The organism is Duganella sp. BJB476 (genome assembly GCF_003416895.1).
Lineage (GTDB): Bacteria > Pseudomonadota > Gammaproteobacteria > Burkholderiales > Burkholderiaceae_D > Rugamonas.
Window position 1 is genome coordinate 457,505 of the sequence record NZ_QVIO01000001.1, and the last position, 56,633, is coordinate 514,137.

The following is a 56,633-nucleotide window of genomic DNA, read 5'->3' on the forward strand; positions in this document are numbered from 1 at the left end:
CGGCGCGCTGGATGGCGCGGGGCAGCCGTGGGCCACCATGCTGGTCAACGATGCGGGTTTCGTTTCGACGCCGGACGCGCGTACGCTGCACATCGCCGGCGGCATGCTGGCCGGCGATCCACTGCAAGGCCAACTGCGCGAGGGCGCCCACATCGGCGGGCTGGGACTGGTGCCGACCACGCGGCGGCGCAACCGCGTCAATGGCGTGATCGCGGCGGTCGATGAAGGCGGCATGCGGGTGGCGGTGACGCAGAGCTTCGGCAACTGCCCGCAGTACATCCAGGACCGGGTGCAGACGCCGGTGCCGGCCGTGCCGGTGCCGCAGGTGCTGCGGGCCGCCGTGTTGAGCGCGCAGGACCGCGAGCTGATCGCGCGCGCCGACACCTTCTTCATCGCCAGCGCCAACCTGGAGACCGAGGCTGGACGGGGCGTCGATGTCTCGCATCGCGGCGGACGGCCCGGCTTCGTACGGGTGGACGGCGAGCGCACGCTGACGTCGCCTGAATTCGTCGGTAACTTCTTCTTCAACACGATGGGCAATCTGCTCGGCTATCCGCGCGCGGGCTTGCTGTTCATCGACTTCGAACGCGGCGACATGCTGCATGTGGCGGTGGAGGCGGAGATCATCTGGGAAGGTGCGCAACTGAGGGCCTTTGCCGGCGCGGAGCAGCTACTGCGCTTCCACGTGCGCGAAGTGGTGCGCAATGTGGGTGCGCTGCCGTTCCGCTGGAGCGCGCCCAAGCCGGCCGTGCAAGTGGCGCGCACCGGCGTCTGGGAAGAGGCGGACCGCGTGCTGCAAGCGGCCGCGCTGACCAGCGCGTGGCGTCCGTACACCGTCACCGAGGTGGTGCGGGAGAGCGCCACGGTGCAATCGTTCCATCTGGAGCCGGCCGACGGCATGGGCGTGGCCTCGCATGTGCCGGGCCAGTTCATCTCGCTGCGCGCGCCGGTGGACGGCGTGCAGCGCATCCGCAGCTATACCTTGTCCGATGCGCCGAACGGCCGCAGCTACCGCATCAGCGTCAAACGCGACGGCGCCGTATCCGGCTGGCTGCACGAGCATCTGGCGCCGGGCGCGCGCATCGAGCTGCTGGGGCCTGGCGGCGACTTCACGTTCGAACAGGGCACGCGGCGGCCGGCGGTGCTGCTGTCCGCCGGCATCGGCATCACGCCGATGATCGCCATGCTGAACGGTTTGCTGGTGAACGGCAGCCGTACGCGGCACCGCCATCCCATCCACTTTTTCCACGGCGCCCGCAACCGCGATGAGCACGCGTTTGCCGAACGCCTGCAAACGCTGGCTGCGGGTCATCGCAACCTCAACGTCCACATACGCTATAGCGGCGGCGAGGCCGAGGCCAGCGACATCGCCAACTGGCAGGCCAGCGCCGGCCGCATCGACCTGGATTGGTTGAAGTCGCAGCTGCCGTTCGACGATTACGATTTCTACCTGTGCGGTCCGGCCGCGTTCATGCAGCAGATGTACGACGGTCTGCGCAGCCTGAACATCGCCGATGCGCGCATACGCTTCGAGGCCTTCGGTCCGGCCAGCGTGCGGCGCGACACACCAGCGGCCAGCAGCGTGACCAACAGCGCGGCCAAGCCTGCCGAGCGGCCGGCCAGACCGGTAGCGGTGCAGTTTTCGCAGTCGGGCATGTCGGCGTTATGGGACGGCAGCGCAGGCAGCTTGCTGGAGCTGGCCGAAGCTAAAGGCGTGCCGGTTGAATCGAGCTGCCGTTCGGGCCAGTGCGGCTCATGCGCGGCCGGCCTGCTCTCCGGTACTGTCGAATACACGCGCACCTGCGGCGCCGAGGTCGCGGCGGGGCAGGTGCTGATGTGCTCAGCGATCCCCGCCGCCGGCAGTACGGCCATCACGCTGGCGCTGTGACGACGGGCCGTGCTTCAATCAGAGGCAGGCGCCGATCACGTAATAGCCGGCCGCCGTCTGCGCCAGCACGGTGGTGAAGAACAGATTGTCCAGCCCCATGTTCTGATTGGAACCGTTGGCCAGCGCGTAGCCGCCGCTGTCGTGCGCGCGGCCCGCGTGCACATGGGCGTAGTTGCTGGCGTTGACGGCGGTACAGCTCCACGCCGATGCGGTGGTGATGTTGATCGCCGTCGATAGCGCGCTCTCGCCCGAAGCCCCGACCGCAGACACCGCGAAGCTGTAGCCGGTGCTGGCCGCCAGCCCACTGGCGGTGTAGCTGGTGGCGCTCAGCGGCGACGCGGTCAACTTGGCGCCGTTGCGATACACGTTGTAGCCGGTGGCGCCGTTGACGGCGTTCCAGCTCAGCGCCACGGCGCTGGCGGTCGGCGTGCCCGCGCTCAAGCCGGTCGGCGGCGGCAGCACCGGCGCGCTGCCGACCAGGAATTGCGCCAACGGGCAGCCGGTCGAGACCTGGCCCAGCGTGTCGGTGGCGCTGACGCTGCCGGTGTAGTAGCCGCTGGCGACGTTGTAGCTCTTGCTGAAGCTGGCGCCGCTGCCAGCCGCCGCATCGTTGATCGCGGTCGGACCGTTCAGCTGCACCGCGTAGCTGGCCACGCTGCCGCTGGCCGTGGCCGCGCCGCTGATGGTGACGCCGCTGCTGCTGACCACCGTGGTGCCGCAGGAAGTCATCACCGGCCCCGGCGTCGCCGAAGCGCGCAGATTATTCTTGAACCAGAAATCCATGACGAAGGCCGGGTAGTTGACCCGGGTGCTGTCGACATAATTGGTGTTCTGGCCGCCGCTGCCGGCCGGCCACGCGTGGCCCATGCCGCTCACCGTGATCTCGTGCGTGCGCAGCTTGCCGTTGCTGTCGGTGTAGGGCACGTTGCTGCCGCCGCCCGGCACCGCGACCGCAGCGCCCTTGGTGTAGCTGCCGCCATAGGCCAGGCGGATGCCGGCCGTGTCGATCGGGCCGTAGCCCTGCGCCACCGTGAAGTCTGAAGTGCCCCAGACGGCGCCGGCGATCTGCGTGGCGAAGGCGCCGGCGTTGGCGCCCGCCATCGCCTTGCACTGGTTGCCGGCCGTGGTGGCGGTATAACCGGAGGGTACGGCGCCGATCTGCAAGGTGGTGGTGCCCGGCGGCGGCCCGGCGTTGATGCCGACGCCGGCGAAGATGTCCGGCGCCAGGCAGCCCAGCACCATGGTCTCGCCGCCGCCGGACGACAAGCCCGTCACATATACCTGCCTGGGATCGATGGCGTACTGCGGATCGTTGACGAAGCGGCCCACCAGGTCGAGCAGGATGGCGTCGTGACCGGCGGCGCTGCGGTTGTGGGTGGTGTTTGCGTAGTCCCAGCAGTGGTTGTTGTAGACATTGCCGGTGGCGTTGGGCGCGAGGATTACGGCGCCGTATTGATCGGCCATCGCCTTCCAGTTGAAGCCACCGTCGCCGCCGCTGTCGATCACGTCGCCGCCGGCCGTTTGCAGGCAGCCGTGCAGCACCAGCACAAGCGCGCGCTGGCCGCCCAGCGTGGGCTGCGAAGCGGGCCAGTAGAAGTAACCGGTGAGATTGCCGCCGTTGACGCTGTCGGTGGCCCAGGTCTGCTGCGCGCTCCACGTGCCGGGACCGGCCGTCACCGCTTGCGCCAGGCAGGCCGCCGCCAGCAGGATCGTACAGACGAATGCGTGCGACACCAATCGCTTGATGTTGATTGCCATGATAGTCTCCGTTGTTGTTGGTGGGTGCGCCGGCAGCAGGAAAATAGTAGATCAAATCAGCACGCGCACGCGCACCCCAGTATTTTTACTGTTGTGCAATCAGCAGGGCAGGGACTCAGCCCAGCGACTTGATGTAGCGGGGATCGATCTGCGCGCAGTAGCCGGCGCAAGCCTGGCGGGCGGCGTTGGCGGCGGCGTGCACCAGCATCTCGGCATTGGAGTGGAAGCACATCGAGACGATGATGGCCGGCGGCTCCGGCTGCACCGGCAGTTCGATGAACTCGCCGTTCTTGAGCGCGTCCACCACGAACAGGCTGGGGATGGCGGCCACGCCGTAGCCGTCCTTCACCAGCTGGACGATGGCCGCCACCGACGGCGAGCAGGTGATGCGGGTCTGCTCCAGCGGCACCATCGCCAGGTTGGCCATCTTGCTGACGATTTCCTCGATCATGCGCTGCGGCGCCGTGCCGCGCCCGAAGGTCAGGATGGGCAGTGCCAGCAGGCGCTGGTTCAGGCCTTCCTTGCGCGTGTCGATCAGGCCTTTGCGGGCGATCCAGTGCAGGGGATACACGGCCAGCGCCTCGGAGACGATGTCACTGCTTTCCACGCCCTCGACCTGGATCACCAGATCGAGCTCGCGCGCGCGCAGGCGCCGCTCCAGCACATTGCTCATGTCGACCGTCAGGTCCACCTCCAGCTCCGGGTACATGGTGTTCAACTCGCGGATGTACTGCGCCAGCCAGCTGTGCACCACCGATTCGATCACGCCCACCCTCAGGCGGCCGCGGATCGCGCTGTCCTTCTGGGCCGCCGCCATCAGCCGGCGCGTGGCGTCGACCACCGCCTTGGCATGGGCCAGCAGGTATTCGGCGTTGGCGGTGAGGCGGAAGTCCTTGCTGGCGCGGTCGATCAATTCCGTTTGCAGCTCCTCTTCCAGCGTCTTGATGCGCAGCGAGATGGCGGCCGGCGTGGCGTGCAGCGCCCGGGCGGTGGCGCGGAAGCTGCGTAATTGGGCGAGGGTGACGAAGGTCTCCAGGAAGCGGGTGTTCATGGCAAACAAGAATACCTTAACCCGACGCACCAAGATAGCGCGGAGTGGTAAGAAAAACTATACAACAACAGCAAAAATAACTAGATGGCGTGTAGGGTTATTCAAGTTTATTCTTAACTCATGCAAGTTATTCATGATTTGATGAACGAGACCAGCGCCATGACCCCACTCGAATTACGTCACAAAGTACGCAGCGGCGAATTCCGCCTGCCGACCGCCGGCTATTGCGGCGCCTACGCCCAGGCCAACCTGGTGATCCTGCCGCAGGCGCATGCCGACGAGTTCCTGCGCTTCTGCCAGCGCAACCCGCGCGCCTGCCCGCTACTGGCGGTGGGCGAGCCTGGCCAGTGGAACCTGCCGCGCCTGGGCGCCGACATGGACCTGCGCAGCGACATCCCCGGCTACAACATCTATCGCGGCGGCCAGCTGGCGTCGCAGACCCACTCGCTGCACGACGTCTGGCGCGACGACCTGGTGGTGTTCGCGATCGGCTGCTCTTTCTCGTTCGAGCAGATGCTGATCGAGGCCGGCATCAAGCTGCGCCACATCGAGCAGCGCCGCAACGTCGCCATGTACCGCACCAATATCCGCAACCAGAGCGCCGGCCCGTTCGGCGGCGAGATGGTGGTGTCGATGCGTCCGATGAAGGCCGCCGACGCCATCCGCGCGATCCAGATCACCAGCCGCTACCCGGCGGTGCACGGCGCGCCGGTGCACCTGGGCGATCCGTCGCTGATCGGCATCGCCGACATCGCGCGGCCCGAATACGGCGATCCGGTCGAGATCATGCCGGACGAAATACCGGTCTTCTGGGCATGCGGCGTCACGCCGCAGGAAGCCATCCGCCACGCGCGCCTGCCGCTGGCGATCACCCACCAGCCGGGCTACATGCTGGTGACCGACATACTCAATGCATCGTTAGCCGCGTTCTGATTTAAAACCAAAGTAGCGCCCGCGACGGACCCGCACAGCGCGTCCGCAGGGGAGTGCTACGCCTGACAAAAGGGGACCACCATGAACACCAGAGCACTATCAACCACCCGGCAGGAGGGATTCTTCTCCTGGTTCCACGCATTGACCGGCAAGGAGCGCCGCACCTTCTGGAGCTGCAAGATCGGCTACGCGCTCGACGCGATGGACACGCAATTCCTCAGCTTCGTGATCCCGACGCTGATCGCCACCTGGGGCCTGTCCAAGGGCGACGCCGGCTTGATCGGCACCGTCACCTTGCTGACCTCCGCCGCCGGCGGCTGGATCGCCGGCATCCTGTCGGACCGCATCGGCCGCGTCAAGACGCTGCAATTGACCATCCTGTGGTTCGCCTTCTTCACGGTGCTGTGCGGGCTGGCGCAGAACTTCACCCAGCTGCTGGTGGCCCGTGGCCTGATGGGTTTCGGCATGGGCGGCGAGTGGACCGCCGGCGCCATCCTGATCGGCGAGGTGATACGCGCCAAGGACCGCGGCAAGGCGGTCGGCATGGTGCAGGCGGGATGGGCGATCGGCTGGGGCGTGTCGGCGCTGCTGTATGCGCTGATGTTCTCGCTGCTGCCGCCTGAGTGGGCATGGCGCTCGCTGTTCCTGCTGGGGATATTGCCGGCGCTGTTCGTGATCTTCATCCGCCGCTTTGTCGACGAGCCGGAAGTGTTCGTGGCGCAGCAGAAGGCGGTAGCGCCGGAGGACCGCGCCTCGTTCGCCCAGATCTTCGCACCCAAGATGCTGAGCACCACCTTGCGTGCCGTGCTGCTGACCACCGGCGCCCAAGGCGGCTACTACGCCATCACCACCTGGCTGCCGACCTTCCTCAAGACCGAACGTCACCTGACGGTGCTGGGCACCGGCGGCTACCTGGCGATGGTGATCGTCGGCTCGTATGTGGGCTACATCGTCAGCGCCTTCCTGACCGACTACCTGGGCCGCAAGAAGAACTTCATCCTGTTCGCCACCGGCTCGCTGTGCATCGCCCTGGCCTACACCCGCTTGCCGGTGACGGACAGTGTGATGCTGTTCCTCGGCTTCCCGCTGGGCTTCTGCGTATCCGGCGTGTTCAGCGGCATGGGCGCTTTCCTGACCGAGTTGTTCCCGACTTCGATACGCGGCTCGGGCCAGGGCTTCAGCTACAACATGGGCCGCGCCATCGGCTCGCTGTTCCCGCTGATGATAGGCCTGAGCAGCCAGTCGATGGCGCTGGGCGAGGCGATCGGCGTGTTCGCCGGCACCGCCTACGGCGTGATGATCCTGGCCGCGCTGACGCTGCCCGAAACCGCTGGCAAACAACTTGAATCCTGATTGAGACTGTAGAGGCAACATCATGAAAAACGACATCCCCGCTCAACAACTTCGCTGGCAGTTCTGGGTCGATCGCGGCGGCACCTTCACCGACATCGTCGCGCGCCGTCCGGACGGCAAGCTGGTCACGCACAAGCTGCTGTCCGAATACCCGGAGCGCTACGACGACGCCGTCACGCAAGGCATGCGCGACCTGCTCGGGCTGAAGACGGGCGATCCGCTGCCTGCCGATCAGATCGAAGTGATCAAAATGGGCACCACCGTCGCCACCAACGCGCTGCTGGAGCGCAAGGGCGCGCGCACCGCGCTGGCCATCACGCGCGGCTTCGCCGACCAGCTACGCATCGGCTACCAGGACCGGCCGGACATCTTCGCCATGCACATCGAGCTGCCGGACCTGATCTACGAGAAAGTGATCGAGATCGACGAACGCATCGGCGCGCGTGGCGAGGTGCTGCAAGCGCCGGACGAGGAGTGCCTGCGCGGCCAGCTGGTGGCTTTGCGCGCCATGGGCATCGACGCCATCGCCATCGTGTTGATGCACGCCTATCGTTACCCTCAGCACGAGCAGCGGCTGCGGGCGCTGGCCGAGGAGACGGGCTTCACGCAGATCTCGGTCAGCCACCAGGTCAGCCCCTTGATGAAAATCGTCGGCCGTGGCGACACGACCGTGGTGGACGCCTACCTGTCGCCGGTGCTGCGCGACTACGTGTCGCGGGTGTCGGCCGATACGGGCGATGTGCGCATCATGTTCATGCAGTCCAACGGCGGCCTGACCGACGCCGGCCGCTTCCAGGGCAAGGACGCGATCCTGTCCGGTCCCGCCGGCGGCATCGTCGGCGCGGTCAAGAGCTGCGAGGCGATCGGCCTGAAACAGGTGATCGGTTTCGACATGGGCGGCACCTCGACCGACGTCGCCCACTACGACGGCGCCTACGAGCGCGTGTTCGAGACCGTGGTGGCCGGCGTGCGGGTGCGCGCGCCGATGATGCACATCCATACCGTGGCGGCGGGCGGCGGCTCGATCTGCAGCTTCGAGAACGGTCGCTTCAAGGTCGGCCCGGAATCGGCCGGCGCCAATCCGGGCCCGGCCAGCTACCGCAAGGGCGGCCCGCTGACCGTCACCGACTGCAACGTGATGCTGGGCCGTATCCAGCCGGAGCACTTCCCGCGCGTGTTCGGCCCAAATGGCGACCAGCCGCTGGACCGCGACGTCGTGGTGCGCGCCTTCGGCGAACTGTCCGAGAAGATCGCCCGTGAAACCGGCACCCGGCTGTCGCCGTCCGCCGTGGCCGACGGCTTCCTGGCGGTGGCGGTCGATAACATGGCGCAGGCGATCAAGTCGATCTCGGTGGAGCGCGGCTATGACGTCAGCCGCTACGCCATGTGCTGCTTCGGCGGCGCCGGCGGCCAGCATGCCTGCCGCGTGGCCGATGTGCTGGGTATGACCAAGATCGTCATCCACCCGTTCGCCGGCGTGCTGTCGGCCTTCGGCATGGGCCTGGCCGACATCCGCGCCATGCGCGAAGGCGCGGTCGAGCAGCCGCTCAGCGACGCCACGCTGGCCGAACTGGGACCGCAGCTAGTGGCGCTGGCGCGCGACGCCGCCACCGAACTGCTGGAGCAGCAGGTGGCGCAGGAAGACATCCGCGTCGAACTGTGCGCGCGGCTGAAGTATCAGGACAGCGATTCCGCCTTCGTCATCCCGTTGGCCAGCATGGCAGAGATGAGCGAGGCCTTTGCGGCGCTGTATCGCGGCCGTTTCGGCTTCGTCATGGAAGGCCAGCCGCTGGTGATCGAATCGGTATCGGCCGAAGCGATTGGCGCGGGCGACGGCGCCGACTTCGTCATCGAAGTGCCGGCCGGTGGTGGTTCTGATTCGCCGGGCCGCGTCTACAGCTACGTCGACGGCCAGACCGTGCCAATCGCGCTGCACGTGCGCGCCGAGCTGCCGGTGGGCAGCCGCGTCGTCGGTCCGGCGCTGATCCGCGAGGAGATCGCCACCACCGTGGTGGACGCCGGCTGGAGCGCGCGCGTGCTGCCCGACCACTCGCTGATGCTGGAGCGCAGCGTGGCCGCCGGCAGCGCGCACAAGATGACCACCGCCGTGCACCCGATCCACCTGGAGATCTTCAACAACCTGTTCATGGCGATCGCCAAGCAGATGGGCACCACGCTGGAGAACACCGCCTACTCGGTCAACATGAAGGAGCGACTGGACTTCTCCTGCGCCATCTTCGACCGCGAGGGCAACCTGATCGCCAACGCGCCGCACATCCCGGTGCATCTGGGCTCGATGAGCGACAGCGTGCTGTGCGTGATTCGCCAGCATGCGACTTCGATGTCGCCCGGCGACGCCTATGTGCTCAACGTGCCTTACAACGGCGGCACCCACCTGCCGGACATCACCATCGTCTGCCCGGTGTACGGCGACGGCGACGCGCCGATGTTCTACGTCGCCGCGCGCGGCCACCACGGCGACGTCGGCGGCATCACGCCCGGCTCCATGCCACCGAACAGCACCAGCATCCTGGAAGAGGGCGTCCTGCTCGATAACATCAAGATCGTCGACAAAGGCGTGTTCCTGGAGCCGCTGGTGCGCGAGCTGTTTGGCGCCGGCCCCTGGCCGAGCCGTAACATCGACCAGAACATCGCCGACCTGATCGCCCAGCTGGGCGCCTGCGAGACCGGCGCCAACGAACTGCTGAAGGCCACCACCTGCTACGGCGAAGACGTGGTGCTGGCCTACATGCAGCACGTGCAGGACAACGCCGAAGCGGCGGTGCGCAAGGCCATCGGCGGCCTGCGCGACGCCAGCTTCGCCTACGAGATGGACGATGGCGCGATGCTGAAAGTGAAGCTGACCATCGACCACGCCAGCCGCAGCGCCACGGTGGATTTCACCGGCACCAGCGAGCAGCGGCCGACCAACTTCAACGCACCGCTGTCGGTCTGCAAGGCCGCCGTGCTGTACGTGTTCCGCACGCTGATCGACAGCGACATTCCGATGAACGAGGGTGTGCTCAAGCCGCTCAAGCTGATCATCCCGGAAGGCTCGATGCTCAACCCGCGCTATCCGGCGGCGGTGGTGGCCGGTAACGTCGAAGTGTCGCAGTACGTCACCGACGCGCTGTACGGCGCGCTGGGCGTGATGTCGGCCTCGCAGGGCACGATGAACAACTTCACCTTCGGGAACGCGGAGCACCAGTACTACGAAACCATCGCCGGCGGTTCCGGTGCGGGGCCGGGCTTCGACGGCACGGCCGCCGTGCAGACCCACATGACCAACTCGCGCATGACCGATCCGGAGGTGCTGGAGTGGCGCTTCCCGGTGCTGGTGGAAACCCACGCCATCCGTCGCGGCAGTGGCGGCGAAGGCGCGCAGCGGGGCGGCGACGGTGCACTGCGCCGCATCCGCTTCCTGGAGGCGATGACGGCCAACATCCTGGCCGGCCACCGTCGCATCGCGCCGTTCGGGCTGGAAGGCGCGATGCCCGGAGCGCTGGGCCGCAACTGGGTCGAACGCGGCGATGGCACGGTAGAGGAATTCGGCGCCACGCACACCGCCGAGATGCAGGCCGGCGACGTGTTCGCCATCGAGACGCCGGGTGGCGGCGGTTTCGGTACCAAGTAAGCAAACCAACTGGAGATAAAAATGAAAAAAACGATGTTTGCGCTCACGCTGGGCGCATTGACGGGGACAGTGGCAGCACAATCGAACGTGACGGTGTACGGCATCGTCGACATGGCGGTGGTACGTGAGAGCGGTGGCGTTGGCGCCGCCGCGTCCAGCACCAAGCTGACCAGCGGCGTTGAATCGGGCTCGCGCCTGGGCTTCAAGGGCACCGAGGATCTGGGCGACGGCCTGTCCGCCATCTTCCTGCTGGAGAACGGCTTCCAGGCCGATACCGGCGCGATGGGGCAGGGCGGCTTGCTGTTCGGCCGCCAGGCCTACGTCGGCTTGCAGAGCAAGACGGCCGGCACGCTGACCCTGGGCCGCCAGTACACGCCGCAGTACCTGGCGGTGGCTGCGGTCGATCCCTTCGGCTCCGGCACGGCGGGCGACACCAAGAACCTGATGGCCTCCACCGGCAATAGCGCCAGCCGCATGGACAATGCGGTCAAGTACGCGTCGCCGGTGGTCAACGGCTTCAATGCGGAACTGGTCTACGGCGTCGGCGAGGTGGCAGGCGACAGCACGGCGCAGCGCCAGCTCGGCGGCGCGATCGCCTACACCAGCGGCCCGCTGGTGGTACGCCTCGCGCATCACAACCGCAACAACGACACCGCCACGCTGAAGAACACCAGCAGCGCCAAGAACTCCGTGCTGACGGCGCTGTACGACTTCGGCGTGGCGAAGGCGCACTTTGCCTACGGCGTCGACAAAGGCCTGAACAGCGCCTTGCCGCGCAACCTGAACAACCCGTTCGGCTACGCGGTGGCGCCGACACCGTCCATCGACAGCAGCGTGGTGCTGCTGGGCGTGACGGTGCCGCAGGGGATGGGCACGTGGCTGGCCTCCTACATCCGCAAGAACGACAAGACCAGCTTCAACCAGGACGCGCAGCAGCTGGCGGCCGGCTATCGCTACTACCTGTCCAAACGGACGGATTTATACGGGGTGTATGCTTACATCCGCAATAAGAACGGCGCCGGCTACACAGTCGGCAGCGCGATCGAAGGCGGCACCGGCAATCGCGGCCTCAATCTCGGCATTCGTCACATTTTCTAAGGAGCGGTCATGAAAAAACTATTCACGGTTATGTTTGCTGGGCTGATGATGCTGACGGCGCTGGGGACGAGCGCGGCGGAGAAGGGGACGGCCGATGAAGCGGTGGCGATGGTCAAGAAAGCCGCCGAGTTCCTGAAGAAGAACGGCAAGGAAAAGGCCTTCGCCGAGTTCAATAATCCCAAGGGGCAGTTCATTCAGAAGGATCTGTACATCTTCGCCTTCGGCGCCAATGGCGATGGCGTCGAGCTGGCCAACGGCGCCAACATCAAGCTGGTCGGCAAGAACGTGCTGGAGATGAAGGATGCAGATGGCAAGTTCCTGATCAAGGACATCCTGGCGCTGGGCATGGGCAAGGAAGGCAAGGGGTGGGTCGATTACAAATGGCCCAATCCCAGCACCGGCACGGTCGACGGCAAGCGCACCTATGTCGAGCGCGTGGACGACGTCGTAATCGGTTGTGGTATTTACAAGTAGGAATAGCTGGCGGGAGTGGGTTGTTTCCACTCCTATATTTCAAAATGTAAAAAATAGGTTGCAATGGGGCAATTCCCAAACTATGATGAAGTTATAAGAGACCCAGATAACGTCTACATTATAGGTGGTGAAATGCTACTCACTGAGCACACTGCCGTCACGATCCGTAGAGGACCGCCACGGCCCCAAGACGCGATAGGCCAGATCCCCGCCGCCGCGAATTCGTATGACATGACGACCGAGGACGATATCGGCGATGCATTGACTTCCCTGGCCGCGAGCGGCGATGCGATCTCGATGTACGTGAGCGGTGTCCGAGAGCCGGTGCTTGGACGCATACTTTCAGTCGATCCCGAGAACCCGCATTTCGTGATGGAATTGAACGAAGGCTCAGTTCTCCCGCCTGGAAAAGTCACCTTTGTCACCGTCCTGAGTAATGCGAAGATTCAATTTCGCCTGACTAATCAGGATTGGAAATCGCTGCCCGACCAGCCGCATCTGATCCCGATGATATTCCCGGAAACCTGTGCGGTGCTGAACCGGCGCGCGTTCGAGCGCGTGGAAACGCCGCTGGGCGTCACCTTCACGGCCTCGTTCGAGGTGAACAGCAAGATGTATGAGCTGCCCATCTACGATTTCGCGCAGGGTGGCATGGGCCTGCGCTGCACCAAGAGCGCGACCAAGGGTTTGCTCAAGGGCCGCAAGCTGGTGGAGGTGCGGCTGGAACTGGAATCGGAATCGGAGTCGGAATCCGTCGTCGTCGCGGAAATGGAAATCCGGGTCACGCGCTCGGTCCGTTCATTCCTGCTGGGCGAACAGCTGCATGTCGGCTGCATGTTCACCCAGGTGTCGCCGGAAGCGGAAAACGATATCAAGACCCTGCTCAAGCACATCAACCACGCCACGACGTAGCGGCTTAGTACTTGAGCGAACGCCGCATCACCAGCGGCGGCGGTTCCAACGGATTGGCGTGGGAGTATTCAAGCTCTTCAGCCAGTTCGAATTCGAAGGCGGTGTAGAAGTCGATCAGCTTGGGCTGGTCGCTGCGCACGGCCAGCCGCACTTCCTCCACGCCGCTCGCCAGGCCGTGATGGATCACCGCCTCCAGCAGATGTTGCGACAGATTGCCGCCCCGATGCTGCGGCAGCACGCCCATGCGGCAGATCTCCCACACGTCAGGCTCCGCATCGAGCGGCAGCCAGCGCACCGAACCCACCGGCTGTTCATCGACCAGCAAAACAAAACCGCCGCCATCGCGCAGGTGTTCTGCAACGAGGACGGCGGTTTCGCGGTGGCCGCTGGAAGTGACGCTGACCTTGCCGGCCCACGCGGCGCGCGTGAGGTCGGCAATCAGCTTGGCATCGTCATTCCGTGCTTCCCGAACCACGATGTTCATCGGCCGGCCCTTAGCGGATGCGCATGCCTGGCTCAGCGCCCGGCCATGGGTTGAGGATGTAGATGCCTGGATTGGCTTTCTCGTCCTTGGCCGAACCGGCCAGCACCATGCCTTCGGATACTCCGAACTTCATCTTGCGCGGCGCCAGGTTGGCTACCATCACGGTCAGCTTGCCGACCAGTTCTTCTGGCTGATACATGGACTTGATGCCGGAGAAGACATTGCGCAGGCGGCCTTCGCCCACATCCAAGGTCAGGCGCAGCAGCTTGTCCGAACCGTCGACGTGCTCGCAGTTGACGATCTTGGCCACGCGCAGGTCGATCTTGACGAAGTCGTCGATGCTGATCTGCGGCGCCAGTTCTTCCACGCCTTCCGGCATCGGCAGCGCCGGTGCGGCTGGTACTGCGGCGGCCTGCTTGGCCGGCTTGGCGGCGACCGCTGGAGCGGCCGCAGCGGCAGCTTGCTGCGCCGGCGCATCGAACAGGTCTTCAATCATTTTCGCATCGACGCGCGTCATCAGGTGCGCGTAGGCGCCGATGGTACGGCCCAGCATCGCGCTCGACACTACGCCGCTGGCGACGTCGGTATCGGCCCACAGCAGCTGCTCGTCGTTGAGGAACTTGGAGACATTGGCGGCCACACCCGGCAGCACCGGCGACAGCAAGATGGTCAGCTGGCGGAACAGGATCAGCGCGGTGGTGCAGACGTCGTGCAACTCGGCCAGCTTGGCGTCGTCCTTGGCCAGGATCCACGGCTTGTTCTCGTCGACGTACTGGTTGGTGATGTCGGCGATCTCCATGATCTCGCGCAGCGCCTTGCCGAACTCGCGCGCCTCGAAATTGGCGGCGATGCTGGCCTGGCGCTCGACGCCGTCAGCGGTGATCAGCGCGCGCTTGATCCAGCCCTGCGCGCCTTCGGACAGCGACGAGGCCAGCTTGCCGTCGAACTTCTTGGCGATGAAGCCGGCGCAGCGCGAAGCGATGTTGACGTACTTGCCGATCAAGTCGCTGTTGACGCGGGCCACGAAGTCGTCGCCGGTGAAGTCCAGGTCTTCCACCTTGGAGTTCAGCTTGAAGGCGATGTAGTAGCGCAGCCATTCCGGGTTCATGCCCAGGTTCAGGTAGCGCAGCGGCGAGATGCCGGTGCCGCGCGACTTGGACATTTTTTCGTTGTTGACGGTCAGGTGGCCGTGCACGTTGACCTTGAGCTTGTCGATCACCGGATGACCGGCGAAGTTCAGCATGGCAGGCCAGAACAGCAGGTGGAAGGAGACGATGTCCTTGCCGATGAAGTGGATCTGTTCGGTGCCCGGGTCTTGCAGCAGGGCGTCGTAGTCGATGCCCTTTTTCTCGCAGTAGTTTTTCAGGCTGGCCAGGTAGCCGACCGGCGCGTCCAGCCACACGTAGAAGAACTTGCCCGGCGCGTCAGGAATCGGGATGCCGAAGTAAGGCGCGTCGCGCGAGATATCCCAGTCGGCCAGCTTTTCGCCGGCTTCGCCCAGCCATTCGCTGACCTTGTTGACCATTTCCGGCTGCAGGCGGCCAGGCGTGTTCAGCCAGTCCTTGAGGAACTGGTAGCAGCGCGGGTCGGACAGCTTGAAGAAGTACTGCTCAGAGTCCTTCAAGATCGGCGTGGCGTTGGTGAACACCGAGAACGGGTTGATCAGCTCGGTCGGCTGGTAGGCCGCGCCGCACACTTCGCAGTTGTCGCCGTACTGGTCCTTGGCGTGGCAGGTCGGGCACTCGCCCTTGATGTTGCGGTCCGCCAGGAACATGCCTTTGACCGGGTCGTAGAAGCGCGGCACGATCTTGGTCTGGATCAGGCCGTTGTCGCGCAGCTTGCGGTAGATGCCCTGCGACAGTTCGACGTTTTCCGGCGAATCGGTCGAATACCAGTTGTCAAAGGCGATATGGAAACCGTCCAGGTATTGGGCGCGGCCGGCGGCGATCTTGGCCACGAATTCCTGCGGCGTGATGCCTTCCTTTTCGGCGGCGATCATGATCGGCGTGCCGTGGGTGTCGTCGGCGCCGACAAAGTGCACCACGCGCTGGGCGTCGCCGTCGCGCTGCATTCGCTGGAACCGGACCCAGATGTCGGCCTGGATGTACTCCATCATGTGGCCAATATGGAAAGCGGCGTTAGCGTAGGGCAGGGCAGTGGTGACGAACAGCTTGCGGGTCATGGTTGATGCACTTTGTGGGTGGAAAAAGAACATTTTAACAGTGGAAGCCGCAACTGCACACGTCTGAGGGGTTTTCTGTCGCTATGCGCTAGAATGAGAGCACATTTTACGGAGAGAGTTACATGAGCATCACAGTAGAAGACGTCAAAGCCGCGCTGTCCCAAATCGTTGACCCAAATACAACGAAAGACTATGTGTCCGGCAAGGCCGTGAAGAATTTGAAGGTCGAGGGCGGCGATATCTCCCTCGATATCGAACTGGGCTACCCGGCCAAGAGCCAGTTCGACGCCATCCGCGCCAGCGTCATCGCCGCCCTGCGCGTGCTGCCGGGCGCCGGCAATGTCAGCGTCAACGTGCACAGCAAGGTGATCTCGCACACCGTGCAGCGCGGCCTCAAGCTGATGCCCAACGTGAAGAACATCATCGCCGTGGCTTCCGGCAAGGGCGGCGTCGGCAAATCGACCACCGCCGTCAACCTGGCGCTGGCACTGGCCGCCGAGGGCGCCTCGGTCGGCCTGCTGGACGCCGACATCTACGGCCCGTCGCAGCCGATGATGCTGGGCGTGTCCGGCCGTCCGGAAACCAAGGACGGCAAGACCATGGAGCCGCTGGAAAACTACGGCGTGCAAGTGTCGTCGATCGGCTTCCTGATCGATCCGGACGAGCCGATGGTGTGGCGTGGCCCGATGGTCACGCAGGCGCTACAGCAGCTGCTGGAACAGACCAACTGGCGCGACCTCGACTACCTGATCGTCGACATGCCGCCCGGCACCGGCGATATCCAGCTGACCCTGTCGCAGAAGGTGCCGGTCACCGGCGCCGTCATCGTCACCACGCCACAGGACATCGCGCTGCTGGACGCGCGCAAGGGCCTGAAGATGTTCGAGAAGGTCGGCATTCCTATCCTCGGCATCGTCGAGAACATGAGCACCCACATCTGCTCCAACTGCGGCCATGCGGAAGAAATCTTCGGCGCGGGCGGCGGCGCCAAGATGTGCAAGGATTTCAACGTCGAGTTCCTCGGCGCCTTGCCGCTGACCCTGTCCATCCGCGAGCAGGCCGATTCCGGCAAACCGACCGTGGTGGCCGAACCGGACGGCCAGGTGGCCGCCATCTACAAGGACATCGCCCGCAAGATTGCAGTACAGGTCGCTGAAAAGGCCAAGGATATGACCAGCAAGTTCCCTAGCATCGTCATCAAGAACGACTAACCGGAGATTACCCATGATGAAAAAAATTATCACCGCAGCAGCCTTCCTGGCCTTGAGCGCCAGCGCCTTTGCCCAGCAATCGGTGGCCTTCGTCGAGCCCTTCGATGGCTCCACCGTTACCAGCCCGTTCAGGGTCAAGTTCGCCGTCACCGGCATGGATGTCAAGCCGGCCGGCGACATGACGGCCAACACCGGCCACCACCACCTGCTGATCAACGCCGCGCCGGTCAAGGCGGGCGAAGTGGTCCCGGCCGACGACCAGCACATCCACTTCGGCAAGGGGCAGACCGAGACCGAAGTCAAGCTGGCGCCCGGCACCTACGTCTTGTCGCTGCAGTTCGCCAACGGCTTGCACCAGTCCTATGGTCCGGGCATGAGCACGTCCATCAAGGTCACCGTCAAGTAATCGATGGAAAAGCGAATGGCGCTGCCGCGCCTTCGCTGATCTAAGCCGCAAGGCCTTGTTTTTACACCGGTTTTTCGCCTCCATCCAGCTGCCGGATAGCGAATAGCCGGGGCCGGGCGGACTCCGTAATCTGTGGCTTTCATCCACCAGATAAACGGAGTCCACCATGCGTTTAAACCACCTGAGTTTCCCCTCCAACGACGTCGCCGCGAGCGTCGCCTTCTTCGAGCGCCAGCTGGGCTGCCGGGTCGAACTGGCCGGCCCGATCAGCATCCTCAAGCGCGACGGCTTCGACATCGTCATCGAAGACTGCGGCGACCGTACCGCCGTCTGGCCGCACAACTTCCACCTGGGCTTCGAGCTGCCGAGCGCCGACGAGGTGCGCGCCTTGCACGCCCGATTCAAGGAGGAGGGCGTCACTATGAAAACCGAAGTGTTCTATCACGAACGCGGCTCGCGCTTCTTCTGCGAAGCGCCGGGCGGGCTGCTGTTTGAGATCAACACCCGCGCCGATGCGGAAGAGCGCTATCGCCGCACCTTCGCCGACGCGGTAAAATAGCTTCTTTTACATATAAGCACTCCTACATCGATGACTACCGCACCAGCCAAGCCAGTCCGCACCCGTTTCGCACCGAGCCCGACCGGCTACCTTCACCTGGGCGGCGCCCGCACGGCGCTGTATTCCTGGGCCTACGCCCGTCACTTCGGCGGCACCTTCGTGCTGCGCATCGAAGACACCGACCTCGAGCGTTCGACCCCGGAAGCGGTGCAAGCCATCATCGAGGGCATGGAGTGGCTGGGCCTGAGCCACGACGAAGGCCCGTTCTACCAGATGCAGCGCATGGACCGCTACCGCGAAGTCGTGGCGCAGATGCTGGAAGCGGGCACCGCCTACCACTGCTACTCGTCGCCGGAAGAAGTCGAAGCGATGCGTGAGCGCATGCGCGAAGCCGGCGAAAAGCCGCGCTACGACGGTACCTGGCGTCCTGAGTCGGGTAAGACCCTGCCGGCCATCCCGGCCGACCGCAAGCCGGTGGTGCGCTTCAAGAACCCGCTGGACGGCGAAGTGACGTGGGACGATTTCGTCAAAGGCACCATCACCATCGGCAACAAGGAACTGGACGATCTGGTCATCGCCCGTCCGGATGGCACGCCGACCTATAACTTCTGCGTGGCGGTCGACGACTGGGACATGGAAATCAGCCACGTGCTGCGCGGCGACGACCACGTCAACAACACGCCACGCCAGATCAACATCCTGCGCGCCATCGGCGCGCCGCTGCCGCTGTATGGCCACCTGCCGATGATACTGGGCGCCGACGGCCAGAAGATGTCCAAGCGTAAGGACGCCGTCAACGTCATGGATTATCCGGCGCAAGGCTATCTGCCGGAAGCGATCCTGAACTACCTGGCGCGCCTGGGCTGGAGCCACGGCGACGACGAAGTGTTCTCGATGGAGCAGGTGTGCGGCTGGTTCGACGGCACCCACCTGTCCAACTCGGCGGCGCAGTTCAACATCGAAAAGCTGAACTGGCTCAACAACCACTATATCAAGCAGGCCGACAACGAACGCCTGGCCGCGCTGGCCCAGCCGCGCATGCTGGCCGCCGGCGCCGTGTTCGAAGGCGCGCCTGCATTGCCGGCCGTGCTGGCGCTGATGAAGGAGCGCGTCAACACTGTCAACGAACTGGCCGACGCCGCCATGCTGTTCTACCGTGCGCCGCAGCCGGACGCCGCGCTGATGGCCCAGCACCTGACCGACGCCGTCAAGCCGGCGCTGGCGCAGTTTGCCGAGCGTTGCGCCACGGTGGAGTGGACCAAGGAAGCGCTGGCTGCGATGATCAAGGAAGTATTGGCCGCCAACACGCTGAAGATGCCGCAGATGGCCATGCCGCTGCGTTTGATCGTCACCGGCCAGCTGCAAACCCCGGCCATCGATGCGGTGTTGCAGATCTTCGGCCGCGAGGCAATTGTGGCGCGCCTGGCGAAATTTCTCTGATTCTGACTTGAATCCTGAGCAAAGTTGCAAAAGGGTATTTGCATAGCGCAGCTTCTTTGCTATACTCTTGTTTCTGCAGCAAACGGGGGTATAGCTCAGCTGGGAGAGCGCTTGCATGGCATGCAAGAGGTCAGCGGTTCGATCCCGCTTACCTCCACCACGTTGCAGAATTGGTTGTTCGCAGTCCCCATCGTCTAGAGGCCTAGGACATCACCCTTTCACGGTGAGTACGGGGGTTCGAATCCCCCTGGGGACGCCAAAGTTGTAGATGTTGTAGTTGACGTTGTTTGTACTGATTTGTTTGATGTTTGGCTTTACGCTGGATAGATACAAGTAGTGAAAACAAAAGTCGCGCAAGCGGCTTTTATTATTTCTGCGCCCGGGGGGTATAGCTCAGCTGGGAGAGCGCTTGCATGGCATGCAAGAGGTCAGCGGTTCGATCCCGCTTACCTCCACCACTGCGCGGAAGTGATGACGAAGGTAGTAACTGTAGTTCCGAGGTCCCCATCGTCTAGAGGCCTAGGACATCACCCTTTCACGGTGAGTACAGGGGTTCGAATCCCCTTGGGGACGCCAGCTTTGCCAGGCTGATGAGAGTAGTAAAAGTAGTACCTGCAGCACCGTAGTACGACAGAAGACTTTCTGCGCCCGGGGGGGTATAGCTCAGCTGGGAGAGCGCTTGCATGGCATGCAAGAGGTCAGCGGTTCGATCCCGCTTACCTCCACCATTAGCGCAGGAAGCACCGACATGTCCCCATCGTCTAGAGGCCTAGGACATCACCCTTTCACGGTGAGTACGGGGGTTCGAATCCCCCTGGGGACGCCAGCATTGCAAAAGCCGCCTTGAGCGGCTTTTTTGTTTTTGCGCCTGTTGCGGCCGTGTTGCAAGCTCGACTATGTTTCGACTTTTTCCTGTGAAAACAAGGGTTTGCTATTGCCAAGCGCGATAGAGACTGCTATGATTCGCGCCTTGGAAAAGTCCCCATCGTCTAGAGGCCTAGGACATCACCCTTTCACGGTGAGTACGGGGGTTCGAATCCCCCTGGGGACGCCACAGGATTTTTCCAAAACGTAGCACCGGCCAGTACGGACAGATTTCTGTCCCCATCGTCTAGAGGCCTAGGACATCACCCTTTCACGGTGAGTACAGGGGTTCGAATCCCCTTGGGGACGCCATTCAAGCAGTAAGCATGCAAAAAGCCGCCTTGTGCGGCTTTTTGCATTTCCGGAGCTACCACATGATGGGGTTGTACGGCTGCGGCAGCGGGAAGCGACCCAGCTGCGGCCATTGCGTGCTGTAGGCGGCCAGCTGCGCCGCCCGCGCCACGTCCAGCCCCAGCGGATCGTAGACCGCGCCACCGCCCATCAAGCCGCTCATTGCGCCGCCCAACTGCGGCGCCGCCATCATCGGCGACATCACGCCGGCCTGCTGCGGCGCCACCTGCACCGGCTGCTGGCTGACCTGCGTCTGCAAGCCCACCGCCACCAGCACATCCGGCATGCCGAAACCGGTGCGGCTCTGGTCGGCCAGGCTGACCCGGTGCGCACTGGCGCGAATGATCTGGAACAGCCGCTCGACCCGCTCGGCCCCGCGCGCCTTGTACTGCGGCGACTGGAAGTCCGGATGGTGCGCCAAGGTCAGCGCCGCCAGCCCGGTCACATGCGGCGTCGCCATCGAGGTGCCGTCCCAGGCCGCGAAATTATTCGGCGGCACGCAAGAGGTGATCGCCACCCCTGGCGCGCACACCGCCACCTGCGGTCCGAAGCAGCTGAACTTGGCCGTGAAATAACCGTAGGCGTCGACATTCTGGTCCAGCGTCTGCGCGTGATAGCTGTCGGCCGGGAATTCGTCGAGCTTGCCCACCGCCGCCACCGCCAGCACGTTGGGTGACGAGGCCGGGTATTGCACCGCGCCGCCTGAATTGCCGGCCGCGACGATGCAAGCGATGCCGGCCCGCTTGGCGCGCACGATCTGCTGCTCCAGCGCTTCCGACACCTCGGCGCCGCCCAGGCTCAGGTTGACCACGTCGATCTGCTTGTCGATGCAGTATTCCAGCGCATCGATCAACTGGCTGATCTGACCGCCGGGGAACAGCTTGCAGGCATGTACCTCCGCGTCCGGCGCAAAGCCGCGTATGCCGGAGGCGATGTCGGCCGCCGCGATCACGCCGGCGCAGTGCGAGCCGTGGCCCAGCGTGTCCTGGTCCCAGCCGTCGGGATTGGTCTTCTTGTTCAGGACGTCGAAGCCGGCCTTGATGTCTTTCAGGTTGGCGTGGGTGGTGGCCGCGCCGGAATCGATGATGGCGATCTTGATGCCCTGGCCGCGATAATTGCCGGGCAGCTGATCCAGGCGCATCGCCTTCTGGCCCCAGCCGTAGGCGCGCTGGCGCGGGAAGCCGGCCAGCGACGGCCAGTCCGACAAGGCGCGTAACGACACGACATTGGCCTCGTCGGTGCTGATGTCGGGGTCGCGCTGGTAGAAGCTCCAGTAGTCGGACTTGGGCTTGACGTACAGGCCGCGCACCGATTCCGGCGTCTCGCCGAACAACGACAGCGTGACTTGTCCGTTGGCGTCGGTCACGCCGCTGGCCGGCAGCATGCTGCCGAACAGCGACACTTCCGCTTCCGCCTGCGGCGCGCCGTCCTTGCCGATTACGCTGACGACGGCGTTGAGTACCGGGCCACCGCCAGCCGACATCACGCCGGTCACCATCGCCGGCTGGCGCAGCGCCGGATCCATCAGGTTCAGGTGCTGGTCGTTTTCCACCAGCAGCCGGCCCTGGCCTTGCTGGTGCAGCACGGCGGCTTTCTGTTCCGTCATGCGTGCCACCAGCACGCCTTGCGAGCCGCCCATGCCATCGGCCAGCGCGCCGAGCACGGATTTCGGGCCGACCGTGTCGACCACCTCGATGTCATTGCTGCTGCGCAGAGCCTGTTCCAGCGCCGAGAATTGCAGTGGCTGGAAACTCAGCGCCTGCAAGCCGTCGGGCTGACGCGGCGCGATCACATACTGCTTCCTGCGCGCGCCGACTGCGCGGCCGCCGCCGCTGGCCGTGCGTTTGCCGGGCTCGCCGGCGGCATCGGCCGCCGCGTCGCCGGCAGCTGCCATCGGACTGGCGCCGGAGCCGCTGGAACCGCGCGACGAGCGGCCGGGGTTTTCTGTGGAGCTGGTAGTTTCGCCGCCGCCGGAAAGCGTGGTATCCGGGGACGACGAGACGCCATCGTTGGAGGGTTTGGGCATGGACTTTCCTTTCAAATCGGATCGGCCTGCTCGCGGTCGAATAGCGACAGCGGCTGGTCCGGTTCTATCGTCAATTGGTGGGAGGGCGTGCCGGTGCTGCGGAAATGCAGCTCCAGCACGCGGGCTTTGTCGGGACTGATTTCGACGACCACCGTATGCGGCTGGTCGTGCGGGCCGATGACGTCGACCACATTGATCTCGGGGTCGACGTCGGCCAGCGCCAGGAAATCGGCCAGCGGCGCGTCGTCGGTGGCATGGATCAGATACCTGGCCTTCTTGGCTTGCGCGCCTTGGGTTTCAAACATGAGGGTCTCCTTGAAAAGTGCAGCGCCCTCCGCGGCCGCCGCCGTCGGAGGGCAGGGGACGGCAGGGCCGTCCGGTCAGCGCCTCAGCGCCCGGTCAATGCAGGGTTTGGCCGCCATACAAACCGTTGCCGGCGTTGGCCAGTTGCGCCTGCTGCGTCAGCTGGGCCAGTTGTGCCTGTTGTTGCGCATAAGCCGCCGTCACCGGATCGACGCCGAACGGCAGCATGCCGCCCAGCTGCCCGGCGATGCCGCCGATGGTGTTGCCCAGTCCCGAATTGCCGAACGCGCCGCCGATGGCGCCGCCCAGCGGCTGCGCCACGCTCTTGATGAGGTTGCCGAACCAGCCCTGAGGCGCCAGCCCTTGCAGCTGTTGCAGCTGCGCGTCCTGGGCTTGCTGCGCATAGGCTTGCGTCACCGGATCGACGGCGAACGGCAGCATGTTGGCGATGTTGGGCACCGAGTAGCCGATGCCGGGGCTGCCGATGGCGGTCCGGCCGAAGATGGGTGGGCTGATGATGCCGGTGTTGCCGCGCTGGCGCAGCAGGTCGCTGAAGTAGCCCTGCGGCGCCAGGCCTTGCGCTTGCAGCTGCGCCGCCTGCTGTGCATAGGCTTGCGTCACCGGATCGGCCGAGAAGGGCAGCATGCCGCCCAGCTGGCCGGCGATGCCGCCGATGGTGTTGCCCAGTCCGGAATTGCCGAAGGCGCCGCCTATCATGCCGCCCAGCGGCTGCGCCACGCTCTTGATGATATTGCCGAACCAACCTTGCGGCGCCAAGCCTTGTGCTTGCAGCTGTTGTAGTTGTTGGAGCTGGGCTGCCTGCTGGGCGTAAGCTTGCTGCACCGGATCGGCCGCGAACGGCAGCATGCCGCCCAACTGGCCGGCGATGCCGCCGATGGTGTTGCCCAGGCCGGCGTTACCGAAAGCGCCGCCGATGGCGCCGCCCAGTGGTTGTGCCACGCTCTTGATGATGTTGCCAAACCAGCCCTGTGGTGCGAGCTGGGCCTGTTGCAGCTGTTGTAGTTGTTGCAGTTGCTGTTGTTGTGCTTGTTGTGCGTAGGCGGCGGTCACAGGGTCGACGCCCAGTGGCAGGAAGGAGCCGCCGATGCCGCCGGCCGCCTGGCCGATCTGGCTGCCGAGATGGGAATTGCCAAACAGCCCGCCGATGCCGCGGCCGATCAGGCCACCCAGCGGTGCGCCCAGCAAGCTGCCGAAGAAACCTTGCGGCGCCAGGCCGCCCAGTTGTTGTGGTGCTAGTTGTTGTCCATAGTATTGTTGATACTCGTTCATGACATCTCCTTGTTGTGGTTGCTATTAGCCAGCGCTGTCCACGTGCCGCATGGACCTGCGCTGGAAGGGATTGGACTGGGCCTGTGGGCGGAAGTTTTGGTATTCTTGGTGGCCCTCGCACGTTAATCAGGTATCATCCAGCCTCACGTTTTTCCGACTCATCATGAATAAATTTCGCCGCCTCGATCTGTTCTGCCGCGTCGTCGATAACTACGGCGACATCGGCATCTGCTGGCGCCTGGCGCGCCAGCTGCGGCGCGAGCACGACATCGCCGTCACGCTGTGGGTCGACGACCTGGCCAGCTTCCGTCGCATCTGTCCCGAGGTCGACACCGCCGCCGACAGCCAGCAGCTCGATGGCGTGCGGGTGCGCCACTGGCGCGACCAGGACGGCGCCTTCACGCCGGGCGACGTGGCCGACATCGTCATTGAATTCTTCGCGGTCGACATCCCGCCCGGCTACATCGAGGCGATGGCGCAGTGCGAGCCGCGCCCGGTGTGGTTCAACCTGGAAGGCCTGACTGCCGAGGAGTGGGTCGAAGGTTGCCATCGCCTGACGTCGCCGCATCCGCGCCTGCCGCTGACCAAGCATTTCTTCTTCCCCGGCTTCACCGACAAAACCGGCGGCCTGCTGCGCGAGGTGGAGTTGGAACAGCAGCGCGTTCAGTTCCAGTCCTCGCCGGCGGCGATGGCGCAGCTCCTGGCGCGCTTCGGCGTTACGCCGGGCGAGCTGGCGGCCACCAAGGTCTCGCTGTTCTGCTACCCGCACGCGCCGGTCTCGGCGTTGCTGGATGTCTGGCGCCAGGGCGACCAGGCCGTCACCTGCCTGGTGCCGGAAGGTGTGGCGGCCGAGTCGGTGCAAGCCTTCCTCGGCGCCGAAGCCAGGGCCGGCGCCAGCGCCACCGATGGCGCGCTGACGCTGCGCGTGCTGCCTTTCGTGCCGCAGCCGGACTACGACAAGCTGCTGTGGGCTTGCGACCTGAACTTCGTGCGCGGCGAGGATTCCTTCGTGCGCGCGCAGTGGGCCGGCAAGCCTTTTGTCTGGCACATCTACCCGCAGGACGAAGACCTGCACCACAAAAAACTGCGCGCCTTCCTGCAACGCTACGCCGTCGAACTCGACGCGCTGGCCGAATTTTCGCTGCGCTGGAACGGCGCGCCGACGGCGGGCGAGGGCAGCGGCTGGCCGACGCTGTGGCAAGCGTTCGCGCGCCAGATGCCGGCGATGCAGGCGCGCGCCGGCGAGTGGCAGGCGCAAATGCTGGCCCACGGCGACCTGGCCGCCAATCTGATGGCGTTCGCCGCCACGCTGAGATAGGCGGTGCGGGAAAAACAAGGTATAATGCCGGGTTAATCTCTAGCGCATTTTTACCCGATCAACCGTGAGCTTTGGGCGTTCAGCCTGGCGACAGATGATTTTTACGCAACCTACTTTTTACGTACACTCTCTATGAAACCTGCAAAAGAAATTCGTGTTGGCAACATCATCATGGTTGACAGCAAGCCTATGATCGTTCTGCGCTCCGACGTCAACGGTTCGAGCCGCACGGGCTTCACGTACAAATGGAAGATGAAGAATCTTCTGACCAACACCCCGATGGAAAACGTGTTCCGCGGCGACGACAAGTTCGACGTAGTCGTTCTGGACAAGAAGCCAGTGACCTACTCGTACTTCGCCGATCCGCTGTACGTGTTCATGGACACCGACTACGAGCAATACGAAATCGAAGAAGAAAACCTGGGCGAAGCGCTGAACTACCTGAAAGACGGTATGGAATGCGAAGCCGTGTTCTACGACGGCAAAGCGATCTCGGTTGAACTGCCAACCACCATCGCACGCCAGGTCGTGTACTCGGAGCCTGCGGTTAAAGGCAACACTTCGGGCAACGTCCTGAAAGAAGCCAAGATCGAAAACGCCATCGAAGCCCATCGCCACACCGTGCAAGTGCCGCTGTTCGTGAGCCAGGACGACGTCATCGAAATCGACACCCGTACCAACGAATACAAGCGTATCGTTCGTAACTAATCGGTTTTTATGCCAAAAAAGCACGCTCGCATCATGCCAGCGTGCTTTTTTTATTGGAAGTTAGTAATTATTTGCTGATTTGTAATAATTTCTGTGGTGTAGGTGGCAACACGCTGATATATTTATGCGATGCAATAAATAGTGCGCATTGGTGATCAGTTAAAACCACTCACGAGGATGGCATGGATCGCAGGGAATTTGTTCGTATCGGCGTGGCCGCAGGGGCCATGGCGGGCAGCAACCGGGTGCTGGCGGCGCAGGCCGGTGCGGCGTCCAAGCTCGGCCCCGGTGGCATCCTCGATGCCGGCGTCTGGGAACAACAGCAGATGATGGAGGCCGGCAAACTGACCTCGCACTCGCTGACCTCGCAATACCTGGCCCGCATCAAGACCATCGACAAAGCCGGCCCCCGCCTCAACGCCATCATCGAAATCAATCCCGAAGCGCTGAAGATCGCGCTGGACATGGACCGTGAGCGCAACCTCAAGCGCGTGCGCGGCCCGCTGCACGGCATCCCCGTCCTCCTCAAAGACAACATCGCCACCGGCGACCGCATGAGCACCACCGCCGGCTCGCTGGCGCTGAACGGCATCCGCGCCGCGCGCGACGCCCACGTCGCCGCCCAGTTGCGCGCGGCCGGCGCCGTCATCATCGGCAAGACCAACCTGAGCGAATGGGCCAATATGCGCTCGACGCATTCGGTCAGCGGCTGGAGCGGGCGCGGTGGACTGACCTTGAATCCATATTCGCTGGACCGCAATTGCAGCGGCTCCAGCTCCGGCTCGGGCGCGGCGATTGCCGCCGGCCTGGCCACGCTGGCGGTCGGCACCGAGACCGACGGCTCGATCGTTTCGCCGGCATCGATCTGCGGCCTGGTCGGCATCAAGCCGACGCTGGGACTGGTGAGCCGCAGCGGCATCATCCCGATCGCCCACTCGCAGGACACGGCCGGCCCGATGGCGCGCAGCGTCGCCGACGCCGCCCTGATGCTGGCCGCGATGACCGGCGTCGATGCGATGGATCCGGTCACGCAGGAGGGCGCTGGCAAGGCAGGCGATTACCGCGCCGCGCTGGAGAAGGGCGGCTTGAAGGGCAAGCGCATCGGCGTGGCCCGCAACTTCTTCGGCACCAACGACGAGCTGGACGCGGTGATCGAAAAAGCGCTGCTGGACCTGAAGGCGCAGGGCGCGATCCTGGTCGACACCGAAGTCCCCAACGTCAGCAAATACGGCGACAGCGAGACCGAAGTGCTGCTGTACGAATTCAAGGCCGACCTGGCGGCCTACCTGAAGGACTACGCACCGCACGCGCCGGTGTCCAACATGGCCGACGTCATCGCCTTCAACCAGAAAAACCACCAGCATGAGCTGCCGTACTTCGGCCAGGAATACCTGGAGCGATCGCAGGCCAAGGGCGATCTCGACACCCCGGCCTACCGCGACGCGCTGGCCAACAACCAGCGCTACTCGCGCGCCGAAGGCATCGACCAGGTAATGCGCGAGCACCAGCTCGACGCCCTGGTGGCGCCGACCGGCGGCCCGGCATGGCTGACCGACTTCATCAACGGCGACCACTTCGGCGGCAGCTTCTCGTCGCCGGCGGCGGTGGCAGGCTACCCGCACATCACGGTGCCGGCCGGGTATGTACACGGCCTGCCGGTAGGCTTGTCCTTCGTCGGCGCCGCCTACAGCGAAGCTTCGCTGATCCGCATGGCCTACTCCTACGAACAGGCTACGCTGCACCGCCGCGCCCCGCAATTCCCCGCCAGCGTCTCCCTCGCCGTCCGCTAAAGTGAGGGTCAAGTCTGACATTCGGACACGAGCACAGCTGTAGTAAAATTGACAAGCTTGAGCCCGTGTCCGAATGTCAGACTTGACCCCATTTTTAAGGATGAGCTGAATGACTAAACCTTTGTTCCGTCTTGAACTGCTGGCGCTGGCCGCCGCTGCCGTTTCCCCTGTATTGGCGGCTTCCGTCGTGAAGAGCGATGGCGGCCGTGCGTTTGCCAAGCCGCAGCAGCTGATCGATGTCGGCGGCCGCAAGATGAATCTGCATTGCAGCGGCGAGGGCGCCACCACCGTGCTGTTCGACTCGCCGTCCGGCGACGCCGGTTGGGCTTGGTTCAAGGTGCAGCCGGAAGTAGCCAAGCACACGCGCGCTTGCGTGTTTGACCGCGCCGGCTTCGGCTTCAGCGATCCTGCCACTCGCCCGAACACCTCCGAGAACGTGGCCGAGGATCTGCACAAGCTGCTGGCAAGCGCCGACGTCAAGCCGCCGTATATCCTGGTTGGCAATTCGCTGGGCGGCGCCAACGTGCAGGTCTACACCTATCGCTATCCGGACGAGGTCAAGGGCCTGGTGCTGGTCGAAGCGCAGCACGAAGACGAAACCAGCCGCCTCGATAAAGTCACCGATGGGAAGATCAAGCAGATCTACGGCATGGTCGAGCAGCAGAACCAGTACTGCCTGGCCGCTGCCAGCAAAGGCAAGGGCATCGCCGCCGGCAGCGAGCAGCAGAAGAACTGCATCGGCGATCCGTCGACTTTCTTCGGCCCTGCGCTTGGCCCGGTGGTGCTGGCGAAGGAGCGCAAGCCGGTCTACTGGCGCACCACGGTGGCGGAATGGAATGCGATGAAGGATAGCGATGAGCAGTTGCGCGCCTTGCGCCGCCCGCTCGGCGACCTGCCGCTGGTGGTGCTGACGCGCGGCGTGAGCCCGTATGCGGTGCCGAACCAGCCGCAAAGCGCGCTGAATAAAGCGATGGAAGACGAGAACGTCGCGATCCAGAAGCAGATGGCCGCGCTGTCCACGCGCGGCACGCAGCGTATCGTGGCCGGCGCCGGCCACGGGATTCAGGCCGACAAGCCTGAAGCCGTGACCGAGGCCGTATTGGAAGTACTCAAGCAGGTCAAATAGTCACGCCCAGTTCGCGCAGGATCTGTTCCTTCATCTCCTGGAATTCAGGGCGGGACAGCTTGCGCGGATGCGGATGCGGGACGTCGAACGATGCCTGTATCCGCGTCGGACGCGGCGACAGCACCAGGATGCGGTCCGCCATGAACAGCGCTTCCTCCACATCGTGCGTAATCAGGATCACCGTGTGGCGCTCCTCGGAAAGGATGCGCAGCAGTTCGGTGCGCATCTTCAGGTTCATCAACGCGTCCAGCGCGGAGAAGGGCTCGTCCATGTACAGGATCTCCGGCTTGACCACGAAGGCCCGCGCCAGCTCCACCCGTTTCAGCATGCCGCCCGACAGCTCGTGCGGATAGCTGTTCTCGAAACCCTTCAAGCCCACCATCTCCGCATAGTGATCGGCCAGCGCCGACTTGTCGCCATGGCCATTGCCGGTCAGACCGAACATCAGGTTCTGCTGCACCGTCAGCCACGGGAACACCGAGCCATGCTGCGAGATCGCGATGCCCTTGGGACTAGGCCCGCGCCGCACCATGCCGTCGATGCGCACCTCGCCCTCGCTGGGCTGCTCGAAGCCGGCGATGATCTTCATCAGCGTCGATTTGCCGCAGCCGGACGGGCCGACGATGGCGACGAATTCGCCGTCCTTCACATCCAGGCTGACACCGCCGACCACCGGCAGCTCCTTGAAGTTTTTCTTGATATCGTTGACGACGATTTTAGCGTCCATAGCGCCACCTTACCGATTTGAGGCCTTCGAGTTTGCGCATCACCGCGTCCAGTATCAGGCCGATGATGCCGATGATGATCATGCCGGCGATGACCAGGTCATAGCGGTTGCCGGCGTTGCGCGAGTCCATGATCAGGTAGCCCAGGCCGGAGCGCAGCGCGATCATCTCGGCCGCCACCACCACCAGCCACGCCACGCCCAGCGCGATGCGCATGCCGACGATAATCTCCGGCAGCACCGCCGGTATGATCACCTGCCGGAACAGGGTGGCCTTCGACACGCCGAAGTTCTCCGCCGCCCGCAGGTAGCGCCGCTCGATGGTGTGCACGCCGGACGCGGTCTGCACGATCATCGGGAACACTGCGGCGATAAAGATCAGGAAGATCGGCGACAGGTTGCCCACGCCGAACCACAGGATCGCCAGCGGTATCCACGCAATCGGCGAGATCGGCCGCAGGATCTGGAAGATGGGATTGAGCGTGATGTAGGCGCCGTCCACGCGGCCCATCCACAGGCCCATCGGGATGGCGACCAGCGCCGCCAGCCCGAAGCCGGTACCGACCCGGAACAGCGAGGCGCCGATATGCTCCCACAGCGTGCCGTCTTCGGCCAGCTCCAGCGTGCCGGTCACCACTTGCAGCGGCGTCGGGAAGATCACGCTCTCGGTCTGCACCACGACGATCCACCACAAGGCGATCAACGCGGCCAGCACCGCCAGCGGCGGCAGGATTTTCTTGAGTTTTTCCATAACGTCCAATTAAGTTGAGAACATACGCAGGGCGCGCCATTTCAGGCGCGGCCAGCCGGCGGGCGGCATGGCGTCGACCACCACCCGCATTTGCCCGCTGGCGTGCGCGGTGCAGGCGAAGTCGTTGACGGAGACGGTTTCAAACGGCAGCCGGAAGCTCTGGCCCGGCATGATCAGCACCGGCCCGAAAATCTGCGGCACGCTGTCCTTGTTGCGCAGCAGGAGCACGTCGTTCGCGCCCTGCGTCAGATGAATTTCGGCAGGCAGGATCTCCACCTTGTCGCCGGCCATGCGGCGCGCCCAGGTGCCGTTGGGGATTTCAAACAGCTCGTCGCGCGAGGGCAGGGTGAGCGGCGCCAGCGCGGCCCATGCGCACAGGGCTACGACGGCGGTAGCGGCAAGACCCAGCGCGATGGCGGCCGGTTTGCGTAGACGCTGCGTACTCAATTCTTCAACAGCAGCGTGGCGTCGTGCACGACGTCGGCGGCGGTGCGTCCGAACGGCAGTAACGCGCGCAAGCTTCCCTTGCGATCGACGAAGTACAGGTACGAGGAATGGCCGACGATGTAATCGGTCTTGCTACCATCGATCATTTTTTTGGTGGCGGTGATGCCATAGTCCTGGCGTACGCGCGCCATCTGCTGCGGCGTGCCGGTGGCGCCGATAAAGGTCGGATCGAAAGCGCGCAGGTAATTCCGCATGCGCTCGGGCGTATCGCGCTCGGGATCGACGGTGACGTAGATGACCTGCAGCTGGCTGGCCTGTGCGCCCATCTGCCGGCGCGCCTCCGCCAGCATCCCCAGCGACACCGGACATACATCCACGCACGAGGTGTAGCCGAATTCCAGCAGCACCAGCTTGCCGCGGTACTGGCTCAGTTTCAGTTCCTTGCCGTCCGAGCCGCGCACCGTGAAGTCGGGCGCCATGCGTGGCGGATCGAACACACCGGCCTTTAGACCGAGAGTATCGGCCGCTTGCGCGCCGAACGCGATCGACATCGCCAGTAACGCAACTTTCAGCTTGCTCATATATTGATGGCGACCGGCTTGATGGCCTTGACGAAGCTCTCGTCCACATACGACTCGTAGGCGATGGGGTGTTTGATGGTGCCTGCTTCGATCGACAGCTGCATCAATTCGTCGAACTCGGCGCGTATCATGCGCAGGTCGCCGTAGGTCACGCGGTCGGTCGGGTTCTGCATCACGAAGCGCAGGATGTTCGGATCCTGGTTGAAGTACTTGCGGCCGGCGGCGATGGTGATCGCCTTCTCGCGACTGACGGGCGTGGAGTCGAGCCAGCTGCCGGCGGCCTGCACATAGTTGACCAGCTCCTGCACCAGTGGGCGGTTTTCCTTGATCAGTTCTTCGCGCACCGTCAGCACGCAGCAGATGTAGTTGCGCCACTCGTCGCGTGTCATCGCCAGCGGACGGGCGTAGCCGGCGCGCTGCGCGGCGGCGCCGAAAGGCTCGCCGGTGCAGTAGCCGTCCACCGCCTTGGCGTACAGCGCGGCCGGCATGTCCGGCGGCGCCATCTCGACGATCTCGATGTCCTTGGGTGTCATCTTCTCGCGCGCCAGCATTTTGCGCAGGAACAGGAAGTCCACCGCGAAGCGGCTTGGTATGGCGATACGCTTGCCGCGCAGGTCGGAGAATTTTTTATAGGCCGAATCGGTGCGCACCATGATGACGGCGCCCGAACGGTGGCCCAGCGAGACGATCTTGACCGGGATGCGCTTGTCGGCCAGGTCCATCACCAGCGGCGCCAGCATGTAGGCGGCCTGGATGCGGCCCGTCATCAGCGACTCCTTGACCTCGGGCCAGCCATTGTATTTGCTGTACTCGAAGCCGCGCGGCAGCGCGCCCGGCTTGCCCGCGTCGGCGGCTTTCGCCATGCAGGCTACCGGCAGCGTCAGATTGCAGGTGACGGGAAGGCCGCCGACCTGGATGGGGGCATCGGCAGCGCGCGCGCTGGACGGCAAAATCAGCGGCAGCGCAGGCGCGGCGGCGGACAACAGGCCGCCCAGCAAGCGGCGGCGCAGCGGTGAATCGGGGGAGGGATCGTCTCTGGTATCCATGGCGCCTGGCCGCATAGTATTTTGCTGTAATTGTACTACAGCCCCTTGCGGACCAGCACCGGATCGGCGCGATACACATCCGGCGCGATACGCTTCAGGTTCTCGACCTTCGGCAGGTCGTTGAAGGCGATGTACGGATGGCTGGGGTGCAGCGTCAGGAAGTTCTGGTGATAGGTCTCGGCTGGGTAGAACGCCTTGTCCATTTCGATCCTGGTCGCCAGCGGTTTCCTGAACACGTGCGAGGCATCCAGCTGAGCGATGTATTTTTCCGCCACGCTGCGCTGCACCGGCGTTTGCGGGAAGATCGCCGAACGGTATTGCGTGCCGCTGTCCGGGCCCTGGCGATTGAGCTCCGTCGGATTGTGCGCCACCGAGAAGAAGATCTGCAGCAGCTTGCCGTAGCTGACCTGCGCCGGATCGTAGGTGATCTTCACGCTCTCCGCGTGGCCGGTGTCGCCGCCGCTGACGGCGTCGTAGTTGGCGCTGCGGCTGTCGCCGCCGGCATAGCCTGAGACGGCGTTGCTGACACCCTTCACGTGCTGGAACACGCCTTGCACGCCCCAGAAGCAGCCGCCGGCAAAGATCGCAGTGGCAGCGTGTTCGGCGCCAGCCGGTTCGTCGACCGCCGGTGGCGCGATCACCACCGCGACTTCCGCCGATTCCGCCGGCTGCTGCCACAACGCCACGCCGAAGATGGCCGCGCCGACCAGCGCGGCTGGGCCGCCCCAATTTTTCAGGATACTGTTCATGATGTGCTCTCCGTTTCAACCAAAGGTAAAGGCGTAGGCTTGCACGCCGGGATCGAGGAATTCAATGCTGAAGGTGCGGTCGGCGATGCTGCCGGACTGCCGCACCAGCTGATACAGACGCTGGCCGGTGATGGTGCCGCTGCCATCGACGCCGACGTCGGTGCCGTGGTTTGCGCCGGGTGCTGCGCCGTCTATCGTCACGCGGAAGCGCACCGGTTTGCCATCCTTGCCGGGACCGAGCACCAGGTGCAGGTCGCGCGCATGGAAGCGGTAGACGATACGGCCCGTGCCCTGGTTCAGTGTGACCTGGTCAGGCTGCGACAGCCAGTTGCCGGCCAGGCCCCATTGATTCAGCGCCGGCTGCGATGGAGCGGTGTAGCTGCGCGGCTGGTCCGCTGCCTGTCCCTCCGGCGAGGCGAAGTTTCGTGCGCGCTCGTAGCCCAGGTAGGTCTCCGGCGAAGCCACCTGGCCCATGTCGGCGGCCTGCTGCACGCCCTTGGCGTCTTCCGCGCTGACCACCGTGTTGGCGACGTCCTTGCGACCCGCTTCTTCCAGCAGCTGCTGGATCACCTGCTCGGACTGGGCGTATTCGCCTTCGCCGAAATGGTGATGACGGATCTGGCCCTTGGCGTCGATGAAGTAGTGCGCCGGCCAGTACTGGTTGCCGAACGCGCGCCAGATGGCGTAATCGTTATCGACGGCGACAGGGTAGGTGATGCCGAGGTCCTTGATCGCCTTGCGGACGTTGCCGATATCACGCTCGAAGGCGAATTCCGGAGCGTGCACGCCGATCACCACCAGGCCCTGGTCGCGATACTTTTCCGCCCAGGCTTTCACGTAGGGCATGGTGCGCAGGCAGTTGATGCAGGAGTAGGTCCAGAAGTCGACCAGCACCACTTTGCCTTTCAGCTGGGCTGCGGTCAGCGGCGCGGAGTTCAGCCAGTCGACTGCGCCAGTCAGCGGCGGCAGCTTGCCTTCCACCGGCAGCGTGTCGTCAGCCGGCCCCGCGCCGTGCATGGCTGGGCCCTTGCCGGTCATCGCCGTGCGCGACATCATCGCGCCACCAGCCATCATGGCGCTCGAGCCGTGCATGGCGTCGCCCTGCGGATCGTGCGGCGACAGCTTATCGATCAGCTTTTGCTCCAGCCCAGCCGTCGCCACGGTTGAAACCCGCGTCAACAGCCCGGTATCGAGCCCGCTGGCGATGGCTGCCACGCCGCCGAGCATGGCCACGCCCAAGCCGCGCCGTATCCATTCCCCCGCGCCCAATGAACGCTTCATCGCGCTGAAGACCTTACCGCCGATGAGCAGCGCCAACGCCAACGAAGTCGCCGCGCCCGCCGCATAGGCCAACAGCAGCAGCGTCGTCCCGGCACTGGCGCCGTTCAGCGCCGCGCCGGTCAGCACCAGGCCGAGCACCGGACCGGCGCAGGGCGCCCACAGCAGACCAGTCGCAATCCCGAGCAGGAACGACGCCCGCGCTCCTGACCAGACGCCGTCGCCCGTCGCAGCATCCGACGCCTGCGCCTTGCTGGACAGCTTGTCGCCCAGCGCCACCAGCGGCTTGGTCAAGCGATCCGCCAGATGCGGCAGCATCAAGGTCAGGCCAAAGAAGGCCATCAGCGCCATCGCCAGCCAGCGGCCATACTGGTTGGCCTGCACCACCCAGCCGCCGCCGACGGCAGCCAGCGTCGCCACCAGCGCAAAGGTCAGCGCCATCCCTGCCAGCATCGGCAGGCCACTGCGCACAAACGGCTGCCCCGTGCGCGCAAACACAAACGGCAGCACCGGCAAAATGCATGGGCTAACTATGGTCAGCGCGCCGCCCAGATAAGAAAGAAGTATCAACAGCATGATGTTCAACCTCCGTTAAGCCGCGCCGGGCGTGAAAGTCAGCGCCAGACCGTCGATGCAGTAACGCAGGCCGGTCGGTTCCGGGCCGTCGTCGAACACATCGCCCAGATGCCCGCCGCAGCGGCGGCACTGCACCTCCGCGCCACGGAAACCCAGCGACGTCGTGCGGCTGGTGTAGACGCCGCGTTCCAGCGGCTTCCAGAAACTGGGCCAGCCAGTGCCGCTATCGAACTTGGTCGCGGACGAGAACAAAGGATTCTGGCAGCCGGCGCAGAAGAATTTACCGGCGCGATGCTCCTTGTAGAGCGGGCTGCTGAACGGCCGCTCCGTGCCGCCGCGCCGCAAGATCTCATACTGCGCGGGCGAAAGCAGTGCGTGCCATTCGGCGTCCGTGTGGGTCACTTCCCAGGCCGGAGCCGGGGCGGCATGGACGGCGCGCCATTTTAAAGCTGCGGCGCCTGCCATCAGGGCGGCGCCGCTAGTCAGGAGAAATTTGCGTCTGGAAGTCATATGAACTCCATAAAGTGGAATGTCGATGCAGCCATTGTGGCCGGGAAGGGCTGGCGAAATCCTCACGTAAACTTCAATTAAATGTGATACTTTCCAACGCAGGAATCCCGCACAATGGCGGCATCCAGACTTTTACCCGGCCCGACTGACTATGGATTTACCAAAACGCGTCCTGATCGTTGAGGATGATATGCCCATTGCCGACCTGCTGCGCCTGCATTTGCAGGATGAAGGCTATCAGGTCACCCACTGCGCCGACGGCAACCAGGGCCTGGCCCAGCTGCGCACCGGCGGCTGGGATGCGCTGATCCTCGACCTGATGCTGCCCGGCGTGGACGGACTGGAGATCTGCCGTCAGGCGCGGGCGATGGCGACCTACACGCCCATCATCATCACCAGCGCCCGTTCCAGCGAAGTGCACCGCATCCTCGGCCTGGAGCTGGGCGCGGACGATTACCTGGTCAAGCCGTTCTCGGTGCTGGAGCTGGTGGCTCGCGTCAAGGCGCTGCTGCGCCGCGCCGACGCCATGGCCCGCAACCAGCGCAATGAATCCGGCGCGCTGGAACTGAACGGCGTGCGCCTCGATCCGCTGACCCGGCAAGCCCAGGTCGAAGGCCGCCCGCTGGACCTGACGCCGCGCGAATTTGACCTGCTGTACTTCTTCGTCAAGCATCCGGAAAAAGTGTTCTCGCGGCTGGACCTGCTCAACCAGGTGTGGGGCTACCAGCACGACGGCTACGAACACACGGTCAACACCCACATCAACCGCCTGCGCGCCAAGATCGAAGCCGATCCCGCCGACCCTGCCCGCATCCTGACCGTGTGGGGCAAGGGCTACCGCTTTGCCAACGGCGGGCCTGCGGAATGAACCTGAGCTTATCGCAGCGGCTGTCGCTGGTGTTCTCGGTGCTGCTGCTGGCTTGCTGCGGCGCGTCCGCATGGTTGCAGATCCGCGCCAACATCATGCATGAGAAGGAAGTGGTGCAGGGCCTGTCGCGCGGGCTGGCGCGCAGCATCGCGCTCGACGCGCAGCTGATGCATGCGAACAGCGATCCCGTTCCTGCGCCCGGTGCGCCGGCCAGTGAGGGCCTCGGCCCCGAAACGGTGCGCCGCTTGTTCGGTCAGCTGATGGTGGTCAATCCCAACGTCGAAGTCTACCTGCTGGACATGGACGGCCGCATCGTCGGCCACGCCGCGCCGGCCGGTCACTTGAAGCGCGACCATGTGAACCTTGAACCGATCCGCCGCCTGCTGGACAACCAGCCCTTGCCGATCCAGGGCGACGACCCGCGCAGCGACAGCGGCCGCAAGGTGTTCAGCGCGGCCGTGCTGCGCATGGACGAGCGCAAGGTCGGCTACATCTACGTCATCCTGCAAAGCGAGGAGCACGACCGGCTTGCCGCCCGCGCCACCGCCAGCTCGGTGCTGCGCACGACCTTGTGGTCGATGGCGATCGTGGCTTTGCTAGGGCTGCTGGCCGGCCTGGTTGCCTTCCGCCTGATCACGCGGCCGTTGCATCGCCTGACCGCGACCATGCGCCAGCTCGACACCAAGGCCGAGCAGCTGGTGCTGCCGCCGCCCAACGCCGGTGGGCGGCGCGACGAGATCGCGATCCTGGAGCGCACCTACGGCGAGATGGCCGAGCGCATCAACGAGCAATGGCAGACCATGCGCCAGCTGGATCATGAGCGCCGCGAAGTGGTGGCGAACATCTCCCACGACCTGCGCACGCCGCTTGGCTCGCTGCACGGCTACCTGGAGACTTTGTCGCTGAAGGACGAGACGCTGGATGCGGCGGGCCGCCAGCACTACCTCGGCATCGCGCTGGCGCAGAGCCGCAAGGTGGGGCGTCTGGCGCAGGCCTTGTTCGAGCTGGCGCGCCTGGAACATGGCGCGGTGGCTCCGGAGATCGAAGCCTTCTCGCTGAGTGACCTGATACAGGACGTGTTCCAGAAATTCGAACTGCGCGCCGAGGAAAAACAGCTGCACCTGAACGCCTTGCTGCCGCATCCGGCGCCGATGGTGCGCGCGGACCTGGGCATGATCGAGCGCGTGCTGACCAATCTGTTCGACAACGCGATCCGCCATACGCCGGCCGGCGGCACGGTGGAGATAACAGTGGAGCCGGGTGGACAAGGTCAGGTTCGCATCACCGTCAGCGATACGGGGCCTGGCATCCCGGCGGATATGGAGGAAGTGCTGTTCCGCCGCCCGTTCGCGCTGCGCGGCGAACACAGGGAAGGGGGCTTGGGCCTGTTGATCGTCAGCCGCATCCTGCAACTGCACGACAGCACCATCGAATTGGTCCGCATGCCGCAGCGCGGCGCCGTATTCCGTTTTGCGTTGGCGACGGCTTAAGCCAACTGCAAAGGCGCACGCCAGCCGTTCAGATAATGCTGCGGTGTCTTGCCGAGGATACGGCGGAACATCGCGCTGAACGCGCTCGGACTGGCATAGCCCAGCGCAGCCGCGATCTCGCCCACGCTGTCGCCGCGCGCCAGCCGGCCGAACGCTTCGGCCAGATGCACCTGCTGCACCCATTGGCGGTAGTGCAGTCCGGTCTCTTTTGGGAACAGGCGTATCAAGGTACGCGCACTGGCGCCGGCTTCGGCGGCCCAGTCCTCGATGGTGCGCGGGCTGCCCGGATCGTCCATGATGGCTTCGCACACTGCCAGCAGGCGCCGGTCGCGCGGCCAGGGGATGGCGATCGGCACCGTCTCCGCCGCCGCCAGTTCGGACAGGATCAGCATCGCCAGATGTTCGCCGCGTCCGGGCAGTGGATATTCGATCGGCTCATCCAGCAGCGACAGTATCAGCTCGCGCAGCAGCGGGCTGACTTCGATCACGCGGCAGCTGTCGCCGAAAGCCTGCGCCGCCCCGGCTTCGATGTAGATGGTCCGCATCGTCACGCGGCTTAGCGAGGTCCATTGATGCACCACGCCCGGTGGGATGAACAGCGCGCGGCGCGGCGGCAGTATCCACACGCCGAAGGCGGTCTTCACCTTCATCAGCCCTTCTGTGGCATACAGCAGCTGCGCGCGTTCGTGACTGTGCGGCGCCACCGATACACCGTGCACCTCGTCGCGCGCCATCGCCGTGACGACGCGTGGCACGCGCTGGTAATCGCGATGATCGCTGCTGCGTTTGAGAGCCTTCATTTGTCACTTATTCGACGAAAAATGGAATATATCGTGTTTTTAGCCATATTACACTGGCAGGCATGAATACCTCCACACTTGCTCCCGCCAGTCGCGCCCACGGCGACACCGTTATCTCCATCCTCGGCGCCGTCGCGCTGGTCCATTTGCTGAACGACCTGACGCAGGCGATGCTGCCGTCGATCTATCCGATGCTGAAGGCGCAGTTCGGCCTGACGTTCGCGCAGGTCGGCCTGATCACGCTGACCTTCCAGTGCACCGCCTCGCTGCTGCAACCGTGGATAGGTCTGTACACCGACCGCCGCCCGCTGCCTTTCCTGCTGCCGCTGGGGATGGTCTCCACGCTGATCGGCGTGTTGATGATGTCCGGCGCCGGCAGCTTCCCGGCCTTGCTGGTGGCTGCGGCGCTGATCGGCGTCGGTTCCTCGACCTTCCACCCGGAGGCTTCGCGCGTGGCGCGCATCGCCTCGGGTGGGCGGTTCGGTTTTGCGCAGTCGCTGTTCCAGGTCGGCGGCAATGTCGGTTCGGCGCTCGGGCCGTTGCTGGCTGCAGCGATCATCATCGGCCGTGGGCAGGGCAATATCGCCTGGTTTGCGTTGCTCGTGATGGTGGCGATTGTGGTGCTGGTACGCGTCGGCCGCTGGCATAGCGCGCACCTGGCCGGACTGCCGCGCAAAACCGCATCGCATGCCGTATCGCCTTTATCCAAGGGCCGCGTTTATGGCGCGCTGACGGTGCTGGCGCTGCTGGTCTTCTCCAAGTACATCTACATGTCGAGCTTGAGCAGCTACTACACCTTCTACCTGATCGATAAATTCGGCTTGTCGGTATCGTCGGCGCAGTTGTATCTGTTCCTGTTTTTGGCGGCGGTGGCGGCGGGCACTTTCATGGGTGGGCCGATCGGCGACCGCATCGGCCGCAAGCGCGTGATCTGGATCTCGATCCTCGGCGCGGCGCCGTTCACGCTGATGCTGCCTTACGTCGGCCTGGCCTGGACGGCCGTGCTGTCGGTGGTGATCGGCTTCGTGATCTCGTCGGCGTTTTCCGCCATCGTGGTGTTCGCGCAGGAGCTCATGCCGGGCAAGGTCGGCATGATTGCGGGGATATTCTTTGGATTGATGTTTGGCGTGAGCGGCATCGGCGCCGCCGCCATGGGGCATATCGCCGACGTAGCCGGCATCGCCTATGTGTACAAACTGTGTTCGTTCCTGCCGCTGCTGGGCATCCTGACGGTGCTGCTGCCGCATATCGAGCAGCCGCACCGTTAGCCAACGTCATTCCCGCTTTCGCGGGAATGACGCCTTAGGACTCGATGAAGCGCATCTTGAAGTTGCGGCCTTTGATGGCGCCGAAGTCGCCACCCAGCGGGTTGTTCCGGCTGAGGCGCTCGAAGGCATCGTAGGCCACGCGGCGGTCGATCGCCACGTAGGTCTGGAACTCGAACACGTTGATCTTGCCGACTTGTTCTTTCGAGAGGCCAGCGTCGCCGGTCAGTGCGCCCAGCAGGTCGCCCGGACGCAGCTTGTCCTTCTTGCCGCCCGAGATCACCAGCGTCATCATCGGCGCTGGATCATTGCCATATTCATTGTCGTCCAGGCTTTTCAGGTCGAACCATTCGACCGGCGCCTTCTGGTATTCCTCAATCAGCTTGACCCACTTCTTCTCGTTCGGCGCGCACAGCGACAAGGCCAGGCCTTGTTCGGCGCCGCGGCCGGTGCGGCCGATACGGTGGATGTGCACCTCGGTGTCCTTCGACACGTCGACGTTGATCACCGCTTCCAGGTTCGGGATGTCCAGGCCGCGCGCGGCGACGTCGGTGGCCACCAGCACTGAGCAGCTGCGGTTGGAGAACAGCACCAGGATTTCGTCGCGTTCCTTCTGTTCCAGTTCGCCGTACAGCGCCATGGCGGAGAAGCCTTTCGATTGCAGCTCTTCCACCAGCTCACGGCACTGCACCTTGGTGTTGCAGAAGGCGATGGCCGATACCGGCTTGTAGTGGCCCAGCAGGCGCGCCACGGCGGAGTTGCGCTCGTCGAAGCCGATCTCGAAGAACAGCTGTTCGATCTGGCTGTTGTCGTGCTGCGCTTCGACCGTCACTTCGACCGGATCGGCCAGGAAGGAGTCGGTGGCGCGGCGGATGTCGTCCGGGTAGGTGGCCGAGAACAGCAAGGTCTGGCGACGTTTCGGGCAGGCGCTGACGATGCCGGCGATTTCGTCGTAGAAGCCCATGTCGGTCATGCGGTCCGCTTCGTCCAGCACCAGCGTTTCCACCTTCGACAGGTCCAGCGTGGCGCGGCCCAGGTGATCGCGCACGCGGCCCGGCGTGCCGACCACGATGTGGGCGCCATGCTCCAGCGAGGCGATCTGCGGACGCATTGGCGAACCGCCGGTCAGCACCAGCACCTTGACGTTGCCGGTGGCGCGCGCCAGACGGCGCAGCTCATTAGCCACCTGGTCGGCCAGTTCGCGGGTAGGGCACAGCACCAGCGCCTGCACGGCGAACCAGGCCGGATTGAGCTTGGCCAGGATGCCGATGCCGAAGGCTGCGGTCTTGCCGCTGCCGGTCTTGGCCTGGGCGATCAGGTCGCGGCCTTCCAGCACCGACGGCAGGCTTTGCGCCTGGATCGTCGTCATCTCCTTGTAGCCGAGCGAATCGAGATTGTCCAGGAGGGCGGTGGTCAGCGGCAGGCTGGAAAACGCGGTGGAGGCGGTGGATGTCATGGTGTCAGACCTGTTCAAAAAGGACGTGGTCACAGTCTAACAGGCTCGCTGACGCTGTGATAATCGGGTTGTTATTAGTTTGGCGCCCACACCGGCAAGCCGGTGAGGTCCAGGTTTTCGTCGCGCACCCAGACCGGCAATCCGGAGGTGTCGGTCGGTTCGAGCAGTTCCAGTTGCACTTGCTTGAGTGCCGCGCGCTTGCCGCGTGGCGGCGGCGGACGCTTTGCTTCCGGTTCGAGCGGCGCGGCCGGGCTGAAGCCGGGCAGGTCGAACGTAGCGTTATCTTTTTTATCTCTCATCTGAAAAAAACAAAAGCCCGGCTGTAGCAGTCGGGCTCAGTGTAAGTTAAGGGCGAAGTGTAACACAAAGCCCAAACTCAACGGAAGCTCAGCGCTCCCGTCAGGTCGCCCGGCGGCAGCGCGTTGCGGGCGGCGAAGGCGTCGTTGCGCAGCTTCAGGCCTTCCAGCAGCGGCAGGCCGTGCAGGCGGGTGATGAAGCGCATGATCGAGGTGGTGTCGTAGAAGCTGTGATCGACCTGGCCTTTCTTCGCATACGGCGAGACCACGATGGCCGGAATGCGCGAGCCCGGGCCCCAGCGGTCGCCCTTGGGCGGCGCGACGTGATCCCACCAGCCGCCGTTTTCGTCGAAGGTGATCACGACGACCATGTCCTTCCATTGCGGGGACTTCTTCAGGTGCTCGATCACGTTGGCGATGTGGGCGTCGCCCGATTCGATGTCCGAGTAGCCGGCGTGCAGGTTCAGGTTACCTTGCGGCTTGTAGAAGGTCACCGCAGGCAGCTTGCCGGCGATGGCGTCGGCGATGAATTTGTTCGAGATCGGGCTGTCGCCCAGGCCTCCGTCGCGCAGGTGTTCCGCGCGCGCGGCGGTGCCGGGCGCGAACTGCTTGAAGTAGTTGAACGGCTGGTGGTGGTACTGGAAGTTGGGCTTCTCGCCGCCGCCGCGCGCATCGAGCGCCGCCTGCCACGCGCCGCCGTACCACGCCCAGCTGACCTTCTTGGCCGACAGCAGGTCGCCGATGGTGTCGTAGGTTTGCGGCGGCAGGGTGCCGGCATCCTTCGGATCGGCCAGCAGCGGATCGCCGTCGTAGGCCGGGCGGATGTAGCTCGGCTGGTAGGGCGGGGCCATGGTGTTGACCGCGTAGCCGTCCGGCGTGATGGCGCCGTTGTTTGTGTAGATGGGATGACCATCCATCGCCGAGACGGGGCTGTCCTTGGTCACGGACAGGCGCATGCCGGTCGGGCCGTCGTCGAGCACCGCGATCTTCTTCTTGGCGGCGGTGTCCTTGGCGTTGAAGTATTCGGGCGTGCGGCCGGAGATCAGGAACTGGTGGTTCAGGTAGGAGCCGCCGAAGGCCGCCATGAAGAAGTTATCGCACAGCGTGTACTGTTCGGCGATCTTCCACAGGCCGAGGTTTTTGCTGGTCTCGCCGTAGTAGCCCATGACCATGCCGCCGGTGTTGCCCCAGGCCGCGAAGCCGTCGTTCTTGCCGCCGTTGATCTGCATCTGGTTCTGGTAGAACAGGTGCCACAGGTCGCGCGTGATGACGGCTTCCGGCAGCGGCTTGCCTTCGGTGTCGACCAGTTTGAACGGGCCGTTCGGCAGGTTCTTGACGTCGTCTTCCTTCAGCAGGTATTTTTTGCCGCCGATGTCCTGGGTGTTGGGCACCATGCCGCCCCAGATTTTCGGCAGCGTGGGCAGTACGGAGCCGTCGAAGTCGCGCTGCTGGCACGCGGCTGCGGTGGCTGCCGACAACGGCGCGGCGGTGCCGGGGAAGTTGGCGAACAGGTTGTTGAAGCTGCGGTTTTCCAGGTAGATCACGACCACGTTCTTGATATGGGCTTGCAGCTTGGCGTCCAGCGAACCTTTGACGGCGGCCGGCTTGGCGGTGGCGGCTTCGCTCAGGGCGGGCAGGGAAGCGGCCATGCCGGTAGCGGCGGCGGCCTGGAAGATGCGGCGGCGCGATGGACTGGCGGGAGCGTCCTGCTCCTGTTGGGCTGAAACCTGAACTTGATCCTTCACACGCGTCTCCCTGAGTAACCAAAAAGAGCGATTGTGACAGTTTTATGACAGGTTGGGTATATCGGAGACAGGGCTGCGCGCCAAGGGAATCGGTGCTGTAAACAGAAAAAGCCGTTGATTCCTGAAAGAAATCAACGGCTTATCGAATCTGGTTGCGGGGACAGGATTTGAACCTGTGACCTTCGGGTTATGAGCCCGACGAGCTGCCAGACTGCTCCACCCCGCGTCTGAGGCCCGAATTATACATAGGCCTTTTGCATTCCGCAAGGGGCAAAATAAGAGCCACTTATATTTCGTAAGATTTTTTAAGTGGCGCTTATGTTTATCGCATCATTACGGGGACTTATCGATGTCTGCATGGGTTCCGCAGTCCCTCAGATATGCACAGCCGCCTTCAAAGGTGAAGCTCGCCTTGTAAGCGTCGTTGCTGGTGAGGTGAACCGTGTAGACGTTGACTTTTTTCGTCGGGTCTAGCACCGAGGTAACTTGCTTGTTGGTCAGCATGTGCAGGTGCAGCTTAGCTGGTGGGGCATCGATGTCCATCAGAACCATTTCCCCGAGGGCACGCCTGGCCTCCTTTTTGATGTCCGGTTTAAGCCGCTGAAAACTGCTTTTAAACCGAGGGAGGTCACAGTTGAGCGTTCGGATAAGTCTTTCCGAACTCATCTCTCGGACTCAATCCGATCCAATACCTGATTTACTTCCTCTGCCGTGCTTGCTGCATACCCGGGTTTGCGGGGCGAGAACGGTATGTCGTGCTCGCCAAGTTCCCACTGCAGATCGGTGGCGGAGGCATAGGCGGCTCTCGCAGCTTCCCTGGGGAGGGGTAAGACAGCTCGTTTGTAGATTTCTTGAATAACTTGCTTGGCTAGTGCCAGAGCATCGTCGATTTTAAAATCGAGGTCGAGAGCGTCTTCGGCTTCACCGGAGTGGATGCGCGAAAGTGTGGCGTCAAAATACTCCTGCATTTGATTCAACCGCCTCGACAACTCCGAGAAATTATCGGATTTTGTCTCCTGAAGTTGCTCCAGGAGGCTGCGTATCGCTTGAAGGATTTCAACTGTTTGCATGAGTGGCCCCGCTTTCCAGGGGAAGTCTGCTCTGGATGTTAAACAGAGTCAAACGCCACTCAATACAAATCTGATTTAGCGCAAGGTGTTTTTACGCGGCGGCCAGGCGCCACAGCGAGGTGACTTCAGCGGCGCGGGCGGCGTGCAGCGGATCGGTGGCATCGGCGGCGCGCGGGTGGGTAGGGCGCACGTCGTGGCGGTCGATGACTTTCAGGCCGGCGGCGGCGATCCATTCCATCAGATCGTCGCGTGGACGCAGGCCCAGGTGCTCGGCCAGGTCCGACAGGATCAGCCAGCCCTCGCCACCCGGCGTCAGATGGGCCGACAGGCCGGCCAGGAAGCCGCGCAGCATGCGGCTGTCCGGATCGTAGACCGCATATTCGATCGGCGAGCTCGGACGCGCCGGCACCCACGGCGGATTACACACCACCAGCGGCGCCCGGCCTTCAGGGAACAGGTCCGCTTCCAGCAGCTCAACCTGGCCGTCCAGATCCAGCCGCGCCAGGTTTTCGCGCGCGCAGCTCAGCGCCCGCTGATCCTGGTCGGTGGCGATCACGCGCGCCACGCCGCGCTTGGCCAGCACCGCCGACAGCACGCCGGTACCCGCGCCGATGTCGTAAGCCAGCTTGACGCCGGCCGGCAGCGGCGTATTCGCCACCAGTTCCACATACTCTCCGCGCACCGGCGAGAACACGCCGTAGTGCGGGTGGATGCGCGCGTCCAGCGCCGGGATCTCGACGCCGGTGCGGCGCCATTCGTGCGCGCCGATCACGCCCAGCAGCTCACGCAGCGAGGCGACGAACGGTTCCTCGAAGCGGCCGTAGGCCTCGTTGCAGGCCAACTGCACGTCCGGTGCGCGGCGCAGCGGGATGGCGTAGGCGGCGTCGAAAGGAATCAGCAGCATGGCCAGCGTGCGCGCGCGTTGCGATTGCGCCTGGCGATGCAGGTGGAAGGCTTCGGTCGGCGTGGCAGGCACTTTGGCCGGCTTGGCTTTCTTGGCCGGCTTGGCCTTGTGGTCGGCGCGGCGCGCCAGCGCTTGCAGCAGCTGGCGGGCGTTCTGGAAGCCGCCGCGCCACAGCAGCGCCGTGCCTTCGCAGGCCAGGCGGTAGGCCACGTCGGCGTTGGTGCGGTCGTCGGCGATGACGACGCGCTTCGGCGGCGGCATGCCGGCTTCGGAGCGCCAGCGCGCGGCGCACTGCACGCCGTTCTCCTCCCAGTGGATCTGTTGCGGCGTAGGGGAGGCGGTGGTGTGTGCGGACATGTCGGGGCAATCGGTAGGTGTAATAAGCGGAAGCACAAAAAACGCCGGGGATGGTGTTCATCCCTGCCGGCGTTTTGGTGTTGAGGCGCTTATTATACTTGGCGCTTAGCTGGTGGCGTTTTTGACGCTCGGTGCGGCGTCGTTGGCGGCGGTGGTCGAGATCGGATCGTCGGCCGGCGCGGGCTGTGCACTGACGCCTGCCGGTCCCGCCTTGATCGGGGCCGGTGCGGCCTGCGTGTCGGTGGCGTCGGCTGCCGGTTTGACCTTGTCGGCGGCGGTAGGCGCGCTGTAGGTGTTGGTGTCTTTGCTGTTGACCAGGCTGAGAAGACGCAGCGACAGATTGCGCAGCGTATTGCGGTCGATGCCGTTGCTGGTCTGGCTCGGCGAGCTGTCGCCGGTCGACAGCGCCGAGTGCAGGTCGCGGCCGATCAGTTGGAACAGGTCGGCCAAGGTGCCCGGGAAGTCGATGTTCGGCACCTGCACCGACGGCAGGTTGTCGGTGCTGGCGCCGTTGCTTGCCGCCGGCTTGCTGGTGGACGTGCCGGAAGGCTGGCTGCCGCTGCCGGTCGTGGCGCCGGTGCTGGCGGGGCTACTCGGATTATTGGAGCTCTGGCTGGCGGCGCCGCTCAGCTCAGCGTTGTACTGCACTTCCACTTCGAAATCGAACTTGCGGCCATCGGCGGTGGTGATCGTGCCTTTGCCGACGAAGTGCGAGCTGTCGGTCAGGTCGAAAGCGGCGGCGTCGCTGGTGCCCTTCGGCCCCGAACTATGCTGCACGCCTATGCCGAAACTGGACGAGGTGTCCAGGCTGGCCGAGTCGAAACTGATGGTCGCCCCCTTGCCTGCGTCGCCGAACAGCGAGGTGGCGAAGCTGTTGACGAAATCCTGTGCGAAATCGACCGTCGCATTGCCGACCGAGGCCACATGCTGCGCCAGCGCGTCGTTGGACGTCGACGCCGGCGCGGAATTGGCTGCTTTCACTGGTGTGGCGGCGGTCGTGCCGGTCGTCTTGCCGTCATTGCGCGTGTTGGCGCCATAGAGGGGCGCTGGCAAAGCGCGGGGGCCGAGAGCAGGTAGGATAGACATGGCAGGTTCCAGCGGATTTCGTTTGATAGTACTTCTATAACGGTCCCGCTGGCGATTTCTTGAGACCTGCGCAAAGATTAATGATGGTGGGTCCAGCCTTCCGGTGCCGCCAGGTAGGAAGCGACGGCGTCTTTCTGGCCGATGGCGTGGTGTTTGACTTCGCCGCAGGCGCAAATGCCCAGGTAAGGCTGGATGTGCGAGCAGGCCGACACCTTTTGCAGGCGGACTTGCACGGCTTTGGCGCATTTGGCGCATTTGAAGGTCAGGGTGCGTGGTGCTTTTAACATGGTTGCTCTTTGTTGGACTGGCAAAGGCGGGATTCTATCACTCACGCATAGATATCCAGCTTGGGCGGCACCAGCGGCGGCGTTTCATAGGTGCGCTGGACTTTGGCGGCGGTGCCCGCCGCTGAACCTTGTCGATTGAGCTGTGCCGCCGCCTGTTCCACCTGCTGCGTCGCAAGTTCGGCGCGGGCTTGCAGTTCCAGCTGCGCCGCCTGGGCCGCCACCGCGCGGTCGGCGCCGGAGGGATCGGCCGGCGCCAGCGCCGCCGCCTGTATCGTGCGGGCGCGTTCGATGGTCTCCTCCGGCGTGCGGCCGGGCGAGGTATCGATTTGTACCTCGCCGCCGATGGCGTAATCGACCCCGTTCGGTCCGCGCTGATAAGTGTAGGTGGCGCCGGAAGTGGCCAGGCCGCCGGCGGTGGCCAGGTGCGCCTGCTCGTGCTGGCGTACTTCGGTGTCGCGGGTCTTCAGCTGGGCGACCAGGGCCAGCGCCTCCGGCGTCAGGTTGGTGACGGAGTCGCTGCCGGAAAAATTGGTGTTCGGGGATGAGCTGGTCGAGGCTGAAGCCGGACCCGCAGGCGTGACCGACGACGTCACCTGCACCGGCGGCGTCGCGCGCGTCGGCGGCTGGCTGGCGGAACTCGGTGATATGGCGCCTATGCTCATGGTGGTGCGCATTGCCTCCTGCTCGTTTGAATGATAGCAAATCTGTAGCAAATGGTTGCAAATTAGCGGCGGCTTGCTGGTCAACTGGCGGGGCGCGCCCGCGTTGAAGGTCTACTGGGGATCATCTTCCACCAAAGAGGCAAGACCATGGACCAAAAGAAGCAACCGAGCAAAGAATCTGTGCGGCAGTGGTTGCAGACGCAAATCGCAGAACGGCGCCCGCCGCCGGACGCCCAGCAAATCCGCCGCGAGCTGGGGTGGGAGATGCTCAAGCTGGAGCGAAAGGAGCGCCGCGAACGCTAGGATGTTCTAGTCGCTGACGGTGGCGATCAGCGTGTGCAGCAGCTGGTTGACCTTCGCGCCCATCGCATCCGAGCCGTAGTCGCCGGCGGTGATGACCACTGTCAGGTCCAGCTCCGGCACGATGAAGATGCGTTGGCCGCCGTTGCCGAAGGCGGCGCTCCACGGCGTGCGGTGGCCATGCCAGGCTGCCGTGCCGTCCCACCACTGGTAGCCGTAATGCAGCTCGTCCGGCTGGTTGCCCGGACTCCTGAAACCGACGCTCAGGCGCGGCTTCAGCGATTCAGCCACCCATTCCTCGGCCACGATCTGGCGGCCGTTCCAGCGGCCGTGGTTCAGCATCAGCCGTCCCAGCTTGGCCATGTCGCGCGGCCGCAGGCGCAGTCCCGCAAACGGCGCCGGCCGGCCGCGCAAGTCGGTCACCCATTCCCACTGCAGGATGCCCAGCGGTTCGAACAAGTCCTTGCGGGCCACCTCGATCCACGGCTGGCCGCTGACGCGGCTGACGATGTCGGCCAGGATGGTGGTGCCGCCGCCGTTGTAATTCCATACGGTGCCAGGCGGCGCGACGATGGGCCGCTCCAGCACGTAGCGCAGTTGGTCGGTTTTCCAGAACAGCCGCAGCTCGTTGTTGGGCTGCGCGCCTTCGTCCCACTTCCAGCCGCCGCTCATGGTCAGCAGGTGTTCGAGATTGACGGCGTTCAGCAGCGGCGACCGCAAGTCCTGGTATTCGGGGTAGTAGTCCAGCACCGGCGTGGTGAGCGCGCCGATTTTGCCGCGCTGCTTCTCGATGCCGACCAGCAGGCTGATGACGCTCTTGCCGATCGAGCGCACGTCGTGCAGCGTGTCCGGCCCGAATTCGACCGTTGGCGCGAACGGCGGCCACACGCCCAGCCCGCGCCGGATCGAGTGGTCCTTACCGGTGCGGTACATCTCCGCCACCAGCTTGCCGTGGCGTTCAATGACGATGCCGTGGATGTTGTCCTTGCCCCCGGCCAGCGCGGTCAGCGTGACGCACAGCGCGTTGGCGTTGAAGCCCGATGTTTCAGGCGCCGCCAGTTCCCAGCCGTCGCCTTGCGCGAATGGCGCGGCGCAGGGCGCGGCATGCGCCAGCGGCAGTACGGTCGACAAGCAAAAACACAGACGAAGCAGCAATTTCATGAGCCGGCCTGAATTAACAATAAAACACCATTCTACTGCACTGTGACCGCGCTTTTGCCGCCTGCCGAAGGTTGTACCAATATTTTTACCGCGATCCGCTCCGTCATTTCCTGCACATGCGAGATGACGCCGACCTTGCGACCCATCGCTTGCAGGCCGTCCAGCGCATCCATCGCCACGCGCAGGGTTTCTGCATCCAGGCTGCCGAAGCCTTCGTCGATGAACAGCGATTCGACGCGCACGCGGTTGGACGACAGCGAGGCCAGTCCCAGCGCCAGCGCCAGCGACACCAGGAACGATTCGCCGCCGGACAGCGAATGCACCGAGCGCATCTCGCCGCCCATGTCCTGGTCGCGCACCAGCAGGGCCAGCGACGGGCTGGCCGGGTTGTCGATGCGTTCCAGCTGGTAGCGGCGCGCCAGGTGGTTCAGGTGGGCGTTGGCGTAACCCAGCAGGACATCCAGCGTGAATTGCTGGGCGTAGTTGCGGAACTTCTTGCCGTCGGCCGAGCCTATCAGGTCGTTCATGCGCGCCCAGCGCTGTTCGATCGCTTCCTGCTGCGCGATCTCGGCCAGCATGGCTTGCGATTGCTGGCGCTTGGCGTCGTCCTGCGCCAGCGCCAGTTGCAGGGCGGTGGTGTGGTCATGGGCTGTCTTGCGTTCGATCGCCAGTTCGTTCAGTGCGGCGGCCAGCAGTGCGATCGGCGTTTGTTCATCTGCCGACGCGCGCTCCTGCGGTGCGGATAACTGGTGTTGCTGGCGTTGGCGCTGGCGTTCATTGAGCACGGTGGCGGTGTGGTCGGCCGCGCGGTCGATGGCTTGCAAGGCGGCGCGTTCGGCGTCGACTTCCTCGGCGGAGTGAGCCAGCAGCGCGTGCAGGTGCTCCAGGTCGCGCAGGCCGGCGTCGGGCTGGCGCTGCTGGAATGCGGCGATCCAGTCGGACAGCCTGGCCGCCGCCGATGCCGATGCGCCGTGCAGTGCCGCCAGCCGTTGCGCGGCCTGGGCCAGCGCCTCGTCCGCGCGGGCGCGGGCTTGGGCCGCTTGCTGTGCGGCGGTTTGCAGGCCGGCCAGCCGTTCCCTGGCGGCGTCGATGGCGGCGTTGAGCGCCGCTTCGACATCACGCACTTCCTTGCCACCCCACAGCGCCATGCGTTGCTGCTGCATGTCCTTGAGCGCGGTGTCGGCGCTGCTGTAGATTACGCGGGCATTGACGGCGTCCAGGCCGGCCTTGGTCTGTGCTTCGGCGAGCGCCTTCACCTCCACGTCGACGGTGGAGATGGCGGCGGCGCGTTCGTCATAGGCGGCGCGCTGCGCCAGCCATTGTCGGCTCTCGGCGTGGCGGGCTTCGTAGAATCGGGCGGGACCGGCCTTCCAGTCGTCTTTCCACTCGTCGCTCGGAATGTCGCCGCCGCTGAAGGCCGGGTCCAGGTCGGCGAGCAGGGCGCCCAGCGTCAAGGCCACTTCGATGCGCTGGTCGTCCAGCGCCTTGTGTTCCGTATTCGATTGCGCCAGCGCGGTTTGGGCGTGCGAGGCGACGCTCTGCAAACGCGTGTGCTCGGCCGCCGCCAGGTCGTAGGCCGATTGTGCCTGGTCGCGCGCGATGCGGGCCGCACGCAGGGCGTGCTCCTGCCGTTCGATGGCTTGCAGCGCGTCGCGCACCAGCTCCAACTGCGCGACGAACCAGCCGGTGCGCTCAGGCTCGGGCGGCAGCGAGGCCGCAAGCTGCGACGCGGCTTCGCCGTGGTCCGCAGCGTGCAGGTAGCTGTGCCACGCGGCGGCGACGCGCTCCAGCGCTTGCGCCACGGCGCGACCTTCGCTGGACAGCGCGTTCAGCTGCTCAAGGCTGGCCTGTTCGGTGGCGCGTTGTGCCGCCTGCTGGTTGACATTGGCTTCCATCTGCTGGCGGCAGCGGGTGACTTCCGCCTGGAACTCGGTCAGCATGTCGTGCAGGCCGTCGTTGTCGTGGCGATACGGATGCTCATTCGATCCGCATACCGGGCAAGGCGTATCGTCTTCCAGCGCGGCGCGCAGCGATTCCACGTTCCTGGCGCAGGCGGCTTCCGCCAGTTTCAGCGAACGTTCCGCCTGCGAGAACGCGGCCAATATGCCGACGCCTTCCTGCTGCGCCGCCTTCAGCTGGATCTCGGCCGCTTCCACGGCCTGCCGCAGCTGCCCGGACTGGGCCTGGATATGCGCATGCCGCGATTGCCGCGCATCGAGTTCGATCCAGATCTTTTCCGCCGACGCCAACTGATCGCGGCGTAGCTCCCAATCGTGGCGCGATGTCTGCAATTGCTCGGCCGGGAAGGCCGTCAGTGCACGCGCCGCTTCCTGCCGTTGCGCTTCCAATGTTTGCAGGGCGACGTTGGAGGCGGCCAGCTTGCCGCTGGCATCAGCTTCGTCCTCGCGATGAGCCTTGGCGTTGCGTTGCACGCGGGCCAGCGCGCCGCTCAGCTTCTCGGCTTGCGCGGCGGCTTGGCCGGCCTGCACGAACAGCACGTCCCAGCGCTCCCACGACTGCGCCATCGTCTGCCATTGCTTGTGCTGCGCCAGCCAGGCGACGCCTGCTTCATGCTGCGCGCCCAGGCGCTGGCGTTCGTCCTGCCGTTCCTGCAGCGCAGCCCTCGCGACGGCGTCCGCCTGATCGGCCTTTTCGCATGCTGCGGCGGCCTGGCGGTAAGCGGGCAGCATGGCTTCGATGCGGGCATCGAGCGCCTTGGCCTGGTCCAGTTGCGGCGCGGCGGCGCGTTGAGCGGCTTCCGATTCCTGTACTTGCGATGCTGCCTGGGCTTGCGCGCTCGTGGCGCGCTCCAGTGCCTGCGCCGCGAGCGCGGCATCCTGCGTACTGGCGGCGATGGCCGCTTGCGTGGCAGCGATGTCGGCGGCGATGCGCTCGATTTCGGCGGCCAGCGGACGCGCCGCTTGCACGGCGGCGATGCGCGCCAACGCGGTGCGGCGCGGCGCCGATGCTTCCACTTCGGCGACGGCGGCCTGGCAGGCCTTCTGCGCCGACTGTTCGTCCTCGGCCAGTTTCTCGGCCTGTTTGTGCCAGCGTAGTTCCTGTTCCAGTTCCGCTTTGCGTTGTTCCAGCACTTGCAGCTCGGCGGCGGCGGTCGCGCTGTGCGCTTCCAGTTCGCCGCGTTGTTCTGCACTCAAGGGCTTCTGGTCGGCCAGGCGGGCGCTCAGTCTTTGCAGCGCCGCCTGTTCCAGCTTGGCGCGCTCGAAGGCGCGCATCGAGATCTCGCTGTAGACGGTGCTGCCGGTCAGCGTCTCCAGCAGCTCGCCGCGTTCATTGTCCTCGGACTTGAGGAAAGCGGAGAACTCGTTCTGCGCCAGCAGCACGGCGCGCGTGAACTGCTCAAACGACAAACCGATGCGCTTCTCGATTTCCACCTTGACTTCGGTCTTGGTGCCGCCGATGGCTTGCAGCGACGGCAGCAGATGCAGCGTCATGGCGGTCGGCTGCAACGCGCCTTCGGCCTTGGTGCGCGAGCGGCGCACGCTCCAGCGGGCGCGGTACGAGGCGCCGTCGTTGCCGACGAAGTCCACTTCCGCGTAACCCTCGGCCGTGCCGCGACGCAGCAGCGTGCGCGTGTCCTGCGTGGAGACGGTCTCCGCGCCGACGTCGGTCAGGTAGCTGCGGCCGGCGACTTTCAACAGGCGCGGCGTGGCGTCGTACAGCGCCAGGCATAGCGCGTCGAGCAGGGTGCTTTTGCCGGCGCCGGTCGGGCCGCTGATGGCGAACAGGCCAGTCGACGCCAACGGCTCCTGCTCGAAGTCTACGCCGAATTCGCCCGCCAGCGACGCCAGGTTCTTACCGCCGATTTTCAGGATTCTCATGGCTGCCCCGGCGTCAGCATCAGTTCCGCGAAGGCGCTCAACTGGTCGGTCGGCGCATCGTTGTCGAACCTTTGCCGGTACAGCTGGCGGAAGATATCGTCCGGCTTGAGCTGCTCCAGCTGGTCCAGCGTCATCACCTCGTCATCGATCGAGGTGCTGCGCGCCGCGCTGGAAGTCTCGATCTTGGCCAGCCGCACCGGCTTGCCGTCCAGCGCCGCCTCGATGCGCGCGCGCAGGCCCGGCTCCGGCGCGTCCAGCCGCACCCGCACCTCCAGGAAGGGCTGCTGCTCCGGCTCCGCATCCAGCGTCGCCAGCGCCGCCAGTTCCTCCAGCACCTGCGCCAGCGGTGCCGGCTTGGCAGGAACGCGCAGCAACTGGACCGCGCGCGGCACCATCAGCGGCGCGATCTCGCGCACCTCGCCGCCGTCGATATCGATGCGCAGGATCTGGTGCTGATAGCCCACCTCCGCAAACGACAGCGGAATCGGACTGCCGCAGTAACGGATATGCTGCTGCTTGCCGACGCTTTGCGCCAGGTGCAAATGCCCCAGCGCGGCGTAGACGATGGCCGGGTCGAAGATCCCCGCCGGCAGCATTTCGGTGCCGCCGATGACGATGCGGCGTTCCGAATCGTTGGACATCTGGCCGTCGACCATGTGGCAATGGCCCATGGCCAGTATCGCCTGGCCAGGCTGGCGTTTGGACAGCGCCAGTTCCAGCGCCTGTTTGTAGAGCAGGGCGATGCCGGCCAAATACGGATCGGCGCCTTCCTCGGTCGCCACGCGCGGCACGTCGCCGGGACGCAGGAAGGGCACGGCCAGGCACCAGGCTTCGACCGCGCCGCCACGGCCGGTCAGCGGCAGCACCAGCTGTTCCAGGTCGATCTCGCCGTCCGCCTTGCGCTGCACGCTGCCGACCACCCGCGTGCCGTGTGCTTCCAGCAGCGGCCCTGGCGCCTCCAGCCGTCCCGGTGAATCGTGGTTGCCGGCGATGACCACCAGGTTCAGATGCGGCACGCGCTCCCTGGCCTGCTGCAAAAAACGATACAGCTGCTTCTGCGACGCCGCCGACGGATTGGCGTTGTCGAAGATGTCGCCGGCGATCAGCAGCGCGTCGGCCTGTTCGGCGGCGACGGTGTCGAGCAGCCAGTCCAGGAAGTGCTGGTGCTCGTAGGTACGCTCGAAATTATGCAGGGATTGGCCGAGATGCCAGTCGGAGGTGTGCAGCAGACGCATGAAGATGTGTAATCAAAACAGCCGGGAAGCGCACAATATAGCGCAAGATGGCGCCGGATGAGTTGATAAAAGTGGATCGGCCTCCGGCTAGGCCGCGTTGCTGGCCGTCGTCGGCAGGGCCGGGCCGGCGCGGAAGGTGTTGCGGCCACCCTGTTTGGCCTCGTACAGCAGCACGTCGGCGCGGTTCAGCAGTTCGGCCGGGGTGACATCCTCGCCGCGGTAGTAGGCCAGGCCGATGCTGGCGGAGATCGACACCACCGTGCCATCCAGGTCGAACGGCGCCTGCATCGCGGCGACGATCTTGGCCGCCAGCGCATCGGCGGCGTCGACCCGGGCGATGCGCTCCATGATGATGGTGAACTCGTCGCCGCCCAGGCGGGCGACGGTGTCGCTGGCGCGCACGGCGTGCGTGAGCCGTCCCGAAAAAGCCCTCAGCAGCGCATCGCCGACGCTATGGCCGAAGGTGTCGTTGACCGGCTTGAAGCGGTCGATATCCATGTACATCACCGCCATCAGGCTGTGGTTCTCGCGGCAGTCTGCCATGGTGTCCTGGAGCTTTTGCAGGAAGCCGGCGCGGTTGGTCAGCCCGGTCAGCGCATCGACCTGCGACAGCTTGAGCAGGCGCTGCTTCTCGCGCTTTTGCGCCGTGATGTCCTGCCGCATGACGTGGAAGCCGATCACGGTGACGCCGTCTTCGTCCATCTGCGGGATGTAGACCACCTCGAAGGTGCGGCCGACGGCGGTGTCGGGATCTTCCTCTTCGAAGGTCAGGGTCTGGCCGGCCAGCGCGCGCTTGATGTAGGGCGCCAGGAATTGATAGCGCTCTCCGCCCATGGTCGCCTCGATGGTCTTGCCCAGCACCGTCACGCCGGTGCGGTTGAATTCCCGTTCGTAGGCGACGTTGTGGAAGCGGTAGATCTCCTCCGAATCGACATACGCCACCATCGCCGGCAGCGTGTCGGCGATGGTGCGCAGCCGCGATTCGCTTTCGCGCAGCGCCATCACCGATTTGCGCACGTGGGTGATATCGTCCACCGTGCCGACGTAGCCGTAGATTTGGCCGTCCACCACCATCGCCGCGACCTTGAACGAGATCCAGATCATCATGCCGTCGGGGTGCACGCAGCGCACCGTGTCCTGGTAGGGCGCGCGGGTTTTTGCCATGTGGCCCAGGGCCGCCTTGAGCACCGGGCGGTCGTTGGGGTGGACGGCGCGCATCCACTGATCGCCCAGCGCCTCTTCTCGCGTCAGACCGGTGATGAATTCGAAGGTGCGGTTGACGTAGGTGCAGTGGCCGGCGGGATCGGCCCGTATCAATCCGAGCGGCGAGGCGTCGTTGACGGCCGCCAGTTCCGCCTGGTTCTTGCGCATCGCCAGTTCGCTTTCCTTGCGCGGCGTGATGTCGCGCGTGGTCACGGCCACGCCGTCGTGGATGGCGACGATCTGATGGTGCAGCCACAGATGGTCCGCGCCCGGCAGGAAGTCGACTTCGAATTCCTCCTCGAGCGGCCGGCCGCTGGACAGCACTGTCTTGTACTTTTCGATGAAGCCCTTGGTGTGCAGCGCAGGCAGCACCTCGATCAGGCGCTTGCCCTTGACTTCTTCGGCGGTGGAGCCCAGCAGCGCCGCGCCGCGTTCATTCAGGTCGGCGATGGTGAAGTCGACCACCTCCTTGCCCGGACCGCGCATGTGGCAGGCCTTTAACAGGTAGACCGCGTCCATGCTGGCGTCGGCCGCGGCCCGCAGCATGGTCTGCGCTTCGGTGACCATGCGCGCGCTGCGCCGCAGGCGGTGCGCCTGTTGCATCAGCAGGCCGACAAACAGCAGCACCAGCACGGAGGCGACTGCCACCGCCCGGTAATAGATGTCGCGCCGGTGCTCGAAGGTTGCCATCGCCGAGGTGACCGGGTTGCCGACCACCGCCAGCATCAGGTAGCGCGGCATTTCGGTGTAACCGTAGATGCGTTCGACGGCGTCGAACGGATGCGCCA

At 64.6% G+C, this 56,633-nt stretch carries 48 protein-coding genes and 9 tRNA genes (2 of these 57 running past the window's edge); 27 read left to right on the forward strand and 30 right to left on the reverse strand.

Annotated features, from left to right (window positions below):
- On the forward strand, positions 1-1,888 hold the 3' portion of the coding sequence (locus tag D0T21_RS02025; RefSeq protein ID WP_116988179.1) for a pyridoxamine 5'-phosphate oxidase family protein. The gene continues 152 nt to the left of window position 1, outside the view; only the last 1,888 of its 2,040 coding nucleotides appear in the window; its start codon lies off the left edge, out of view; the stop codon is at positions 1,886-1,888.
- An 18-nt stretch (positions 1,889-1,906) separates the two neighbouring features.
- On the opposite strand, the gene D0T21_RS02030 is transcribed toward D0T21_RS02025, so the two are convergent.
- Complete coding sequence (locus tag D0T21_RS02030) at positions 1,907-3,646, reverse strand: PHB depolymerase family esterase (RefSeq protein ID WP_116988180.1); 1,740 nt, start codon at positions 3,644-3,646, stop codon at positions 1,907-1,909.
- A 115-nt stretch (positions 3,647-3,761) separates the two neighbouring features.
- Complete coding sequence (locus D0T21_RS02035; RefSeq protein ID WP_116988181.1) at positions 3,762-4,697, reverse strand: LysR family transcriptional regulator; 936 nt, start codon at positions 4,695-4,697, stop codon at positions 3,762-3,764.
- 141 nt (positions 4,698-4,838) lie between these two features.
- Here D0T21_RS02035 and D0T21_RS02040 point away from each other — a divergent pair, with 141 nt between their 5' ends.
- The 6 genes from D0T21_RS02040 to D0T21_RS02065 all read left to right on the forward strand — a co-directional run bounded on the left by D0T21_RS02040 (position 4,839) and on the right by D0T21_RS02065 (position 13,101).
- Entirely contained in the window at positions 4,839-5,630 is a 792-nt protein-coding gene (locus D0T21_RS02040) for a putative hydro-lyase (protein ID WP_116988182.1), read from the forward strand.
- Between the two features lie 81 nt (positions 5,631-5,711).
- Complete coding sequence (locus D0T21_RS02045; RefSeq protein ID WP_116988183.1) at positions 5,712-6,983, forward strand: MFS transporter; 1,272 nt, start codon at positions 5,712-5,714, stop codon at positions 6,981-6,983.
- A 22-nt stretch (positions 6,984-7,005) separates the two neighbouring features.
- Positions 7,006-10,617, forward strand: coding sequence for a hydantoinase B/oxoprolinase family protein (locus tag D0T21_RS02050; protein ID WP_116988184.1), 3,612 nt, complete (start codon positions 7,006-7,008; stop codon positions 10,615-10,617).
- A 21-nt stretch (positions 10,618-10,638) separates the two neighbouring features.
- Positions 10,639-11,715: a porin gene (locus tag D0T21_RS02055; protein ID WP_116988185.1), complete on the forward strand. Its 1,077-nt coding sequence runs from the start codon at positions 10,639-10,641 to the stop codon at positions 11,713-11,715.
- Positions 11,716-11,724: 9 nt separating this feature from the next.
- On the forward strand, positions 11,725-12,189 hold the full coding sequence (locus D0T21_RS02060) for a cache domain-containing protein (protein ID WP_116988186.1): 465 nt from the start codon (positions 11,725-11,727) through the stop codon (positions 12,187-12,189).
- Between the two features lie 231 nt (positions 12,190-12,420).
- Positions 12,421-13,101, forward strand: a complete 681-nt coding sequence (locus tag D0T21_RS02065) for a flagellar brake protein (RefSeq protein ID WP_116988187.1) — start codon at positions 12,421-12,423, stop codon at positions 13,099-13,101.
- Between the two features lie 4 nt (positions 13,102-13,105).
- On the opposite strand, the gene D0T21_RS02070 is transcribed toward D0T21_RS02065, so the two are convergent.
- Together D0T21_RS02070 and metG are read right to left on the reverse strand one after the other, a co-directional pair.
- Positions 13,106-13,585, reverse strand: coding sequence for a GNAT family N-acetyltransferase (locus tag D0T21_RS02070; protein ID WP_116988188.1), 480 nt, complete (start codon positions 13,583-13,585; stop codon positions 13,106-13,108).
- Positions 13,586-13,595: 10 nt separating this feature from the next.
- Positions 13,596-15,767 carry a methionine--tRNA ligase gene (metG, locus tag D0T21_RS02075; protein ID WP_229211301.1) on the reverse strand — a complete coding sequence of 724 codons (2,172 nt, stop codon included), beginning with the start codon at positions 15,765-15,767 and terminating at the stop codon, positions 13,596-13,598.
- 122 nt (positions 15,768-15,889) lie between these two features.
- Here metG and apbC point away from each other — a divergent pair, with 122 nt between their 5' ends.
- From apbC to D0T21_RS02135, 12 genes are all read left to right on the forward strand, one after another.
- On the forward strand, positions 15,890-16,978 hold the full coding sequence (gene apbC, locus D0T21_RS02080; protein WP_116988190.1) for an iron-sulfur cluster carrier protein ApbC: 1,089 nt from the start codon (positions 15,890-15,892) through the stop codon (positions 16,976-16,978).
- A gap of 13 nt (positions 16,979-16,991) precedes the next feature.
- Complete coding sequence (locus D0T21_RS02085; RefSeq protein WP_199538383.1) at positions 16,992-17,384, forward strand: DUF4399 domain-containing protein; 393 nt, start codon at positions 16,992-16,994, stop codon at positions 17,382-17,384.
- 166 nt (positions 17,385-17,550) lie between these two features.
- On the forward strand, positions 17,551-17,943 hold the full coding sequence (locus D0T21_RS02090) for a VOC family protein (protein ID WP_116988191.1): 393 nt from the start codon (positions 17,551-17,553) through the stop codon (positions 17,941-17,943).
- Between the two features lie 30 nt (positions 17,944-17,973).
- On the forward strand, positions 17,974-19,383 hold the full coding sequence (gene gltX, locus D0T21_RS02095; protein WP_116988192.1) for a glutamate--tRNA ligase: 1,410 nt from the start codon (positions 17,974-17,976) through the stop codon (positions 19,381-19,383).
- 84 nt (positions 19,384-19,467) lie between these two features.
- Positions 19,468-19,543 (forward strand) — tRNA-Ala (locus D0T21_RS02100).
- 23 nt (positions 19,544-19,566) lie between these two features.
- A tRNA-Glu gene (locus D0T21_RS02105) sits at positions 19,567-19,642 on the forward strand.
- 123 nt (positions 19,643-19,765) lie between these two features.
- Positions 19,766-19,841, forward strand: a tRNA-Ala gene (locus D0T21_RS02110).
- Positions 19,842-19,883: 42 nt separating this feature from the next.
- Positions 19,884-19,959, forward strand: a tRNA-Glu gene (locus D0T21_RS02115).
- Between the two features lie 76 nt (positions 19,960-20,035).
- Positions 20,036-20,111, forward strand: a tRNA-Ala gene (locus D0T21_RS02120).
- 22 nt (positions 20,112-20,133) lie between these two features.
- Positions 20,134-20,209: transfer RNA gene (locus tag D0T21_RS02125), tRNA-Glu, on the forward strand.
- Between the two features lie 152 nt (positions 20,210-20,361).
- Positions 20,362-20,437: transfer RNA gene (locus D0T21_RS02130), tRNA-Glu, on the forward strand.
- A 46-nt stretch (positions 20,438-20,483) separates the two neighbouring features.
- Positions 20,484-20,559 (forward strand) — tRNA-Glu (locus tag D0T21_RS02135).
- 55 nt (positions 20,560-20,614) lie between these two features.
- Here the strand turns inward: D0T21_RS02135 and D0T21_RS02140 are convergent.
- The 3 genes from D0T21_RS02140 to D0T21_RS02150 all read right to left on the reverse strand — a co-directional run bounded on the left by D0T21_RS02140 (position 20,615) and on the right by D0T21_RS02150 (position 24,217).
- The gene (locus D0T21_RS02140; RefSeq protein WP_116988193.1) at positions 20,615-22,624 is read right to left on the reverse strand and encodes a S8 family serine peptidase; all 2,010 of its coding nucleotides are present in this window, start codon (positions 22,622-22,624) and stop codon (positions 20,615-20,617) included.
- Between the two features lie 11 nt (positions 22,625-22,635).
- A complete protein-coding gene (locus tag D0T21_RS02145; protein ID WP_116988194.1) occupies positions 22,636-22,929 on the reverse strand; it encodes a hypothetical protein in 294 nt (97 codons plus the stop codon).
- Between the two features lie 94 nt (positions 22,930-23,023).
- Positions 23,024-24,217 carry a hypothetical protein gene (locus D0T21_RS02150; RefSeq protein ID WP_116988195.1) on the reverse strand — a complete coding sequence of 398 codons (1,194 nt, stop codon included), beginning with the start codon at positions 24,215-24,217 and terminating at the stop codon, positions 23,024-23,026.
- Positions 24,218-24,380: 163 nt separating this feature from the next.
- Here D0T21_RS02150 and earP point away from each other — a divergent pair, with 163 nt between their 5' ends.
- The 4 genes from earP to D0T21_RS02170 all read left to right on the forward strand — a co-directional run bounded on the left by earP (position 24,381) and on the right by D0T21_RS02170 (position 29,159).
- Entirely contained in the window at positions 24,381-25,535 is a 1,155-nt protein-coding gene (earP, locus tag D0T21_RS02155; RefSeq protein WP_116988196.1) for an elongation factor P maturation arginine rhamnosyltransferase EarP, read from the forward strand.
- A 132-nt stretch (positions 25,536-25,667) separates the two neighbouring features.
- A complete protein-coding gene (locus tag D0T21_RS02160) occupies positions 25,668-26,243 on the forward strand; it encodes an elongation factor P (RefSeq protein WP_116988197.1) in 576 nt (191 codons plus the stop codon).
- A 182-nt stretch (positions 26,244-26,425) separates the two neighbouring features.
- Positions 26,426-28,033 (forward strand): amidase, encoded by a 1,608-nt coding sequence (locus tag D0T21_RS02165; protein ID WP_116988198.1) that lies wholly within the window; start codon positions 26,426-26,428, stop codon positions 28,031-28,033.
- A 109-nt stretch (positions 28,034-28,142) separates the two neighbouring features.
- Entirely contained in the window at positions 28,143-29,159 is a 1,017-nt protein-coding gene (locus D0T21_RS02170) for an alpha/beta fold hydrolase (RefSeq protein WP_116988199.1), read from the forward strand.
- On the opposite strand, the gene D0T21_RS02175 is transcribed toward D0T21_RS02170, so the two are convergent.
- Genes D0T21_RS02175 through msrB form a run of 8 tightly spaced genes read right to left on the reverse strand, consistent with a single transcriptional unit; the run spans position 29,152 to position 35,821 of the window.
- Positions 29,152-29,886: an ABC transporter ATP-binding protein gene (locus D0T21_RS02175; RefSeq protein WP_116988200.1), complete on the reverse strand. Its 735-nt coding sequence runs from the start codon at positions 29,884-29,886 to the stop codon at positions 29,152-29,154. The genes D0T21_RS02170 and D0T21_RS02175 overlap by 8 nt on opposite strands.
- Positions 29,876-30,634: an ABC transporter permease gene (locus D0T21_RS02180; protein ID WP_116989326.1), complete on the reverse strand. Its 759-nt coding sequence runs from the start codon at positions 30,632-30,634 to the stop codon at positions 29,876-29,878. Before D0T21_RS02180 ends, D0T21_RS02175 begins: the two co-directional genes overlap by 11 nt.
- Positions 30,635-30,643: 9 nt before the next feature.
- On the reverse strand, positions 30,644-31,081 hold the full coding sequence (locus tag D0T21_RS02185; RefSeq protein ID WP_229211302.1) for a hypothetical protein: 438 nt from the start codon (positions 31,079-31,081) through the stop codon (positions 30,644-30,646).
- On the reverse strand, positions 31,078-31,662 hold the full coding sequence (locus D0T21_RS02190) for an SCO family protein (protein ID WP_116988201.1): 585 nt from the start codon (positions 31,660-31,662) through the stop codon (positions 31,078-31,080). Before D0T21_RS02190 ends, D0T21_RS02185 begins: the two co-directional genes overlap by 4 nt.
- Positions 31,659-32,708 (reverse strand): ABC transporter substrate-binding protein, encoded by a 1,050-nt coding sequence (locus D0T21_RS02195; protein ID WP_116989328.1) that lies wholly within the window; start codon positions 32,706-32,708, stop codon positions 31,659-31,661. The genes D0T21_RS02190 and D0T21_RS02195 overlap by 4 nt, the downstream gene beginning before the upstream one ends.
- A 35-nt stretch (positions 32,709-32,743) precedes the next feature.
- On the reverse strand, positions 32,744-33,457 hold the full coding sequence (gene msrA / locus D0T21_RS02200) for a peptide-methionine (S)-S-oxide reductase MsrA (RefSeq protein WP_116988202.1): 714 nt from the start codon (positions 33,455-33,457) through the stop codon (positions 32,744-32,746).
- A 15-nt stretch (positions 33,458-33,472) separates the two neighbouring features.
- Positions 33,473-35,311: a cytochrome c biogenesis protein DipZ gene (locus tag D0T21_RS02205; RefSeq protein WP_116989329.1), complete on the reverse strand. Its 1,839-nt coding sequence runs from the start codon at positions 35,309-35,311 to the stop codon at positions 33,473-33,475.
- Between the two features lie 15 nt (positions 35,312-35,326).
- Entirely contained in the window at positions 35,327-35,821 is a 495-nt protein-coding gene (gene msrB, locus D0T21_RS02210) for a peptide-methionine (R)-S-oxide reductase MsrB (RefSeq protein ID WP_116988203.1), read from the reverse strand.
- Between the two features lie 151 nt (positions 35,822-35,972).
- On the opposite strand from msrB, the gene D0T21_RS02215 reads away from it, so the two are divergent.
- Positions 35,973-36,689, forward strand: coding sequence for a response regulator transcription factor (locus D0T21_RS02215; protein ID WP_116988204.1), 717 nt, complete (start codon positions 35,973-35,975; stop codon positions 36,687-36,689).
- Positions 36,686-38,179: a HAMP domain-containing sensor histidine kinase gene (locus D0T21_RS02220; protein WP_116988205.1), complete on the forward strand. Its 1,494-nt coding sequence runs from the start codon at positions 36,686-36,688 to the stop codon at positions 38,177-38,179. The genes D0T21_RS02215 and D0T21_RS02220 overlap by 4 nt, the downstream gene beginning before the upstream one ends.
- Here D0T21_RS02220 and D0T21_RS02225 read toward each other — a convergent pair.
- Complete coding sequence (locus D0T21_RS02225) at positions 38,176-38,979, reverse strand: helix-turn-helix domain-containing protein (RefSeq protein ID WP_116988206.1); 804 nt, start codon at positions 38,977-38,979, stop codon at positions 38,176-38,178. The two genes, D0T21_RS02220 and D0T21_RS02225, sit on opposite strands and share 4 nt — an antisense overlap.
- A 62-nt stretch (positions 38,980-39,041) precedes the next feature.
- On the opposite strand from D0T21_RS02225, the gene D0T21_RS02230 reads away from it, so the two are divergent.
- The gene (locus tag D0T21_RS02230) at positions 39,042-40,247 is read left to right on the forward strand and encodes an MFS transporter (protein ID WP_116988207.1); all 1,206 of its coding nucleotides are present in this window, start codon (positions 39,042-39,044) and stop codon (positions 40,245-40,247) included.
- A 34-nt stretch (positions 40,248-40,281) separates the two neighbouring features.
- On the opposite strand, the gene dbpA is transcribed toward D0T21_RS02230, so the two are convergent.
- The 10 genes from dbpA to D0T21_RS02280 all read right to left on the reverse strand — a co-directional run bounded on the left by dbpA (position 40,282) and on the right by D0T21_RS02280 (position 48,119).
- A complete protein-coding gene (gene dbpA, locus D0T21_RS02235; protein WP_116988208.1) occupies positions 40,282-41,700 on the reverse strand; it encodes an ATP-dependent RNA helicase DbpA in 1,419 nt (472 codons plus the stop codon).
- 74 nt (positions 41,701-41,774) lie between these two features.
- The gene (locus D0T21_RS02240) at positions 41,775-41,999 is read right to left on the reverse strand and encodes a hypothetical protein (RefSeq protein WP_116988209.1); all 225 of its coding nucleotides are present in this window, start codon (positions 41,997-41,999) and stop codon (positions 41,775-41,777) included.
- 77 nt (positions 42,000-42,076) lie between these two features.
- Positions 42,077-43,741 carry an acid phosphatase gene (locus D0T21_RS02245; RefSeq protein ID WP_116988210.1) on the reverse strand — a complete coding sequence of 555 codons (1,665 nt, stop codon included), beginning with the start codon at positions 43,739-43,741 and terminating at the stop codon, positions 42,077-42,079.
- A 149-nt stretch (positions 43,742-43,890) separates the two neighbouring features.
- A tRNA-Met gene (locus D0T21_RS02250) sits at positions 43,891-43,967 on the reverse strand.
- Between the two features lie 107 nt (positions 43,968-44,074).
- On the reverse strand, positions 44,075-44,284 hold the full coding sequence (locus D0T21_RS31545; protein WP_147328015.1) for a hypothetical protein: 210 nt from the start codon (positions 44,282-44,284) through the stop codon (positions 44,075-44,077).
- A gap of 119 nt (positions 44,285-44,403) precedes the next feature.
- Positions 44,404-44,811 carry a hypothetical protein gene (locus D0T21_RS02260; RefSeq protein WP_116988212.1) on the reverse strand — a complete coding sequence of 136 codons (408 nt, stop codon included), beginning with the start codon at positions 44,809-44,811 and terminating at the stop codon, positions 44,404-44,406.
- A gap of 91 nt (positions 44,812-44,902) precedes the next feature.
- Positions 44,903-46,072, reverse strand: a complete 1,170-nt coding sequence (locus tag D0T21_RS02265) for a class I SAM-dependent methyltransferase (RefSeq protein ID WP_116994259.1) — start codon at positions 46,070-46,072, stop codon at positions 44,903-44,905.
- A gap of 105 nt (positions 46,073-46,177) precedes the next feature.
- Positions 46,178-47,158 (reverse strand): hypothetical protein, encoded by a 981-nt coding sequence (locus tag D0T21_RS02270; RefSeq protein WP_199538384.1) that lies wholly within the window; start codon positions 47,156-47,158, stop codon positions 46,178-46,180.
- Between the two features lie 77 nt (positions 47,159-47,235).
- Complete coding sequence (locus tag D0T21_RS02275; protein ID WP_008449977.1) at positions 47,236-47,445, reverse strand: hypothetical protein; 210 nt, start codon at positions 47,443-47,445, stop codon at positions 47,236-47,238.
- 41 nt (positions 47,446-47,486) lie between these two features.
- The gene (locus D0T21_RS02280; protein WP_116988215.1) at positions 47,487-48,119 is read right to left on the reverse strand and encodes a putative metalloprotease CJM1_0395 family protein; all 633 of its coding nucleotides are present in this window, start codon (positions 48,117-48,119) and stop codon (positions 47,487-47,489) included.
- A 135-nt stretch (positions 48,120-48,254) separates the two neighbouring features.
- Here D0T21_RS02280 and D0T21_RS32160 point away from each other — a divergent pair, with 135 nt between their 5' ends.
- Positions 48,255-48,410, forward strand: a complete 156-nt coding sequence (locus D0T21_RS32160) for a hypothetical protein (RefSeq protein WP_199538385.1) — start codon at positions 48,255-48,257, stop codon at positions 48,408-48,410.
- A 6-nt stretch (positions 48,411-48,416) separates the two neighbouring features.
- Here D0T21_RS32160 and D0T21_RS02285 read toward each other — a convergent pair whose 3' ends face one another.
- From D0T21_RS02285 to D0T21_RS02300, 4 genes are all read right to left on the reverse strand, one after another.
- Entirely contained in the window at positions 48,417-49,568 is a 1,152-nt protein-coding gene (locus D0T21_RS02285; protein WP_116988216.1) for a serine hydrolase, read from the reverse strand.
- A 32-nt stretch (positions 49,569-49,600) separates the two neighbouring features.
- On the reverse strand, positions 49,601-53,407 hold the full coding sequence (locus tag D0T21_RS02290) for an AAA family ATPase (RefSeq protein WP_116988217.1): 3,807 nt from the start codon (positions 53,405-53,407) through the stop codon (positions 49,601-49,603).
- The gene (locus D0T21_RS02295; protein WP_116988218.1) at positions 53,404-54,642 is read right to left on the reverse strand and encodes an exonuclease SbcCD subunit D C-terminal domain-containing protein; all 1,239 of its coding nucleotides are present in this window, start codon (positions 54,640-54,642) and stop codon (positions 53,404-53,406) included. The genes D0T21_RS02290 and D0T21_RS02295 overlap by 4 nt, the downstream gene beginning before the upstream one ends.
- An 87-nt stretch (positions 54,643-54,729) precedes the next feature.
- Positions 54,730-56,633, reverse strand: partial view of a diguanylate cyclase domain-containing protein gene (locus D0T21_RS02300; protein ID WP_229211303.1) — the 3' portion only. The gene runs 727 nt beyond the window's last position; only the last 1,904 of its 2,631 coding nucleotides appear in the window; its start codon lies off the right edge, out of view — the gene reads right to left on this strand; the stop codon is at positions 54,730-54,732.

Bases quoted from the DNA above. Each gene is read 5' to 3' on its own strand.
- D0T21_RS02030 (WP_116988180.1), bottom strand. From the start codon at position 3,646: ATGGCAATCAACATCAAGCGATTGGTGTCGCACGCATTCGTCTGTACG.
- D0T21_RS02035 (WP_116988181.1), bottom strand. From the start codon at position 4,697: ATGAACACCCGCTTCCTGGAGACCTTCGTCACCCTCGCCCAATTACGC.
- D0T21_RS02040 (WP_116988182.1), top strand. From the start codon at position 4,839: ATGAACGAGACCAGCGCCATGACCCCACTCGAATTACGTCACAAAGTA.
- D0T21_RS02045 (WP_116988183.1), top strand. From the start codon at position 5,712: ATGAACACCAGAGCACTATCAACCACCCGGCAGGAGGGATTCTTCTCC.
- D0T21_RS02050 (WP_116988184.1), top strand. From the start codon at position 7,006: ATGAAAAACGACATCCCCGCTCAACAACTTCGCTGGCAGTTCTGGGTC.
- D0T21_RS02055 (WP_116988185.1), top strand. From the start codon at position 10,639: ATGAAAAAAACGATGTTTGCGCTCACGCTGGGCGCATTGACGGGGACA.
- D0T21_RS02060 (WP_116988186.1), top strand. From the start codon at position 11,725: ATGAAAAAACTATTCACGGTTATGTTTGCTGGGCTGATGATGCTGACG.
- D0T21_RS02065 (WP_116988187.1), top strand. From the start codon at position 12,421: ATGACGACCGAGGACGATATCGGCGATGCATTGACTTCCCTGGCCGCG.
- D0T21_RS02070 (WP_116988188.1), bottom strand. From the start codon at position 13,585: ATGAACATCGTGGTTCGGGAAGCACGGAATGACGATGCCAAGCTGATT.
- metG (WP_229211301.1), bottom strand. From the start codon at position 15,767: ATGACCCGCAAGCTGTTCGTCACCACTGCCCTGCCCTACGCTAACGCC.
- apbC (WP_116988190.1), top strand. From the start codon at position 15,890: ATGAGCATCACAGTAGAAGACGTCAAAGCCGCGCTGTCCCAAATCGTT.
- D0T21_RS02085 (WP_199538383.1), top strand. From the start codon at position 16,992: ATGATGAAAAAAATTATCACCGCAGCAGCCTTCCTGGCCTTGAGCGCC.
- D0T21_RS02090 (WP_116988191.1), top strand. From the start codon at position 17,551: ATGCGTTTAAACCACCTGAGTTTCCCCTCCAACGACGTCGCCGCGAGC.
- gltX (WP_116988192.1), top strand. From the start codon at position 17,974: ATGACTACCGCACCAGCCAAGCCAGTCCGCACCCGTTTCGCACCGAGC.
- D0T21_RS02140 (WP_116988193.1), bottom strand. From the start codon at position 22,624: ATGCCCAAACCCTCCAACGATGGCGTCTCGTCGTCCCCGGATACCACG.
- D0T21_RS02145 (WP_116988194.1), bottom strand. From the start codon at position 22,929: ATGTTTGAAACCCAAGGCGCGCAAGCCAAGAAGGCCAGGTATCTGATC.
- D0T21_RS02150 (WP_116988195.1), bottom strand. From the start codon at position 24,217: ATGAACGAGTATCAACAATACTATGGACAACAACTAGCACCACAACAA.
- earP (WP_116988196.1), top strand. From the start codon at position 24,381: ATGAATAAATTTCGCCGCCTCGATCTGTTCTGCCGCGTCGTCGATAAC.
- D0T21_RS02160 (WP_116988197.1), top strand. From the start codon at position 25,668: ATGAAACCTGCAAAAGAAATTCGTGTTGGCAACATCATCATGGTTGAC.
- D0T21_RS02165 (WP_116988198.1), top strand. From the start codon at position 26,426: ATGGATCGCAGGGAATTTGTTCGTATCGGCGTGGCCGCAGGGGCCATG.
- D0T21_RS02170 (WP_116988199.1), top strand. From the start codon at position 28,143: ATGACTAAACCTTTGTTCCGTCTTGAACTGCTGGCGCTGGCCGCCGCT.
- D0T21_RS02175 (WP_116988200.1), bottom strand. From the start codon at position 29,886: ATGGACGCTAAAATCGTCGTCAACGATATCAAGAAAAACTTCAAGGAG.
- D0T21_RS02180 (WP_116989326.1), bottom strand. From the start codon at position 30,634: ATGGAAAAACTCAAGAAAATCCTGCCGCCGCTGGCGGTGCTGGCCGCG.
- D0T21_RS02190 (WP_116988201.1), bottom strand. From the start codon at position 31,662: ATGAGCAAGCTGAAAGTTGCGTTACTGGCGATGTCGATCGCGTTCGGC.
- D0T21_RS02195 (WP_116989328.1), bottom strand. From the start codon at position 32,708: ATGGATACCAGAGACGATCCCTCCCCCGATTCACCGCTGCGCCGCCGC.
- msrA (WP_116988202.1), bottom strand. From the start codon at position 33,457: ATGAACAGTATCCTGAAAAATTGGGGCGGCCCAGCCGCGCTGGTCGGC.
- D0T21_RS02205 (WP_116989329.1), bottom strand. From the start codon at position 35,311: ATGCTGTTGATACTTCTTTCTTATCTGGGCGGCGCGCTGACCATAGTT.
- msrB (WP_116988203.1), bottom strand. From the start codon at position 35,821: ATGACTTCCAGACGCAAATTTCTCCTGACTAGCGGCGCCGCCCTGATG.
- D0T21_RS02215 (WP_116988204.1), top strand. From the start codon at position 35,973: ATGGATTTACCAAAACGCGTCCTGATCGTTGAGGATGATATGCCCATT.
- D0T21_RS02220 (WP_116988205.1), top strand. From the start codon at position 36,686: ATGAACCTGAGCTTATCGCAGCGGCTGTCGCTGGTGTTCTCGGTGCTG.
- D0T21_RS02225 (WP_116988206.1), bottom strand. From the start codon at position 38,979: ATGAAGGCTCTCAAACGCAGCAGCGATCATCGCGATTACCAGCGCGTG.
- D0T21_RS02230 (WP_116988207.1), top strand. From the start codon at position 39,042: ATGAATACCTCCACACTTGCTCCCGCCAGTCGCGCCCACGGCGACACC.
- dbpA (WP_116988208.1), bottom strand. From the start codon at position 41,700: ATGACATCCACCGCCTCCACCGCGTTTTCCAGCCTGCCGCTGACCACC.
- D0T21_RS02240 (WP_116988209.1), bottom strand. From the start codon at position 41,999: ATGAGAGATAAAAAAGATAACGCTACGTTCGACCTGCCCGGCTTCAGC.
- D0T21_RS31545 (WP_147328015.1), bottom strand. From the start codon at position 44,284: ATGGACATCGATGCCCCACCAGCTAAGCTGCACCTGCACATGCTGACC.
- D0T21_RS02260 (WP_116988212.1), bottom strand. From the start codon at position 44,811: ATGCAAACAGTTGAAATCCTTCAAGCGATACGCAGCCTCCTGGAGCAA.
- D0T21_RS02265 (WP_116994259.1), bottom strand. From the start codon at position 46,072: ATGTCCGCACACACCACCGCCTCCCCTACGCCGCAACAGATCCACTGG.
- D0T21_RS02270 (WP_199538384.1), bottom strand. From the start codon at position 47,158: ATGTCTATCCTACCTGCTCTCGGCCCCCGCGCTTTGCCAGCGCCCCTC.
- D0T21_RS02275 (WP_008449977.1), bottom strand. From the start codon at position 47,445: ATGTTAAAAGCACCACGCACCCTGACCTTCAAATGCGCCAAATGCGCC.
- D0T21_RS02280 (WP_116988215.1), bottom strand. From the start codon at position 48,119: ATGCGCACCACCATGAGCATAGGCGCCATATCACCGAGTTCCGCCAGC.
- D0T21_RS32160 (WP_199538385.1), top strand. From the start codon at position 48,255: ATGGACCAAAAGAAGCAACCGAGCAAAGAATCTGTGCGGCAGTGGTTG.
- D0T21_RS02285 (WP_116988216.1), bottom strand. From the start codon at position 49,568: ATGAAATTGCTGCTTCGTCTGTGTTTTTGCTTGTCGACCGTACTGCCG.
- D0T21_RS02290 (WP_116988217.1), bottom strand. From the start codon at position 53,407: ATGAGAATCCTGAAAATCGGCGGTAAGAACCTGGCGTCGCTGGCGGGC.
- D0T21_RS02295 (WP_116988218.1), bottom strand. From the start codon at position 54,642: ATGCGTCTGCTGCACACCTCCGACTGGCATCTCGGCCAATCCCTGCAT.